The following is a 56,069-nucleotide window of genomic DNA, read 5'->3' as shown; positions in this document are numbered from 1 at the left end:
CGCACCCGGGGTAGGAGTTGTCGCGCCAGGTACCGCCCACCTCGGTGGCCTTCTCCAGGATCACGTAGTCCCGGATGCCGGCCTTCTCGAGCTGGATCGCCTGGCCGAGCCCGGAAAACCCGGTGCCGACGATCACGACCTTGAACCGCTCGACCATCTGTGGGCCTCCGCTGCGTCGGGGATCCTGCGCAGATGACGTTACCTCAAGTAACAGTTACTTGGAAGTACCGGCTACTGATCAGTACGTCCCGCCGAGCTTGCCGTGGTTCCAGCTGACGACCTTGGTCGGCCGGAAGACCAGCCCGACGCGTTTGGCGGCCTGACCTGTGATGAAGGCGTTCATTTCGGTCGACGCGGGGTCCTCGGGCTTGGCCCCCGAGTACCGCGGTCGCGACGCCGTCTTCGTGCGGGAAGTACCAGAGCGGCGCGAGGTGCGGGCGGCCGTTCGGGCCGATGCCGGCGACGTTGATGACCTTCTGCCCGGCGAGGTACTCGCTGTGACAACCGGGGCTTCGCCCCGGGCCGGGGGCTTCGCCACCCCGGCCCCCGAAAAGCACGGGGTCCCGTCCTCGGTCATCCTGATCTGGTCGCGACGGGACATCTTCACCCCTTGGTGGCGGCCCGCCCGCCGTGGCCGGTGACCGCCGACTCGAACGCGCCGCGGGCCTCGATGTCGGCCAGCGCGGCTTTGTCCGCCGAAGGTACCCGGCTGCGGGAGCCGATTTCGATGATCGGCGGCAGGAACGCGCGCAGCAGCTTGAGCCCGCCGACCCAGCGCGGCACGTGGATGGTCCGGGCGCGCTTGAGGATGCCGGCTTCGAGGTCGTCCAAGGCGACGTCCAGCGGGTAGGTCTTGCCGATCAGGCCGGGCATCGACGCGCGGAGCTTGCCGAACACCGGGTGCGCGTCGGCGCTCTCGACGAGGTCGGTGCGGATCCACGTCGGGTGCGCGACGCCGACCTTGACGCCCAGGTGGGCGACCTCGGCGCGCAGGCTGTTCGAGAAGGCTTCGACGCCGGCCTTGGCGGCGGCGTAGTTCGCCATGCCCGGCGCGTGCGTGATCGCGGCGAGCGACGAAATCGCCAGCAGGTAGCCCTTGCGCTCGATGACGTGCGGGAGCGTGACGCGGAACGTCCGCCAGACGCCGAGCAGGTCGACCTCGATGACCTTCTCGAACGCGGCCCGGTCGACCGAGCGGACGAAGCCCGCGGTCGCGATGCCGGCGTTCGCGATGACGACGTCGATCCCGCCGAAGTGCGCCACGACGCCGGCCGTCGCGCGCTCGAGCGCGGCCCAGCTGGTGACGTCGGCTTCCCAGGATTTCGCATTTGGGCCGATCCGGTCGGCGACCTTCCGCTGCTCCTCGGCTTCGAGGCCGACGAGGGCGACCTTGGCGCCGCGGGCGGCCAGCCGTTCGGCGAGGCCGGCGCCGATGCCGCGGGCCGCGCCGGTGATCAGCACGACCTTGCCGTCGACCTTCTTGGTGCCGCTCAGCAGCGAAAACGGGTTGGCCACGGTGCCCTCCTGGACGTCGAACGTCGCTCTCGGAGGGCACCGTACCTCACCTTACTGGCGGTAAGCTACCCGAAAGTAGGTTCTAGGCCTCGTTCAAGGCGGTGACTTCGGCGTCGGTCAGCTCCAGCGAGACCGACGCGATCAGGTCGGTGAGCTGCTCGGGTGTCCGCGCGCTCGCGATGGGGGCGGCGACCGTCGGCTGCTGCCGCAGCCACGCGAGCGACACCGTGGCCACCGAAACGCCGTGCGCCTGGGCGACTTCGTCCAGTGCGGCGAGGACGCGGTCGCCGCCCTTGTCCAAATAGGACAAAGCGCGCGCGGCGCGCGGGCTGTCGCCGGTCTCGTCCTTCGTGCGGTACTTGCCGGTGAGGAAGCCCATGGCGAGGGCGAAGTACGGCAGGGTCGCGAGGCCTTCGCGCTCGACGAGCGGTGCGAGGTCGCGTTCGTAGTCCCGCTCGACGAGGTTGTAGTGCGGCTGCAGCACGGCGAACCGCGCGAAGCCGTTCTTGTCCGAAATGGACAGTGCATCGGCGAGCCGTCCGGCGGTGTAGTTCGACGCGCCGACGTACCGGACCTTGCCCGCGCGGACCAGCGCGTCGAACGCCTCCAGGGTTTCTTCGAGCGGGGTGTCCGGGTCGTCGCGGTGGGCGTAGTAGAGGTCGATGTGGTCGGTCTGCAGGCGCCGCAGCGAGTCCTCGGCCGCGGCCTGGATGTTCTTCGCCGACAGGCCCGGCCGGCCGTCCCACATCCCGACCTTGGTCGCCACGACGACGTCGTCACGCCGGCCGCGGGCGGCCAGCCAGTTGCCGATGATCGTCTCGGAGCCCCCACCGCCGCCGTAGAGGTCCGCGCTGTCCAGGAAGTTGCCGCCCGCCGCGGTGTAGGCGTCCAGCACGGCGAAGGACTGCGGCTCGTCGGCCGTCCAGCCGAAGACGTTGCACCCGAGGTTGAGCCCGTACACGTCGAGGTCGGTGTTACCCAGCTTGGTCATGCCCCCGACGTTAATACTTCCCGCGATCCGGGAAACCCGGGAGGAAAATCGCCGTCTCGTGCGTTGAGGTGTTCCATGGCAATCGAACTCGGCAAGCTCGGTATCTGGCGGCACTACTCGGGCGTCGACGCGCAGTTCGCGGCGGAGGCGGAGAAGCTCGGCTACGGCACGATCTGGCTGGGGGCGTCCCCGGGTGGGGACCTCGCCTACGTGGACGATCTCCTCGCGGCGACGGACCACCTGGTCATCGCGACCGGCATCGTGAACATCTGGCAGGACGAGCCCGCGGACATCGCCCGCGCGTACGAACGGATTGTCGCCAAGTACCCGGACCGCTTCCTGCTCGGCGTCGGCGCGGGCCACCCCGAGGCGTCCAAGGAGTACAAGAAGCCGTACACGGCCCTGGTCGACTACCTCGACGGCCTGGACGCGGCGGGGGTCCCGGTGGCCGGCCGCGCCTTGGCGGCGCTCGGCCCGAAGGTCATCGAGCTGGCCCGCGACCGGACGGCGGGGGCGCACCCGTACCTGACGACGCCGGAGCACACGCGGGGAGCTCGCGAGATCCTGGGCGCGGGCAAGCTGCTGGCCCCGGAGCAGAAGGTGGTCCTCGGCACCGACGCCGCCGAGGCCCGCGCGATCGGCCGCAACACCGTGAAGTTCTACCTCGGGCTGTCGAACTACGTCGCCAACCTGCGCAAACTCGGCTTCACGGACGAGGACGTCGAAGGCGAGGGCAGCGACCGCCTGGTCGACGCACTGGCCCTGCACGGCGACGCGGACACGATCGCGACGGGCCTCCGCGCCCACCTCGAAGCGGGTGCCGACCACGTGAACATCCAGGTGCTCAACGAGGATCCCTGGCCGGCTTACAGCGAGGTGGCGGCCGCGCTGCGCTGAGTGTGATCTCCGTCCGGTCGCCGCTCACCGCGGTGACCGGACGGACCGCTTTCTGAACCGATCCGACGTGCGGGAAAGTTTCTGCACGGTGACCGGTGTGCGTCGGCGGTACACCTCGTACGATGCGGTCGGGACCACCCTGTGCCAAGGAGGAGTAACGATGCCCATCGCCACCCCCGAGGTCTACGCGGAGATGCTCGACCGGGCCAAGGCGAACGAGTTCGCCTACCCGGCCATCAACGTGACCTCGTCCGAAACCGTGAACGCCGCCATCCGCGGCTTCGCCGAGGCGGAGAGCGACGGCATCATCCAGTTCTCCACGGGCGGTGCGGAGTTCGCGTCGGGCCAGAAGGTCAAGGACATGGTGACCGGCGCGACCGCGCTCGCGGAGTTCGCCCAGGTCGTCGCGGCGAAGTACGACGTGAACGTGGCGCTGCACACCGACCACTGCCCGAAGGACAAGCTGGACGGCTTCGTCCGTCCGCTGATCGAGATCTCGGCCGAGCGCGTCAAGAACGGCCAGAACCCGCTGTTCCAGTCCCACATGTGGGACGGCTCGGCGATCGACCTCGACGAGAACCTCGAGATCGCCGCGGAGCTGCTGGCCAAGACGGCGGCCGCGCACATCATCCTCGAGGTCGAGATCGGCGTCGTCGGCGGCGAGGAGGACGGCGTCGAGGCGGAGATCAACGAGAAGCTGTACACCGCCGAAGGCGACTTCCTGAAGACGATCGACGCGCTCGGCGCCGGCGAGAAGGGCCGCTACCTGCTGGCGGCCACGTTCGGCAACGTCCACGGCGTGTACAAGCCGGGCAACGTGAAGCTGCGCCCGGACGTGCTGAAGGGCGGCCAGGAGGCGGCGTCGAAGAAGCTCGGCCTGGACGCGGGTTCGAAGCCGTTCGAGCTGGTCTTCCACGGCGGCTCGGGCTCGCTCCCGGAGGAGATCCGCGAGGCGGTGTCCTACGGCGTGGTGAAGATGAACGTCGACACGGACACGCAGTACGCGTTCACCCGCCCGATCGTCGACCACTTCTTCAAGAACTACGACGGCGTCCTGAAGATCGACGGCGAGGTCGGCAACAAGAAGGTCTACGACCCGCGGTCGTACCTGAAGGCCGCGGAGGCCGGCATGGCCCAGCGCGTCGTCGAGGCCTGCCAGGCCCTCGGCTCGGCGGGCACGAAGCTCAAGTAAGTCTTTTCGCGCGAAGGGCCGCCACGGTCGTGGCGGCCCTTCGCCGTGTTCAGACCGTTTCGGCGACCGAACGCCGAGCCGTCCAGCGGCGGCTCACCGGGCCCGCTGCCGCCCAGAGGGCGAACACCCCGCCCAGCACCACCAGGGCCGTCCAGTAGGCCGCCGGTGGGGCCGACTCCGTGTGCGCGTCACCGAGCACCCAGGGCCGGAACTGCGACTGCAGCCAGAACGCGCCGTACCCGAACGCCGTCACCAGCAGCGCCCCCGCGGCCGCGCGGACGACGCCGTGGCTCATCGCGAACGCCAGGTCCACCGCAAGCCCCACCGCCAGCAGGTAGAACGGCACCGTCGACACCGGGAAGCCCAGCCCGAGCAGCAGCGGCCACATCACCGAGCGATAAGCGACGTACGCCAGCGCCACCAGCGAAGCCGACCAGCGGAAACCCAAAGTCTTCCTGGCCAGAGCCAGTATCAGCGCCATCACGCCGATGCCCCACAGCGGGTACACCCACTCCGGGATCGGCATCGTGAAGTGCAGCACCGCCGTCCGGTCGACCGGGTGCCCGATCTGGTTGGCCGCGAAGTCCAGCAGGGACTTCTCCGCCTCCGGCTCCCCGCGCTCCCAGGCGCGCAGGCCGAGGATGCCGTACTCCTGCTGGCCGTTCGGGAAGAACGTGTTCTCCAGGAGGAACGCCCACAGCGCGAGCAGCACGCCCGTCCGGAACCGCCCGGGCGGGGACAGCCGGAGCCAGCCGAGCAGGACACCGGCCTGCATGATGCCCGTGCCGAGGTAGAGCATCATGTGCGACGGGCTCCACGCGGTCAGGTCGAGGCCGTTGACGCGGTGGTTGATGACGTCCAGCGGGGCCGCGACCAGGAACGTCAGCAGGCCGATCTGCATCAGCCGCAGCGACGTCTTGTCGGCGCCGAGACCCGTGTAGCTGTGGATCGCCACCAGCACCACGATGATCACCGTGCCGACGGTGTTGATCAGGTGCGGGGGCGCCAGGTCGTCGCGCAGCCACCTGAAGTGCCACGACATGTCCCACGACGAGCCGAGCAGCTTGAACGCGAACGCCGCCAGCCACATCCCGTAGCAGAACCGGAGCACCCAGTCCGGGGTCGGCTGCCCGGGGGCGCCGCGGTGCCAGTGCCGCGTGAAGAACAGCCGCGTCTTGCCGACGGGACTGCGCGGGATCACGTCCACCGGGACGTCGACTGCCTTGGCCATGCCGGACATCATGGCCGGTCATGGTCACGAGTGGGTCAGGACAGTGGCAAAGGACGCCAAAATCGGGGTTCCCCCGACCTTCTTCCCCGCCGCCACCCGCAACGGAGGCGCTTCGCGCCCGGGTTCACCCCTACGGGTGGATCACTTGCTCCCGGCCGCCTCGGCTTGGCATGGTGTCGCGCCATGATGCCGAAACGAGTTGTCGCGGCGGTGCTGGTCGCCGCCCTGGTGCTGGCCGGAGCCGGGGTGCTGGGGAGCCTGTTCCTCTAGAGGCAGAATGGGTGGCATGACGCACAACCTGCTCGGCCCCGAGCCGACGCTGCTGCCCGAGCACACCGCCGCCCAGGCCGCGCTCGACGCCGGGACCGACCCGGCCACCGTCGCCGCCGAACACCCCGACTACAGCGAGGCCTGGGCTTCGCTGGCCGAGAAGGCCTTCGACGCGGGCGAGACCGTCGCCGCCTACGCGTACGCCCGCACCGGCTACCACCGGGGTCTCGACCAGCTGCGCCGCGCGGGCTGGAAGGGCTTCGGCCCGGTGCCCTGGGCGCACCGCCCCAACCAGGGGTTCCTCCGCGCCCTCGCCGTCCTGGGCAAGGCCGCCGGGAAGATCGGCGAGACCGAGGAGTTCGAGCGCTGCCGGACGTTCCTCGCCGACTCCGACCCCGCGGCCGCGGAAGCCACCGGCCTGAAGTGACGCCGCGGGCCCGGGACCGCGCGGTCCCGGGCCCGCCGCCGGTCAGAACCAGCCGCAGTTCACCGGCGCCGGGAGGCCGGCGAAGCGGCCCTCGAGCCAGGCGAACGCCTCCGGGTAGGCGCGCACCGCGCCGAGCACGTGCGTCGGCACCAGTGACGTGCTGAACTGCACCTGCACGCCCTTGCCGCACCACGTCCGGCCCAGGTCGCGGTCCTGCGCGTAGGGCACGATGTCGTCGAGCGCGCTGTGGACGATCAACACCGGCGCCGACGGCGTCAGCGCCCCGATCTTCTGCTCGGCCACCCGCGACCGGTACGGCTCCTCGCCGAGGTACGCGACGAGCGACCGGCCGTCGGTGGTCAGCGTCGAGGACTGCGTGAACGCGTGCGCGGCGATCGCTTCCACCGTGCACTCGGTGCGGACCTGCTCGAACAGCTGCTTCCCGCGCGCGTTGAGCAGCGCCGGGATGTTCAGCTCGGGGTAGGCGTAGTTCATGCTCACCAGCGCGAAGCCGAGGAAGCCGACCGCGTAGTGGCCGTCGAGGTTCTTGGCCACCTCGGCCAGGTCCGCCGGCACCGCCCCCGCGTATGCGCCCTTCAGCTTCAGCTCGGGGGCGTAGCTCGGCTGCAGCTCCGCCGCCGCGGCCGACGCGCCGCCGCCTTGGGAATAGCCCGCGATCGCCACCGGGCCGTCGTCCGGGAGCCCCGCCTCCGGCAGCCGCTGGGCCGCGCGGATCGCGTCGAGCACGGCGTGGCCCTCCGACGCGCGGTTGACGTACGTGTGGTCTCCGGGCGTGCCGAGCCCTTCGTAGTCGGTGACGACGACGCCGTACCCCCGCGTCAGCAGCCCCGCGATGAACGGCCCTTCGTACTCGAAGCCCGCGGCAAGCGCTTTCGACGGCGCGCAGTCGTCGCCCTCGCCCTGGGTGCCGACGGCGTAGGAAACGAGCGGGCGCACCCCGGCGCCGTGCCACGCCGACCGCGGGGTCAGCACCGTGCCGGTGACGGCGATCGGCGAGCCGTGCGTGTCGGTGCTGCGGTACATGATCCGCTGCACGCTCGCGTCGGCCTTGATCAGCTGGATCGGATCGATGTAGAACGTCGACGCCTCGTGCCGGATGACGTCGCCGTTGCGGCCGGCGGGCAGGGGGGACGGCGGATCGTAGAAGGACGCGGCGGAGGCCTGCGGCGGGCCAAGCGTCGCCAAGGCCAGAACGGAAACGGTGGCGACGGCCGCGGAGAGGGCGCGACGGAGGAAGATACGCATGCTTGCTCCTCGTTGAGCAGGTCGAGTGCGCGGGGGACACCTTTTTAGACAGAGGTGTCGGAAAAAGAATCACGTGAGGTGGACCACCATGTCAAGCCCGGCGCCGCGCGGGCGGCCGCGCAAGCTCCCGGTTTCGGAGCAGCGCGCCCGCGTGCTGCGGGCGACCGCCCGGGTCGTCGCGCAGCACGGGATGCAAGGCGCGACGATCGAGCAGATCGCGCGTGAGGCCGGCGTCTCGCGCCAAGCCGTCTACGAGCAGTTCGGCGACCGGGCGACGCTGTTCGCCGAGGTCGTGGCGGACACCGAAGAGAGGGCTTTCACCGCCATCGCGGGGCCGTCGGTGGCCGACGAGCAGCCCGGCCTGCGGGCTTGGGCGCGGGCCAACTACGCCAACATGGTCACCTTCGTCGCCGACCACCCCGAGGGCTACGGCGTGCTCCGCGCGGCCGAGCGGGCGGGCGACCCCGCTCTCACCCGGTTGAGGGAGCGGCTGGCCGTCGTCTACGCCGAAGCCAGCCGCAAGCGGTGGGCCGCGCACGGCATCGACTCGGGCCGCGCGGACCGCGCGCTCGTCACGCTCTTCTTCGCGATGACCGAGTCACTGGTCCAGGCCACCTGGGACGGCGAGCCGCCGGACCAGGACGCGCTGATCGACCTGCTCACCGAATTCACCGTCGGCGGCGTCGCCCGCCTGCAGACCAAGGCGAGCGACGTCATCGACCGGTTGCGGTAGGGCGCGCTAAGCCGCGGCCAAGGCCGCCGCGGCCGACCCCACCACCCGGTTTCGCCCGCCGTGTTTGGCCGCGTACACGGCCGCGTCGGCGGACGCCATCACCTCCTCGATGGACGAACCGTCCAGCGGGTAGGCGGCGACGCCGATCGACGCCGTCTGCCGTTCGATGTCGACGGCGGCGCCGGCGTTGGTCGTGGTGCTGATGATCAGCTCGCTGACCCGTTGCCGGATCCGTTCCGCGGTGACGATCGCGTCCTCTTTGGACGTCGAAGGCAGCAGCGCGACGAACTCTTCGCCGCCGAACCGGCCGACCAGGTCGTGCGCCCTGGTCTCCTGCCTGACCACGGCGGCGACCGCCTTGAGCACGTCGTCCCCCGCGAGGTGCCCGTAGGTGTCGTTGATCCGCTTGAAGTGGTCGAGGTCGATCATCATGGCGCCGAAGCTGCCGTTCTCCCGCTGCGCCCGCGAGATCTCGCGCTGCGCGCCGTCCTGCCAGGTGGTGGCGTTGAGCAGCTGCGTCTTCTGGTCGGTCGTGGCCAGCTCTTCCAGCCGCTTGATCAGCACGGACCGCTGCAGCACGTAGAGCGGCAGGATGACCAGCACCGACAGCAGCGGCTCGTGGCCGAGCACCATCACCAGCAGGCCGCCGACGCACAGCGTGGACAGCTCGAGGAGGTTGTCGTCCATGCCGCCCAGGCAGCTCTCGACCGTCGCCTCGGCCGGGTTGGCGAGGTAGAGGCCGAGTCCGGTGAGGGCGGCGTTGACCACGAAGTACACCAGCACCGCGATCGAGACGGTGACGACGCTGAGTGCCGGTGAGTACAGCGTGACCAGCCCGGCCGAGCACGCCGACAGCGTCGCGCTGGTGGCGTTCGCGGCGACGCGGTGCGGCTGGCCCGGACGGGTGCCCGACCAGCTGCGCAGCGCCAGACCGACGTAGAGGGTCACCCCGAGCAAGGTGACCAGCTGCGTCGGCAGCAGCAGGGCGGCGGGCAGGAGCCACACCGACGTCATGTTCATGTGCGGGCCGTCGCTCAGGATGCGGCGCTGGCGCTCGATCCGGCGGCTGACCTCGGTTTGGGCCAGTGCGAGGGCCCCCAGCAGGCCCAGGATGCCCAGGTGCTTCAACGTGACCGGGGTGGTGACCGTGGCGACGGTCGTCCAGCCCACCAGTACTGCGATCGCCGCGAGCGTGACAGCGATCCAGCGGGGCGGCCGCCGCCACAGTGCCCAGCCCGCAACACCAGAAATCACGCCTTGTCCAGACCGTTCCCCCAATGTGACCATTTTTCCCCCAAACCCTTGCGCTCGGTGGTGGTGATGAACCACTCACGGACAGTTTCAGCCCGTTTGCCGTCTGTCCACAAGGGCCTTAGGTGTGTACATTTTCCGGGACGCCGGATCGAAGGGTGGCCAGCGATGCGTTCCAGAGATCAGTGAGCCGGAGCCGCGCCGCAAGGTCGCGATGACGAAGCCAGCGTGTCGAGCGTGTTCAGGCGTGTTCGGCGCGCTGGGTTTCGAAGTCATGCCCGTCTTCGCCGGCCCTTGAAGTCCGCGCGCGCCGCCACGCCAGCGCGAGCGGCGCCGTAAGTATCAATCCGGCAACGCCGAAGATTCCGACGGTCGTCTGCGCCCCGAAGTAGTCGGTCAGCACGCCGCCGATGAGCGGGCTCACGCCGAGCATCGTCGTCAGCCCGGTGTTGGACAGCCCCATCGTCTGCGCGCGGTTCTCGTCCGGGACCGCCAGCGTGAGCGACGCCGTCGCCTGCAGCAGCGCGACCGCGCCGAACGCCCCGGACAGGACGAACAGGACGATCGACACCCACGGGCCGGGCTGCGCGAAGCCCACCAGCATGGGCACCCCGCACAGCGCCGACAGCGGCGCGATCAGCTTCGGCCGCGTGTCGGCCGGCACCCACCGCGTGAAGACGAACGTGCCGATCACGCTGCCCACCGGGTCGGCCGCGAGCAGCAGCCCGACCAGTTCGGGGCCGCCACCCGCCGACGCCACGTACGGCGCGGCGATCCCCTCGTAGACCGGCAGCAGGCCCATCAGCCAGGTGAACAGCACCAGCGTTCGCAGCGCCGGGTTGGCGAACGCCACCCGGCCCCCCGCGCTGATCGTGGCGAAGAACGACTTCCGCGTCTCCGCCTTCGCGGCGGCCGGCCGGGGACGCACACCGAACCGGACGAAGGCCGCGGACAGCAGGAAAGTGACCGCGTCGAGCACCAGGGCCACGTGCGGGTCGAGCGCCAGCAGCAGCGCGCCGCCACCGGCGAACCCGAGCAGCTGCGCGGACTGGACGGTCATGGTCCGCACGCCCATGCCGACGACGAACCGGTCGCCCTCCAGGACCTGCGGCAACAGCGCGAGCTGGGCGGCCTTGAACGGCGGGTTCAGCAGCGAGACGCCGCCGACGAGCACGCAGACCACCCAGAACGGCAGCTGGGGCACTGCGACGAGCAGGATCAGCCCGGCCCGGACCAGGTCGACGGCGACCATCACGGTGCGCCGGGAGAACCGGTCGGCGAGACCGGTCAGGAAGATGCCGCCGATCAGCGACGGGGCGAAGGTCAGCGCGTAGGTGAGACCGGTCAGCGCGGCGGAGCCGGTGGTGGTGAACACGAGGATCGAGAGCGCGACTCTCGCCAGCTGGTCACCGGCGATCGACAACAGTTCCGCGAACCAGAGCGCCCGGAACTCGGCGATCCCGAACACCTCGCGGAACGTGACCCGGTCCGGCGGTGCTGCCATGCGTTTCTCCGACTCCGTGTGCAGACCGTGCCCTGCTTCGGACCAGTCGTCGATTTGACCGGCTGGTCACCAGGACGTCACGGTAAGTGAGTTCCCCCAGCCAGTGTCCCGTGACGGTGGGTAAATCTCTAGGTTCTTTCGCTGGTATCCAAGGTGTCACGGAGCTTTCCCGAACGGGTCAGACGATAGCCCGCAGTGTCTGACCGGTCGCCCAGGAGTCACCGGAGGATCATTCCGTACCCCTTGGTCGGTCGCCAGGGGCAAAAGTAGCCACCTCGCGTTCACGAGGTGGCCACGGGGAAGAACCCGAGCGCTCAGCCGGTCCGGCGTGCGCGTTCGATCACTTCGATCGACGTGCGGACCTGCTCGAAGCTGGGCGGCGCTGCCCGGTTGAACACGACGGTCAGGGACCGACGCGGGATGATCACGAACTCGACGTCCACCCCGGCCGCCTCCGCGGCGGCCTCGACGACGTCCCGCCAGTGCTCGGGGTCGATCCCGTCCGGATCGGCCCATTCGTGGGCGAAGATCGCCCAGTTCCCCCGGAGGAGGGTGCCGACCACGTCCTGCGCGGTGTGGACGCGGTGCGGCGAACCGATCTCATCGGTCAAGTATCCGCAGGTGGGGGTGCTGTGACAGCCGCGGCTTCGCCGCGGGCCGGGGGCTTCGCCACCCGGACCCCCGAAGGGAAGCTGTGACAGCCGCGGCTTCGCCGCGGGCCGGGGGCTTCGCCACCCGGACCCCCGAAGGGAAGCTGTCGAGGCCCGGGCGCCTGAGGTGGACGAAGGACAAGTTCGCTCCTTTCACCGGTGTGCCCGTGGAATTCGGAGCCGCCACCCGGAGCGGATGGGTCCGGCCCGGGATTCCGCTCTTTGGGACGGGCTTCCCGCGCCGGAACCCGGGCGTAGCTTCGGGTCCGTGGCCGACCTCCCGCCGTTCACCCTGGCTGTCGTGGGCGCCGGACCCCGCGGGGTCGGGGTCCTCGAACGGCTCGGCGCGAACGCCGCCGAACTGCTCGGCGGCCGGCGGCTCGAGGTGCACCTGATCGACCCGTTCCCACCGGGGCCCGGCCGGGTCTGGCGCTACGACCAGTCGCCACTGCTGCGGATGAACTCCATGCCCGAGGACGTCACGATGTTCACCGACGAGTCGGTGAAGATGGCGGGCCCGGTGCGGCCGGGGCCGTCGCTGCTGGAGTGGGCGCGGAAGGTGCGTGACGGCGGGCTCGACGCCGACGTGCCGTCCGACGTCGGCGCCGAGCTGACGGCGCTCGACCCCTTCCACTTCCCGACCCGGCGCCTGCAGAGCGCCTACCTCACCTGGGTCTACCGGAAGGTCGTCGAGGACCTGCCCGAAGAGGTCGACGTCTTCGAGCACGCGGCCCGCGCGACCGGGGTCGACGGCCACACCGTCAGCCTGTCCGACGGATCGGCGATCGTGGCGGACGCCGTCGTCTTCACCGTCGGCCACCTCGACGCGGAACCGGACGAGCGGGAGTGCGAGCTGGCCTCGTTCGCCGCGCGGCACGGGCTGTCCTACTACCCGGCCGGCTACACCGCCGACGTCGACTACGCGGGCGTCGAACCGGGCGAAACCGTGCTCGTGCGCGGGTTCGGGCTGGCGTTCGTCGACCTGATGCTGCTGCTGACCGAGGGCCGCGGCGGCCGGTTCGAGGACCTCCCGTGCGGCGGCCTGCGCTACCACCCGAGCGGCGCCGAACCGGTGCTGCACGTCGGCTCGCGGCGCGGAGTGCCCTACCACGCGAAGATCGGCTACCGGCTGCGCGGGAAACCCGCGCGGCTGCCCCGGTTCTTCGACGCCTACGCCATGGACGGGCTGGCCGGGGCCGCTCTCGACTTCCGCGCGGACGTCTGGCCGCTGGTCGCGAAGGAACTGGCCTGGGGCTACTACAGCGAGCTGTTCACCGGGCACCCCGGCCGCGTCCGCATGGACTTCGCCGTGTTCGCCGACGCCTTCGCCGACCTGGCCTGGGATTCGCCCGCGATGCGGGAGCTCGTCGTGCGGGCGGTGCCCGCCGAGGCCGACCGCCTCGACCTCGACCGGCTGGACCGGCCGATGGCGGACCGGACCTTCGGCACGGCGGAGGAGTTCGGCAAGGAGCTGCGCAAGTACGTCGAGGCCGACCTGGCGCGCCGGGCGGACCCGGAGTTCAGCGCCGACCTGGGTGCGTTCACGGCGCTGCTTTCGGTGTACAGCCAGCTGCCCGTGTTGGTCCAAAAAGGACGGCTGGGGGCGGCGTCGCAGGTGTCCGATATGGACGGCTGGTTCCACGGGTTCTTCTCCTACTACGCCAGCGGTCCGCCACCGCGGCGCCTGGAGGAACTGCTCGCGCTGCACGAAGCGGGGATCGTTTCCTTCGCGGGCGCGGAAATGCGGGTGACGGCGGAGCGCGGGGTCTTCGTGGCCTCGTCGGCGAGCCACCCGCAGACGGTCGAAGCCCGCACGCTGATCGAGGCGCGGCTGCCGGGCCCGAGCGTCACCCGCGCGGCCGACGGCCTGCTCCGGCAGCTGCGCGACGCGGGCGAGCTGGCGGAAGAGACGGTGGCGGACCCGGTGACCGGCGCTTTGCTGCCGTCGGGCCGCATCCACACGCGCGTGTCGGACTCCCGGGTGCTCGACGGAAACGGACGTCCCCACCCGCACCGGTTCGCGGTGGGCCCGCACACGAGCGCCCGCTCGACGGCGGCCTTCACGCGGCCGCGGACGAACGCATTGCCCTTCCGCCAGAACGACGCGGTGGCGCGGGAGATCCTGGCGCTCGTCAGCCCGCCCAGCTGACGCCGCCGCCCCGGTGCAGTGAATGACTCATTCCTGGCGTCGGACGTCAGGAATGAGTCATTCACTGCGTTCCTGGCTCCAGCTGACCAGTTCGTCCAGAACCCGGGCGGGCGTGGGCATCCCGGCGATCTCGGCCGCGATTCCGCGCGCGGTGGTCCGCGCGGTGGGGTCCGCCAGGAGTTCCCGGGCGGCGGCTTCGATGGCGGGCATCGTGATCTCGTCGCCCGCCAAGGACTTCGCGGCACCCAGCGCGGAGAGGGTGTCCGCGTTGGCGAACTGGTCGGCGCCCTGGGGCAGGATCAGCTGCGGCAGGCCGGCGGCGAGCGACCCCAGCACCGTCCCCGTGCCGCCGTGGTGCACCACCAGGCCCGCGTGTTCGAGGACCTCGGCCTGCGGCACGAACCCGGCGACCCGCACGTTTTCCGGCACCGGGCCCAGCGTCGAGGGATCACCCGGCCCGAGCGCGACGAGCACGTCCACGCCCAGGCGGGCCAGCGCGTGGATCGCCCGGCGCAGCACCTGCGTCGCGCCGAAGACCACCGTGCCCAAGGTCAGGTACACGAAGCCGTCTTCGGGCAGTGGCGGCAGCGGGACGTCGGGGTCGTACGGCGTCGGGCGCATCCGGAACACCTTCGGCACGGCCGCCGTGCCCGGGTCGCGGATGCTGTCGGGCCAGATGTCGACGCAGGCGTCACCGAACAGGGCGTCCGCGGGCAGCGTGCCCCACAGCGGCCGCAGCCGTTCGGCGGCGACGGCCAGGACCTCCGGCGGCATCGACCGCGCGATCGCGACCGAGACGACGGGGATGCCCGCGCGGCGGGCCGCCACCCCGGCGCCGACGTCGCTCATCTCGTAGACCACCAGCCCGGGCCGCAGGTCCGGGAGCAGCGGTGTCAGGTCGTCGAGCAGCGAGCGCGGCAGCAGCTCGCCGAACGTCGTGAGGGCGAGGTCGAGGAACCCGGCGTCCTCGCCGTGCCGCTGCTTGGCTTCGGCTTCCGCCTCGGCGATGCCGAGGCCGGCGCGGTGGGCCTCGAAGCCGAGCTCACGCACCTTCGGCACGAACGCTTCGCCGGTGCCGAAGACGACTTCGTGCCCGGCGGCACGCGCCGCGTTCGCCAGCGGGAGCAGGGGAAAGAGGTGGCCGTACGCCGGGCGGCACGTGAAGAGGATCCGCACCGCCCGAGCGTACCGGCGTCAGCAGCGGTTGAGCATGTCCGTCAGTGCAGTCTTTTCGGCGGAGTTGATCGTCAGCTTGAACTTGTACTTCACCGCGACCCACATCTTCGCGTAGGTGCACCAGTAGCCGACGAGCGGCGGCTTCCACGCGTCGGGCGACTTGTCGCCCTTCTCCTGGTTGACGTTGTCCGTCACGGCGATCAGCTGCGGGTCGGTGAGGTCGTTCGCATACGCCTGGCGCTGCGCGGTCGTCCACGACGACGCGCCGGTGCGCCACGCGTCGGCCAGCGGCACGACGTGGTCGATGTCCACATCGGACGCCGCGGTCCAGGTTGCGCCGTCGTACGGGCTGAACCACTTGCCGGAGGTCGCGGCGCAACTGGAGTCGGTCACCACGTTCGTGCCGTCGCGCTTCAGCACCACTTCGCGGGTGTTGCAGCTGTTGCCCTGGTCGATCCAGTGCGGGAACTTGTCGCGGCTGTAGCCGGTCTGCGAGCCGTCGGCCTTGACGGTCAGCGCCGTGAGCTCGGACTTCGCCGTGGTGGCCGACGGGATGCCCGGCGGGGTCGCGTCCGCGACGCCGGCCAGCGTGCCGGACAGCACCGCGGTGACGGCCAGCACAGTGAACGAATGACGAACAGCACGCCTGGTTGGCATTTTGCTGCCTCCGTGTCAGAAGTGGGGACAGCTCACCCTGAAGCACGGGAGTGGCGGGTACAACACGTATAGGTGACATGTTGCTGCCCGTCAATGAACACCACGTGACCCGCGGCGCACCGTGCGGTGTCGCTCAGAGGGCGCCCCGGACCAGCCGCAGGTCCTCGGTGTGCCGGTACCAGGTCCACTTGTTCACCGCGCGCTCGTGGACGACGTCGTCGAGCACCGGCCGGGTCGGGATGCAGCCGATCTGGAACGCCCGCGAGTACAGCGTCGTCGGCCGCTTGAAGATGGTGCCCTTCACGACGCGGACGGCGAGGCCGGGGCCGCCCGGGTCCGGCAGCACCTCGATCGACGCGGCCGGTCCCCGCAGGGCCACCTGTTCGTCGGCGTAGGCCACACCGCGGACCATCCGCAGCTGCCCGCGCCCGACGAGCACGCCGCCGACGTCGTCGCGGATCAGCGGCACCGGGTCGACCTCGCCGCGCAACGCCAGCGCGAGCGCCTGCAGCGGCGTCTTCGGCAACCCCCAGAGCGCGCCGACGACCGAGTCCGGCGCCGACGGTACGAACCCGACCGACACGCCGGAGAGCGCGTCCTTCCGGAGCAGGCGCAGCACGACGGCGGCGAGGTCGGCGTCCGTGCCGGAAACGACCAGGTGATCGTGTTCGCCCAGCAAGGGGTCGATTTCCGCCTTGCCGGGACGGCTCCGCACGCGGATCGACTCGACGTCGTCGACCTCTTCGAAGCCGGCCGGATCGTCGCCACAAGCCACCACTATTCCGCGCACCCGCGGGTCCTCCGTTACGCTCATGCACCGGCATTGAGCAGCGCCACCGGTGTCCGTCCGGGACACTAAACCTCACGTCGTCGAACACCTGGAGTGTCACATGCCGGCCATCGTGCTCATCGGGGCCCAATGGGGAGACGAAGGCAAGGGCAAGGCCACCGACCTGATGGGTGACCGCGTCCAGTGGGTCGTCCGCTACCAGGGTGGCAACAACGCCGGTCACACGGTCGTCCTGCCGAACGGCGAGAACTTCGCCCTGCACCTCATCCCGTCCGGCATCCTGACCCCGGGCGTGACCAACGTCATCGGCAACGGCGTGGTGGTGGACCCCGGCGTGCTGCTGGAAGAGCTCTCCGGCCTCGAAGCGCGGGACGTGGACACGTCCAAGCTGCTGATTTCGGCCGACGCGCACCTGATCATGCCGTACCACGTGGCCATCGACAAAGTCACCGAGCGGTACCTCGGCAGCCGCAAGATCGGCACCACCGGCCGCGGCATCGGGCCGTGCTACCAGGACAAGATCGCCCGCGTCGGCGTCCGCGTGCAGGACCTGCTCGACGAGAAGATCTTCCGCCAGAAGGTCGAAGCCGCACTGGAGTTCAAGAACCAGGTGCTGGTGAAGGTCTACAACCGCAAGGCCCTCGACGCCGACCAGGTCGCCGACGAGGTGCTGGCGGCGGGCGAGAAGTTCGCGCACCGCATCGCCGACACGCGGCTGCAGCTCAACCAGGCCCTCGAGCGCGGCGAAACCGTGCTGCTGGAGGGTTCACAGGGCACCCTGCTCGACGTCGACCACGGCACCTACCCGTTCGTGACGTCGTCGAACCCGACGTCCGGCGGCGCGAGCGCGGGTTCGGGCATCGGGCCGGGCCGCATCACGACGGTGCTCGGCATCCTCAAGGCCTACACCACGCGCGTCGGCTCCGGCCCGTTCCCGACGGAGCTGCACGACGAGTCCGGCGAGTACCTGCGCAAGCAGGGCGGCGAGTTCGGCGTGACGACCGGCCGTTCCCGTCGCACCGGCTGGTTCGACGCGGTGATCGCGCGGTACGCGGTGCGCGTCAACGGCATCACCGACTACTTCCTCACGAAGCTGGACGTGCTGTCCGGCCTGGAGAAGGTGCCGGTGTGCGTCGGCTACGAAGTCGACGGGTTCCGCACGCAGGACATGCCGATGACGCAGACCGACGTGCACCACGCGATCCCGATCTACGAAGAGCACCCGGGCTGGTTCGAGGACATCTCGGCGTGCCGCACGTTCGAGGAGCTCCCGGCGAACGCCCGCGCGTACGTCGAGCGCCTGGAAGAGCTTTCAGGCGCGCGGATTTCCGCGATCGGGGTGGGTCCGGGCCGCGAACAGACGATCGTGCGGCACGAGTTCGTCTGAGGTTTCGCTCAGGTCAGTTTCGTGCTGACCGGCGTCTCGTTGCGGAACAGGTCGAGCACCGGGCAGTGCTCGTCGACCTCGCGCTTGAGGTCTTCGTAGCGCTCCCGGCTCGCCGGCCCTTCGAGTTCGACGGACACGCGGACGTCCCCGAAACCGGGCCGGGTGTTGAAGGAGAAGCCGAACAAGCCGTGCAGGTCGAGGTCGCCGTCGACGGTGACCTTGATGGAGTCGAGCGGGATCCCGCGCTTCGCCGCCCAGAACTGGTAGGTGATGACCTGGCAGGACCCGAGGGCGGCCAGCGCGTACTCGACGGGGTTGGCCGCCTGGTCGGTCCCGCCGAGCGCGGCCGGTTCGTCGACGGTGAAGGTGTGGTCCCGGACGTTGACTTCGACCTCGGTCTTGGTCCCGGGCTTGAGAACGTGGCCGACGCTGAAGGAGACGGCGGCGTTGTGCGGATCGGCGTCGACGGCCTTGCGGGTGCCTTCGATGACTTCGGTCAGCGACATGGACTCTCCTGGAGTGATCGGTATTTCGCCACAGGGTGGGCGATTTCCCGCTGGCCCGCTCGGGTTCTCAATTCCTGGGAAGCCGGAAAACCACTGGCGCCGGTGGCTAGCTTGGGATCATGACCATCGGAGTCGCGCTGCCGTCCGGGGACACGGACCGGGCGGCGAACCTCGTCGACGAGCTCATCGCCCAGACCCGGCAAGCCGCCGAGGCCGGGATGAAGTCCGTCTGGTTCTCGCAGCTGCCGCTCAGCCAGGACGCCATCGCGATCGCCGCGCTCGCCGGGCGGGATGTGCCCGGGATCGAGGTCGGCACCTCCGTGGTGCCCACCTATCCGCGCCACCCGCTGCTGGTCGCGAGCGCGGCGCAGACCGCCCAGGCGGCCACCGGTGGCCGGTTCACGCTCGGGATCGGACTCGGCTCAAAGGGCTTTCTCGGCCACGTTTACGGCGTCGAATACCCGCCGCCGATCCGGCACCTGCGCGAGTACCTGACCGTCCTGCGGCAGGTCTTCGCCGGGGAAACCGCCGGCTTCGACGGCGAGACCGTCCGGGCCCACCCGCCCGGTCCGTCCACTGTGGCCGGTGGCGGCGGCGTGCCGATCGTCGTCGCCGCCATGGGGCCGCAGGCCCTGGCCGTCACCGGTGAGCTGGCCGACGGCACCCTGCCGTACCTCGCCGGGCCGAGAGCGCTTTCCGAGCGGATCGTGCCGGCCCTTCCCGACGGGAAGCGGATCATCGCCGCCGTGCCCGCGGTCGTCACCGACGATCCCGACGCCGTCCGCGCGCTCGCCGCCGAACAGATGGCCTTCTACGGGCAGATTCCGTCCTACCGCCGGATCCTCGACGCGGAAGGCGTGGACCACGCGGCCGAACTCGCGCTCATCGGTGACGAAAAGACCGTCGCGCGGGGGATCCAGCGCTACTACGACGCCGGCGCCACCGACGTCGTCCTGACCCAGACCGGGATCCGCTCCACCGAGGAGCGCCTGCGGACCTGGGCGGCGCTCAGCGCAGGCGGTTCGTGAGGGTCGTCGATACCGACAGCTCCTCCAGATCCAGCTCGCGCAGCACCTTTCGCAGCACGTCGTCGTCGAGGCGGCCCGCGCGGTTCTCCTCGATCATCGCCTTGCGCTGGGTGATCAGCAGTTCGCGCCGGGCCTTCGCGAACTGCGCCTGAGGGCTGCCGGATTGCTCCTCGCCGGACAGCGTGATCGCCGCCTTGGCGAACCGGTAGCGCATGTCGATCAGCCGTTCCAGGCGCTCCTTCAGCGCGGCGACGCGCTCCGGGGGCAGGTTCAGGGACGCCAGCCGCTCGTGGCCGATCTCGCGCAGGCGTTCGTGCGCCGCCTTCTTCGCCACTTCGCGCGCGGCCAGCTCTTCGGCTTCGTCGCGGGTGGTTTCGGCCGGGTCCTCGACCTTCAGGGCCCGGATCAGCGGCGGCAGCGTCAGCCCCTGCAGCAGCACCGTGCCGATGGCCACGGTGAACGCGAACAGCTGGATCTCCGCGCGTCCCGGGGTTTGCGCCGGGACGCCGGCCGCCGCGGCGAGGGTCACCACGCCGCGCATGCCGGTCCACGAGACCACCGCCAGCACCCGCCACGACGGTGCCGTTCGGCCGCGCCCGAACAGCCGCATCGCCCGGGGCAGGTACGCGGAGACGAACACCGCGGGAATCCGGACCAGCACCGTCACCGCCAGCACGGCCGCCGCGACCAGCGCGAGCGTGCCGTCGTCGCGGGCCGCGTGGTGGGCGCCGTCCAGGACGACCGGCAGCTGCAGCCCCATCAGCGCGAACACCAGCGCTTCCAGCAGGACGTCGATCGAGGCCCACACGGAGCTGTCCTGCATGCGGGTCGCCGGTGACGCGTACAGCGAGCGGTGGCCCAGGTAGAGGCCGGCCGCGACGACGGCGAGCACGCCGGACCCGCTGAAGTCGTCGCCGAAGGGGTGCAGGTGCTCGGCGGTGACGTACGCGCCGAACGGCACGATGATCCCGAACGCCGACTCCAGCAGCGGGTCGTCGAGCAGCCGCCGGATCAGCACGACGATGCCGCCGATCGCCAGGCCCACCGCGATGCCCAGCACGGTCGCCACCCCGAACACCGCGAACCCGTGCCCGGCCGACCCCGCCACGCCCGCGACCGCGGCGAGCGCGACCTTGTACAGCGTCAGCGCGGCGGCGTCGTTCACCAGGCTTTCCCCGGTCAGCACGGCCATCACCCGCCGGGGCAGGCCGAGCTTGCGCCCGATCGCCACCGCCGTCACGGCGTCCGGGGGCGCCACGACCGCGCCGAGGACCAGTGCCGACGCGAACGGCACGTCCGGCAGCAGCAGGTGCACGACGAGGGCGACGACCACCGCGGTCACGGCCACCAGCACCACGCCGAGCGAGATGATCGGCCGCAGGTTGGTCTTGAAGTGCGTCAGCGAGCTCTCGAGCGACGTCGAGTAGAGCAGTGGCGGCAGCACGACGGTGAGGATCAGCTCCGGCTCGAGTTCCAGCCGCGGCACGCCGGGGATCAGCGCGACGCCGAGCGCGACGACCACCACCAGCAGCGGCGCGGACAGGTTCCAGCGCCGGGCGACCGCGGTCAGGGCCAGCGAACCGGCGAGCACGCCCATCAGCGTCAAAATCTCCACTCGCCCGATCTTTCCGCAGGTCCGGGGGCGCTGCTCGACTTCCGTTCAGCGGAAACCCGCTGGTTTGTGTCGGACCCCACGGGCATACTTGTTCGCAATACGCACACCTGTGCGGAAGACGTGCACCGACGCACCTCCGGAGGTTTCGATGTCCCCTGGCACCCGCGGCTGGGTCGTGCCACTGGCCTGGACCGCCGTCCTGCTCGACGGGTTCGACCTCGTCGTCCTCGGCACGGTGCTGCCCGTGCTGCTCCGCGGCCACATCTGGGGCCTGACCCCCGCAACGGCGTCGGTCGTGTCGACCGTGGGGCTCGCCGGGATGATGCTGGGCGGGCTGGCGATCGGCACGGTCACCGACGTCATCGGCCGCCGCAAAGCCCTGATCATCTCCGTGACGCTGTTCTCGCTGTGCACGCTGCTGTGCGCCTTCGCGCCGTCGACGTTCGTCTTCGGGCTGCTGCGGTTCGTCGCCGGGCTCGGCCTCGGCGGCTGCCTGCCGACGGCGATCACGCTGGTCACGGAGTACGCCCGCCAGGGCAAGGCCGGCAGCGCGACGACCACGGTGATGACCGGTTACCACGTCGGCGCGGTGCTGACGGCCTTGCTGGGCATCGTGCTGATCACGCCGCTGGGCTGGCGCGCGATGTTCGTCGCCGGCGCGCTGCCCGCGCTGGTCCTGGTTCCGCTGATGCTGAAGTTCCTGCCGGAGTCCGAGACGTTCCAGCAGGTCCGGGCGGTCGAGCGATCGGCAGGGCACGTCGTCGCCGGCCTGTTCCGCGGCGGCCTGTTGCGCGCGACGATCGCGTTCTGGGTCACCTCGTTCATGGGCCTGCTGCTGGTCTACGGGCTGAACACGTGGCTGCCGGAGATCATGCGCCAGGCCGGGTACCCGCTGGGCGCCGCGCTGAGCCTGCTGCTGACGCTGAACGTCGGCGGCATCGCGGGCCTGCTCGTCGCGGGCCGGGTCGCCGACCGCGTCGGCATCCGCCCGTCGGCCATCGCCTGGTTCTGCGCGGGTGCAGTGTTCCTCGCCCTGCTGAGCGTGAAGCTGCCCGCGGTCGGGCTCTACGCGGCGGTGTTCCTGACCGGCTGCTTCGTGTTCAGCGCCCAGGTGCTGGTGTACGCCTACATCGGCCGCATCTACCCGGACGCGATCCGCGCGACCGGTCTCGGCTGGTCGGCGGGCATCGGCCGGATCGGCGCGATCTCGGGCCCGCTGCTCGGCGGCGCGCTGCTGACGGCGGGCATCGCGTACCCATGGGGCTTCTACGCGTTCGCGGGCGTGGGCGCGCTGGGCGCGGCGGCCGTGGCGGTGGTCCGCCCCGGCCACCGCTCCCCGGCACCGGACGTCAGCCCGCCCACCACCGAATCCCGGGCCGCCACGACCTGAGAGCCGGGGATGCCGTCCGCCCCCGGCCAGCCGCACCGGACTGGCCGGGGGCGGAGCCGGCGTCCTGGTTCATCGCCGGCGGTCAGGCGGCCTGCTTCTCGTTCGGCCGGGCGCCACCGGTGCCGGTTTCCGCCACCGCGCCGACCGGATGTGCCGCGGCCTTGCGCAGCGCAGCCCGGCGAGGGCTGAGCCAGCGTGACCCGGCGAACCGGATGACCCGCCACCGCAGCCGGGCGGCGATGGACAGCATGTGCTCCTGGTTGTCGCGCTTGGCGACCAGGTAGGCGAGCGTGTGCTCGCCCGGCTCCGGGATGAGCAACGGCCGGGGCCGCACCTTGATGTCGCCGAGTTCGAGGCCTTCCAGCTTCCCGGGGTTGTTGGTGAGCAGCGTGACTTCCTTGAGCCCCAGCTGCTTCAGCAACGCCACCGCGTCCCCGTAAGACCGGGTGTCGGCCTTGCACTCCATCGCTGCGTACGCGGCGAACGTGTCCACGCCGGTTTCCTGGCAAAGCCGGTATCCCCGCGCCTTCGTCAGGAGGCCGGCACCACGGCCTTCCTGATCCAGGTAGATCAGGACGCCGGAGTGCTGTTTGATCTCCTCGAGCGACTTGCCGAGCTGGAAAAGGCAGTCACAGTTGGTGGACCCGAATATCTCGCCGTAGAGGCACCGGGACTGGATCCGCACGAGGCATCCGTCCCGCGGCTCGCCGAACACCGCCGCGCACGCCGGATTGGGCTGGTCGGTGCCGCCGAGGACGACGACCCGGAAATCGCCGTCCCGATCCTGCAGTTCGTGCTCCACGACCTCGGTCACGGGTTCTCCACGTCAGGTTTCCTCCACAGCCGTTCCACGTCTTCGGTGCCGGGCATGGAGTTGGTGATCTCCTCGAGCGTGAGGTTGACGGTCATGGCCTGGATCGCCCATTCGAGGGCGTCCCAGGTCAGGTCCCCGCCGTCCTGGAGGAGCTGGAAAGTCAGAGCCGCGGAAAAGGCTTCCCGGGCCCCGGGAGTGTCTTCGAGCGGGACGTTCGGGCCTTCGATGTCCCTGGACCGCGTCCGGGACCGGATTTTGGCGCCGAAGTTCTCGACCACGCAGACCGTCTCCACGCCGAGGGTGAGCAGTTCCTCAGCCAGCGCGTCGACCGTGGCGGGGCGGTCCGGATAGGACAGCAGCCCGCGCAGTTCGCCTTCACGGCCGACGAGGTAATCGACGCCGTGAAGATGCCGGTAAAGCTGTTGCGGCGTTTCCACGGGTGGCGAAGCCTGCAACAGGACCAACGGTTTCGGCGATTGCCTGGCGGCCGTGTCGAGCGCCCACTGCACCGTTTCCACCGGGGGTTCCAAGGTGATCAACACCGCATCGGCGTCGGCTATTGCTCGTTTCGTGCGCGGTAGTTCGAATTCCGTGGTGGACAGCGAGACCTTGCCTTTGTTCATCCAGCCCAGGTATCGCGTCTCACCCCGCTGTGTCACGAGCATCAAAGCCCGCGGATTCGCCTCGCCCGACGTCTCCCGGATCAGCTCGGTCGACAAACCTTCTTGCTGCATGTAGCGGGTGAGTTCCCGGGCGGCCTCGTCACCCCCGATGGCGGCGCACAGCCGCGCGCGGAGGCCGAACCGCTTGGCTGCGACCGCGAGGTTGAGTCCCTTGCCCCCGGGGTGCTCCTCGAACGAGGTCGCCTGCACCGCGGCCCCGATCCCGGGCAGCTTGTCGGAGACCACGACCACGTCCGTCACCGCACCCCCGACCACGACGATCGAGTTGCTGGGCTCACGGGAATCGGCGGCCGGCTCCAGCAGCGGCGCTTCCGGCCCGCGCACGCAGCGCTCCGCCAGCCGGACGAGCGCGCGTGCCTCGACCGAGCCGCGCAGGGTGCGCACGGTCGGCGCCGGCGGAATCTCGGTCACGCCGAGCAGGCGGTGGTACGCCTCCCAGTGCTGGGCCAGCGCATTGCGTCGATCGCCGAGGTCCTCCGCGTACAGCCCGCGCAGCGTCGGCTGGCCGGCGAGCAGGTCGTCGAGCACGCCGAGGGCGAGCACCGCGTCGGTGATCAGCCGGTCGGTCGGTTCGAGATCGGCGGTGACCCGGGTGACGACGTCGACGATGGCCTGCTCGGTGGACACGTTGTGCTCACGCGCGTACCGGCGCACGACAGGCAGGTCGGCGAGCAGCACGACGTCGACCTCGGTCGCGCTGAGCCGCTCGACGTTGAGGCCGCTGCGGGTGCGTAGCTTGAGAAAGACGTTTCGGACGCCCTCGACGGCGGCGTCGGGCTTCGCCATCAGCCCAGCCTACCCTTCCCCTGCCATTTGACGTCTCCAAGATGACACTTGTTGGACAAACTCCGGGCGGTTCCATGGCAGGTGCACGGGTGTGCGTCACGGTCGGTTCACCTGCCGCGGCGAGGGTACCTCCTCCGCTACTCCGTTCAGGGCACGACGCCCCGGCTTTGCCCGGCGCTCGGCTCCGGAGCGAAGGAACGCCGGGTGTCAGCCGGGAAAGGGTCGCACCTCTCCATCGTCGCGGCAATTGACATCGTTACTCGGCAAATGTCACCCTGTGGTTGCCTCATCGGCCCCAGGGAGGTCGTCATGAAGCCCTGCAACTTCGGTTCAGGCCCCAAAACCCGTCTCACTCGCACGGCGTCCGCGCTGCGGATTCCGCAAGATTCCGCGCTGATCGACCCGAGAACCCACCGCCGTCCGGCAATTGCCGCACTGGGGTTGGTCGCTGTGTCAGTTGCCGGGTGTGCCCTCCCCGCGAAGGCAGTCGACCCCACCGGCGGAGATCGCGTCCTCATCGTCGTCAGCGGCACCGCGAACGAGCGCCGGCCCATCCTCACCGACCCGGCCCGCAAGATCCTCCTCGCCGCCGCGAACAGCGGAAATGTCTCGTCGCAGGGCTCCGGCCAGAGCAGTGTCGCGCTCGTCGCGGCCGCCGACGGTGCCGACTCGCGCCAGGTCGTCCTGACGCCGAGACGAGCCGACGGATCGCTGGAGCACGGGTTGCAACGACCGGCCCTGATCGAGCGCAACGTCCAGCTCGTCGCCGACACGGTCGCCGCCATGACCGCCGCCCGGCCCGGGCTCGATCTGCTCGGCGGCATCGATGCCGCCGTCCGCGGGGTCCCTCCCGGCCGGCTGATCGTGGTGAGCAGCGGGCTGAGCACGGCGGGGGCCTTCGACCTGCGGCAGGTCGGCTGGGACGCCGAGCCGGAGGCGGTTGCCAGCCAGCTGGCCGGCAAGAACGCCCTGCCGCACCTGGAAAACTGGCACGTGCTGTTCACCGGGCTCGGCAGTGTCGCCGGCGGGCAGCCACCCCTGCCCGGCCCCGCCCACGACAAACTCCTGCAGTACTGGCAGGCGATCTGCGCGCGGGCGCAGGCCGGCCGCTGCGACTTCGACGACAAGCGCGTCGCTGCCGAGCCGCCACGCACCACGGTCGCCACGCCGGTCGTGCCCGTGCCCGGGGTGACGTCGGTGGTCGGGCCCGCGGGCCGGATCAGCACCACCGTCTCCGACAGCGCGCTCGGGTTCACGGGCGACTCCGCGGTGCTGTCACCCGGCGCCCTGGACCTGCTGCGGACTCTCGCCGGGAGCATCACCGCCGCGCTGGCGGGCCGGCCCGGTGCGGTGGTGACCGTCCGGGGCTACGCCGCCGATCCGCCGGGGTCGACCGCGGCCGGCCGCCAGGCCCTCGCCGACCTGCGCGCCCAAGTCGTGTCCGACGCGCTTCGCCAGGCCGGGGTGCGTCAGCGGGTCGACGCGGCCGGGGTCGGCACTCAGCCCGACCGGACGGCGATGGCCGGCGGCCGGTTCGACGAAGCCGCGGCAGCCGCGATGCGGCGGGTGGAGATCGCTTACTAGCAGACGAGGAGGTACCGCCATGACCAGCAGCGAAGAGACGCGCAACCTGCCACTCCCGCAGCCGCGGCGCCCGCAGGAGCGGGAACACACCGGAGGCTCCTCGGCGGCCGGGGATCGGTTGCTCGCCCGGATCCGGGAACTGCGCTACCTGGCCGACCGGGTGATGGACGATCACGTCGTCGGCCCGCACGGGCAGAACCTGACGGTCGCCGAGGCCCACGCCCGGGCCGGCCTCCTCGACGGGCTGATCGAGCTGGAACAGGTGCGCGGCAGCCTGCGTCACCGCCGCGTCAACCGGCTCACCCGGGTGCTGACCATGCTCACCGTCACCGTGGTCGACCTGCCGATCATGTTGTGGCTGGCCAGTTCGGTGTTCAACGTCGACTGGACGGCACCGCTGGGCCTGCCGCTGCTCATCAGTGTCGTGATCTCGGTGCTGGCCACCGTCGGCGCCGCGACCTCCTTGCACCACCTGGGCCACAACCAGCGCCAGCACAAGAACCACCGCCGCCAGCTGGAGTGGCACAAGCTGTCCACCGGCGCCAAGCTGAGCCTGCTCACCGTCGGGCTGCTGGTGGGCCTGATGGGCGTGGTGATGTTCGTCCGGGTCTCCACCGAGGGGCTGCTGTCCGGGATGAACGGCCTCGCGCTGCTGATGGCGGTGCTCGTCGCGCTCGTCATGGTCGTGTCGGCGACGCTGGTGTTCTGGACGGCGTTCCGCGACGGCTCATTGGAACAGGACGACCTGCGCCACTACAGCGAGTGCGTCCGGCCGCACCTGGCCGCCAAGCGCGAGTACGAGGACCAGGCCTACGAGCTCGGCTGCCAGTACGACCTGCTGCGCCGCCGCGCCGAACGGGAGGACGCCCTCGGCGCGCCCGCCGATTGAACGCGCAAAGTGGTGAGGGAGTCTTCCGGCTCCCTCACCACTGCGCCCGACGTCAGCCCAGCTCCTTCAGTTCCTGTTCCACTGCGGCCAGTTCCGCCTCGGAACCCTGGACCTTCGGCCCGGTGAACCACTTTCGGGCCGAAACCACCCACCACAGGCCGGCCCCGCCCAGCACCACGAGGAAGGCGATCGGCGTGTAGTTGAACGAGTCCACGGTCACCGGCGACGCCGGGGGAAGCATGAACAGCACGAAGATGAACGCGACCCAGATCGACGCGACGATGCCGATCGGCTTCCCCCACTTGCCGAGGTGCCACGGGCCCGGTTCGAACGAGTCGCCTCGCCGGACCCGCAGGAACACGGGAATCACGTAGGCCACGTAGAGACCCACGACCGCGATGGAGGTGACCGCGTAGTACGCCGTCGCGCTCCACAAGTACGGCAGGGCGAGGATCAAGGCGCCGATGGCGGCGAGCCAGACGGCGTTGGTCGGCGTCTGGGTGCGCTTGTTGATCCGGTGCCAGAAGCTCGAGCCCGGGATCGCGCCGTCACGGGCGAAGGCGTAGATCATCCGCGAGTTCGCCGTCACGGACGACATCCCGCAGAACAGCTGTGCGCCGATGCAGATGAGCAGGAGGAACTTGCCGGTGGTGACCCCGGTGGCGTCGATGAAGATCTGAGCGGGCGGCACCCCGGTCCCGGAGTCGACCGCGCCGTCGTAGTCCTGGATCGCGAAGGTCAGGCCGATCAGCAGGATCCAGCCGGCGACCAGGGAGACGAGGATCGAGGTGACGATGCCGCGCGGCCCGGCCTTGGCGGCGTTCTTCGTCTCCTCGGTCATGTGCGCCGAAGCGTCGTACCCGGTCAGCGTGTACTGCGCGAGCAGGAGGCCCAGCGCGAACACGTAGATCGGCGAGCTCCAGCCGGTCTTGTTGACGAACTCCCCGAAGACGAAGGAGGCGTCCTGGTGCTTGGCGGGCACGAAGGTCAGCACGCCCACGATGACCAGCACCCCGATGAGGTGCCACCACACGCTGACGTTGTTGAGGATCGCGACCAGCCGGACGCCGAAGGTGTTCAGCAGGCCGTGCACCACGAGGATGATCGCCAGGAGCAGGATCGTGTGCCCGGGCGTGGCCGCGAAGCCCCATTGCAGATCGAGGAACGCGTTGAGGAACAGCGCGGCGCCGAAGTCGATGCCCGCCGTGACGGCGATCTGGCCGACCAGGTTGAACCAGCCGGTGAACCACGACCAGGCCGCGCCGTTGCGCGGGGCCAGTTTCGCCGCCCAGTAGTACAACCCACCCGCGGTCGGGTAGCTGGAGCACACCTCCGCCATGCCGAGGCCGACGAGGATCACGAAGAAGCCGACCAGGACCCAGCCCCAGATCATCGCGGCCGGCCCACCGGTCTTCATGCCGGTGCCGTAGAGCGTGAGGCAGCCGGAGAGGATCGAGATGATCGTGAAGGAGACGGCGAAGTTCGAGAACGCCGACATCGTCCGTTTGAGTTCTTGGGCGTATCCCAGCTGGTGCAGCCGGGCGGCGTCGTCGTCGGGGGTGGTCTGCTGGTCGGAAACATCCATCGGGCACCTCTTGAAAGGTATGCGGCCAGACCATTGAATTCGCCGAAGGTAGCCCCGGTACCGGAGGGTGTCAAGCCTTCGTCAAGAACTCGTCCAGCCACCTCAGGAGGGGCCCGCCACCTCGGTGGTTGTTCGAGATCAGCGTCGCGGTGAGCCCGGACGCCGGCTCGTGCGTGCTCCAGAACGTGACGCCGTGGTCGCCGCCGTCCAGGTGCACCACCCCCGGCCGCGGCAGCCAGAAGCCGAGCCCGTAGCCCGCCGCGTGCGGGCGGAGCATCCGGGCCACCCACTCGCGCGGCACGATCCGGCCGTCGAGCAGCGCGGGCCAGAACTTCCGGAAGTCCGGGGCGGAGCTGTAGATCCCGCCGTCGGCGAAGCCCACTACGGGGAGGCTGAACACGTTGGTGCGGCCGTCTTCCAGGTAGCCGGTGGCCGTCCGGGCGGGCAGCGCGTCCGAGCGGAGGAACGCCGTGTCCGTCATGCCCGCCGGCTCGGTCACCCGGAGCCGGACGAGGTCGGCGAAAGGTATGCGCGCGATCCGTTCGGCGATCAGGCCGAGCACGGCGAAGGCGCCGTTGTGGTAGCGGAACTCCGTGCCGGGCGGAGAAACCTGCGGGTACCCGTCGAGGGCGGCGAGGTAGTCGGCCGACGTGGCGAGGAGCGGAGTCGGTGGTGGCGGTGGATCCGCCTCTTCGTCGCAGTAGTCGCCGATGCCGGAGGTGTGCGTCAGCAGGTGCTCGACGGTGACGCGGTCGTCGATCAGCGGCAGGTCGTCGCCGAGGACCTCGCGCGCGGTCGTCGAAAGCGCCAGCCTCCCCTCGGCGATCAGGCCGATGACGACCAGAGCGGTGAACCCCTTGGTGCCACTGGCGATGGCGAACCGCGTGTCGATCGTGTTCTCGACGCCGTGGGCGAGGTGCGCGTACCCGTACGCCTCCGAGACCAGCGTCTCGTCACCCCGGTTCACCAGGACGACGCCGGAGAAACCGTGGTTCGCGGCCAAGTCGCCGAAGGGCGCGCTCATGGACACAGCGTCCACGAGCGCGCCCTTCGCGGCAAAGCGATTACCGGCCGAGGAACGTGTGCAGCGACTCCAGCGCGGTGTCCGGCTGGTCGGCGAAGAAGCCGTCGACGCCGGCCTTGAAGAACGCCTCCTCCTCGGTGAAGACGTCACCGTAGGCGTCCGGCTCGGCCGACGAGCGCAGGTTCGCGGGCAGGAACGGGTTCTCGTTCCGGAACGTGTACGGCTGCACCTTCAGGCCGGCCTGGTGCGCGTCCGCGACGAGCGCGGTCGGCGTGCCCAGGTTGTCGTTCTTGTCCCGCGGGATGATCTGCGCCTTGTCCGGCCCGAAGTACTTCGCGTACTTCGCGACTTCGCGCAGCCCCTGCGGGGTGACGAGGTCCGCGTACGTCCGCTTGTCGCCGTTCGCGACGAAGTCCGCCGGGGCGCCGGTGGCCGAGGTCAGCTGCAGCAGCGGCGTCCGGACCTGCTTGTGCAGCGCGATCAGGTTCGACACCTCGAACGACTGGATGATCGCGGGCGCGTCCGGCCGGTCGAGGCCGTTGCGCTTCAGGATCGCGACCAGCTTCGGCTCGGTCGGGTTGCCGATGGACTGGAAGAACGTCGAGTGCTTGACCTCGGGGTAGGTGCCCAGCGTCCGGTGCAGCTCGCGGCCGAGGCGCTGGGTCAGGTCGAGGACCTCCTGGTAGGAGGCGATCTGGTAGCGGCCGTTGTACAGCGTGTTGTGCGGCCGGTTCTGCGGGATCCGCTCGACCGCGCGCAGCGTTTTCAGCTCGGCCAGCGTGAAGTCCTGGGTGAACCACCCGGTCGTGGTGACCCCGTCGAGCACGACGGTCTTCTTCCGGTTCGCGAACTCCGGGTGCTTCGCGACGTCGGTGGTGCCGCCGATCTCGGGTTCGTGCCGGGCGACCAGCTGGCCGTCCTTGGTGGGCACGAGGTCGACGTCGACCCAGTTGACGCCCATCCGGTAGGCGAGCTCGTAGGAGGCGAGGGTGTGCTCCGGCCGGTACCCGGGCGCGCCGCGGTGTCCGATGATCACGGGGTCATGGTGGCCCCGTCCGCGCGCGGCCGCATCGGCGGACCCGCTCTCGGCGGCACTCGCCGACCCCGCCGCGACGCCGGTGACGCTCAGCAACGCCAGCCCGGCCAGTGCCAGGAGACCGACACGTTTGCGCTTCATCTGGTGACCTCTTTTCACACAGGGTTGACCCTGACTACTCGCGCAACCCTCACCGCCGCAAGCGTCCGAAGTGCGTATCCAGGCGAACACCTCGGTAAACGGCGCGTGGACTCCTCTTCTCCCCGGGCTTCCGACGGCTCGTCCCGACGCGGTGAATGACTCATTCCTGGCGTCCGACGCAGTGAATGAGTCATTCACTGCGTACGGAGGCGGCCCGGCCGGGCCCCGGGGGACGGCGAAATGTCCGGCGCGAACCTCGCCGGATACGCTGTGCGGTGTGCGCGTACTGGTAATCGGCTCCGGCGCCCGAGAGCATGCACTCGTCCTCGCGGCCTCCGGTGACCCCACCGTCACGGCCCTGGCCTGCGCGCCCGGCAACGCCGGGACCGCCGCGGTCGCCGAACAGCTCGGCGTCGAAGCCGCCGATCCGGAAGCGGTCGCCGGGCTCGCGAAGAGCTGGCAGGCCGACCTCGTCGTGGTCGGGCCGGAGGTGCCGCTCGTCGCCGGCGTCGCCGACGCCGTGCGCAAGGCCGGCATCGCCTGCTTCGGCCCCTCGGCCGCCGCCGCCCGGATCGAAGGGTCGAAGGCCTTCGCCAAGGACGTCATGTCCGCCGCGAACGTGCCGACCGCGCGCTGCGAGGTCGTCGACAACCCGGCCCGCCTCGACGCCGCGCTCTCCCGCTTCGGCCCCACCTGGGTCGTCAAGGACGACGGGCTGGCCGCCGGCAAGGGCGTGGTCGTCACCACCGACTACGACGTCGCGCGCAAGCACGCCATCATGCTGCTCGACGGCGGGCACCCGGTCCTGCTCGAGTCCTTTTTGGACGGCCCGGAGGCGTCGCTGTTCTGCTTCGTCGACGGCAACACCGTCGTCCCGCTGCTGCCCGCGCAGGACTTCAAGCGCGTCGGCGACGACGACGCCGGGCCCAACACCGGCGGTATGGGGGCCTACGCACCGCTGCCCTGGGCGCCCGAGAACCTGGTCGACGAGCTGGTCGAGACCGTCGTCCAGCCGGTTGCCGACGAGCTGGTGAACCGCGGTGCGCCGTTCTCCGGCCTGCTCTACGCCGGTCTCGCGCTGACCTCCGACGGCCCGCAGGTCATCGAGTTCAACTGCCGCTTCGGCGACCCGGAGACGCAGGTCGTGCTGGCCCTGCTGCGCACCCCGATCGCCGGGCTGATGCACGCCACCGCCACCGGCAAGCTCGCCGAGCACCCGCCGCTGGAGTGGGCGGCCGGCGCCGCGGTCACCGTCGTGATCGCCGCCGACGGCTACCCGGGCAAGCCGCACACCGGCGACGTCATCACCGGGGCCGAGCTGGAAGGCGTCCTGCACGCCGGCACCCGCCGCCGGGACGACGGCGCCGTCGTCTCCTCCGGCGGCCGCGTGCTGTCGGTGGTCGGCACCGGCAAGACGCTCAAGTCGGCGCGCAAGCACGCGTACGAGACGGTCGAGAAGGTGCACCTCGCGGGCTCCCACCACCGCACGGACATCGCGCTGAAGGCGGCGAACGGCGAGGTCGGCGCCCCGGCGGCGAAACAGCGCGCCTGATTCCACGGATCGGGGAACCGGCCGGGCGCACTCTGCGTCCAAACTCAGGCTCCTGTCACCTCCGCGTTGGTAGCCTCGACGGGAGCCGGCCGGTCACTGTCCGTATGACGTCAGGGGAGCGCATGTCAGGACCCTCGTACGACAGCGTTGTTCCGGGGCTTCGCCCCGGGCCGGGGGCTCCGCCACCCGGACCCCCGCAAGACCTCAGCTCGGCCGTCCCGGTGGTACCGGCCGCCGCGGACGTCCTGGTCCACCCGGACAAGCTCCTCGACGTCGCCCGGATTGTCGAAGAGCAGGCGAACGCCCTCGAAGACCAGCTGCTGACCCGGCTCGGCCAGCTGCGGATCGACGCGCCGTCCGCCGACGTGATCAGCACCCAGTCGGTCCAGGCCTGGAACTCCCTCATCGCCGACGGCGACCGCTCCTACGCCGGGCAGGTCCGTGAGTACGTCGCCGGCCTGAAGCGCCTGGTCTCCCAGCTGCGCGAAGCCGCGAAGGACTACAAGGTCAGCGAAGAGGAGAAGGCGGCGGTGTTCGGTGACCGCGGCAAGCACGGTGCGTAACCGGATCGCTGGAGGCGTGCTCGCGACGGCGGCGCTCGCCGGCTGTTCCGCGGGCACCGAAGGCACGCCGTACCCGGTCGAGACGGCCGCCACGGCCGCGTCGCAGAGCGCCAAGGCCGCCCAGCTGCCGCAGCGGCCGGCCGACCTGTCGTTGCAGGGCGTCGATCTGTGCTCGATCTTCCCCCAGGTGCAGCTCGACGCGCTGAAGATCACCAGCCTCCCGCGCGCGGCTCCGGAGCAGGACGGCCCGACCTGCGTGTTCGACGCCGACGGCGCCGAGCCGGTGCACTCCTACCACGTGCGTGCGGTGCCGGCGGACCTCGACCAGTGGATCACCGGGGCGCGCAAGAAGAACAGCATGACCACCGAGCCGAAAACCATCGGTGGGTATCCGGCGCTGACGAACTACCGCGCGGCCGGCGACCCGGCCGATTGCGAGACGCTCGTCGGCGTCGCGAAGGGGCATACGCTGGCCGTCCAGACCTTCGCCATCACCCGCGGCAAGCTCACGCAGCCGCAGCTGTGCGACATGTCGGCGCACGCCGCCGACGTGGCGCTGCAGACCCTGAAAGCACGCAACTAGGGAGGGCGCGTGGAATTCTCCGAGCTCGCGGCCGGGATCCAGAACCACCGGTTCGACGGCTGGACCAACACCGCGATCGCCGACCAGATCACGCGGATGATCAACGGCGACGGCACCGGCAGCATCGGTACCGCCGTCGACGCGCTGAAGGCCGTCGCGACCGCGCTGGCCCACACCGACCAGACGTTGCGCGCGCAGCTGCTGAAGCTCGGCGTCGAGTGGCAGAGCCAGGCCGGGGGCGCGGCGAGCCAGGTGTTCACCGAGCAGGCCGGCTTCTCCCAGGACGCCACGACGAAGGTCGCGCACGCCGCGGAAATGGTGTTCGAGCAGGGTGAGGCGTTCAACCGCACCAAGTACAAGCTGCCGGACGCCGAGACGGTCCGGAAGGGCGCGGGCGGCTTCACCATCGGCGACGGCCTGCTGAGTCTCATCGGCTTCGAGACCGACCACGCCCGGCAGGTCGAGGCCGCGAACGACGCCAAGGCCCAGGCGCAGCAGGCGCTGAACGAGTACGCGCAGCAGAGCGGCACGAACCTGCTCTCGACGCAGTCGCTGTCCGACCCCGAGTCGCTGAAGCTGGCCGCCCCGGGCATCACGCCGGGCGTGCTGGACGTCGCCGGCGCCGCGGTCGCGGTGACGCCGGACGGCGGCGTGAAGCCGGCCTCGGACAAGGTCCGGTCGGTGCGTGTCGAGCCCCCGGTGGTGCAGCCGGTGTCCCACACCGTGCACGCCGATCCGCCGACCCCGGTCTACGGTGTCGCCGCGCAGCAGCCGTCCCGGTCCGCGCAGCAGGTATCGCAGCCGCCGCGCCAGACCGGCTCGACCGGCTCCACCGGTTCGGCCGGCGCGATCGGTTCGGCCGGCGCCCCGGCCGCCCAGCACACCACGCCGAGTTCGACGACGTCGTCGGGCGCGAAGCCGCCGACGTCTTCGCCCGGGCCGGGCTGGGTCCACAGCCCGGGTCGCGGCCCGTCCGGCGATCCGGCCGGTCGCTTCACCCCGGGCCCGGCGAGCGGGGAGCAGTGCGACCCGTTCGTCCCGCCGGGCGCCCCCGGCGCGCAGCCGCCCGGCTCGGCCCCGGCGACGACGCCGTTCAAGTCGCTCGGCGGCAGCGGCGGCGGTGTCGGTGGCGGGGGTGGCGGGACGCCTGGTGGTTCGACCGGCATCGACAGCTCCACCGGCCGCGGCCCGGACGGGTTGCTGGCCAAGGGCCGCACGGTCGGCGCGATGCCGCAGCCTCCGCTGCAGCCCGCCCAGTACACGGGCGAACGCGGTTTCGCGGGGAAGCCCAGCGCCACCCCCGGCGACATCGGTGCCGGCGCGGCGGCGATCGGCGCGGGTGCGGCCGGCGGCGCGTTGAGCGGCGACAAGGAGCGGCTGCGGCGCGACAAGAGCCAGCCGAAGGGCCCGGTGCGGCCGCTCCCGGTCGGCGAGCTGCCCGAAGAAGAAGCCGTCGCGCTGCGCAAGTCGGAGCAGATCAGCCCGAAGCAGCAGCCCGGCGAGGCGAAGTTCCTGTCCGAAGCGGCTCCGCAGGAGGAGGACGCCGAACACGTCCGCCGCTACGGCGTCGACGACCAGGACCTGTTCGCCGACCAGCGGATGGTCTCCCCCGACGTGCTCGGTGACCACGGCGGGGATGTGCGCTGACCGTGTCGCTCGTCCTGTCGGCCCTCGAGTTCGACGTGCTCTGGGAGTCCTTCGGGCTGCCCCGGCGGCACGTCGCGCTGGACGTGCCGAGCGAAGGAGCCACCCGCACCGAACGGCTCGAGCTGGCGGAGTCGGCGTGGGCGTCGCTGAGCGAGCGGCGCCTGGCCCGCAACCGGCGGGCGTCGGGCGAGCTGGCCGACCTGCTGCACCTGCTGGCGCGCCCGCAGTTCGGGATCGACGTCTGGGTGTGGGCGGAACGCGAGATCCGCGGCCGCGCGGTCAGCCTGCGCGGCCAGGCGGTGCTGGCCGTGGTGGACGACGGCGAGGTCTGGCTGATCCCCGCCACCGAGGACGGCCTGGCGGAAGCGGCGGTCTCGGTGGCGGGTGACCTGGGCCCGGGCATCGGCCAGACGGTCAGCCTGCCCTACGACGTCGTGAAGTCCGCCGACGCGGCCGCGAAGGGTGACGCGAAGGGGCTGGTCACCGCGCTGGAGGACCGCGGAACACCGCTGTTCCAGGCCCAGGAGCTCTCGGGCATGCTGCTGGGCCAGGAGGCCCGCGGCCAGTTCGGCGCGGAACGCACCTCGCGCGACGGCGTGGTGCACCGGGCGGACCGGGTGGTGGCGTTCTTCGACACGGACGCCGGCCGCTACCTGTTCCAGGTGGGCCGCGACGGCGACGGCCGCGAGTGGGCCACCGTCACCCCGGCGGACAACGCCCTGCTGGCCACGCGAATCCGCGAACTGGTGGCGGAGGCCTGATCCCCGCTGGGGTGGAAGTTGGCGGAGATCCGTACCCGCGCCCGGGGCGAAGTCATAAGGTAAGCGCGGAACCGTCCTGGTCATGACGACGTCAGATCGGGCGGAGACAAGTTTGGCGAAGGGGATGACGAACCGTGCCTGTCTACGACCCGGACTCGATGGCCATCGCGGCCCGCCAGGTGGAGAAGCTCAAGGACGAGTTCGAAAAGTCCAAGCGGAAGGTCACCGGCCTGGACCACGAGAAGGAAAGCCCCTTCGGCGGGATGGACGAAACGGGCGACGCGCACGGCGCGGTCGGCAAGTTCAAGGACGGCGTGCACAGCCAGTTCGACGCCGCGGGCAAGCACATGGAGGCGCTGGGGTTCGCCATGCGCAAGGCCGCCGGCCTGATCGCCGAGACCGACCAGGTCGGGGCGAGTGACCTGAAACTGCACGTCGACAAATGACCGGGGGTCCGGGGGGCGAAGCCCCCGGCCCGGGGCGAAAGCCCCGTACGACACAGCGGGGGCACGAGAGTGGGTTTGAACCCGGGCGGCGCCGGAACGCCGGACAATTGGGACGCCTTCATGAAGAAGGTCGACCAGGTCGAAAAGGTGGACCTGGAAAAGATCTCGGCGGCGGCAACGCAGTTCCGCGAGGCGGGCAAGAACGCCGGCGACCACAACGCGTCCCTGAAGAATTCGACCGACGCGCTCAACGGCAGCGTGTGGGGCGGCCCCGCGGCCGACCAGTTCTTCCAGTACGTCCGCCAGGTCCGCGACGCCGGGACCAAGGTGCAGACCCACCTCGAGGACGTCGCCAAGGACCTCGACGACCTCGCGAAGTCCCTCGACCAGATCAAGAAGAACGTCGGGGACAAGCAGCTCGCCGCGGAAAAGGCGGTCAACGAGCGCAACGCCACGGCCGAAACCCAGATCAACAACGCCTTGGCCGCGGCGAAGAAGGCGCACGACGAAGGCAAGCCGGGCCCCAGCCCCAGCGCCGAGGAGATCCTGGCCACCGCCAAGACGGACATCCACAACATCACCGCCGGCTTCGACGGCGACGTGACCGGCCTGCAAACCCAGGCCGACACGGCGATCAAGGCGTCGCAGCAGCTGATGTCCCAGCAGATCGAGGGCGGCTACGACCAGGTCCCCCTGCCGAGCAGCTCCGCCGCGGCCCCCAAGAGCACGGGCGGCATCCACAGCAACGGCGCCTCCCACGGCGGCGGCGGTGGTGGTGGTGGCGGTGGGGGTGGCGGCGGCGGTGGTGGCCTCGGCCCGAGCGGCGGCCCGCCTTCTTCGCCGCCGCCGGGGAACGTCCAGCAGTGGATCCAGGAAGCCATGAAGGCGCTGCAGGCCGCGGGCATCCCGGTGACGGACGCGGACATCCCCAAGATCTGGGCGATCATCCAGCACGAGTCGGGCGGAAACCCGAACGCCATCAACAACTGGGATTCGAACGCCGCCGCGGGGCACCCGTCCAAGGGGCTCATGCAGTGCATCGACTCGACGTTCAACGCCCACAAGCTGCCCGGGCACGACAACATCTACGACCCGGTCGACAACATCATCGCCGGCGTCCGGTACTCCTTCGACCGGTACGGCGGCCTCGACAACGTGCCCGGCATCAAGGCCATGGCCCACGGTGGTGCCTACCGCGGCTACTAGCCTGGCCCCATGGCCGACCTCGGAGTTTTCGCCGGGCCCGCGCTGCGGGCCGGTGTGCCGCCCTTCCACGTCATGGACGTCCTCTCCGCGGCCGGGGCCCGGCAGCGCAGTCACGGCGATCTCGTGTCGCTCGCCGCCGGGCAGCCGTCCGCGCCCGCGCCGAAGCCGGTGCTCGAGGCCGCCCAGGAGGCGCTTCAGAAGAGCACCCTCGGCTACACCGAGCAGCTCGGCATCCCCGAGCTGCGCGAGGCGGTCGCCGGGCACTACCGGCAGCGGTACGACGTCGACGTCCAAGCCCACGACGTCGTCCTGACCACCGGCTCCTCGGGTGGCTTCCTGCTCGCCTTCCTCAGCGCCTTCGACCCCGGCGCCAAGGTCGCCATGGCGCGCCCCGGCTACCCCGCCTACCGCAACCTGCTGTCCGTCCTGGGCTGCGAGGTCGTCGAGTTCGCCACCACCGCCGAGACGAACTTCCAGCCGACGGTCGCCCTCCTCGACGAGCTCGGCCCGATCGACGGCCTCATCGTCGCCAGCCCGAGCAACCCCACCGGCACCGTGCTGCCGCCTGGGGAACTCGCCGCCATCACCGGCTGGTGCTCTTCGCACGGGGTGCAGCTGATCAGCGACGAGATCTACCACGGCATCTCCTACGGCGCCGAGCTCGACTGCGCGTGGCAGTACGGCCGCGAGCCGATCGTGCTCGGCAGCTTCTCGAAGTACTTCGCGATGACCGGCTGGCGGCTCGGCTGGATGCTCGCCCCGCAACGCCTGCACCGCGCGATCGACGTCCTGACCGGCAACTTCACCATCTGCCCGCCCGCGGTTTCGCAGTACGCGGCGCTGGCCGCCTTCACGCCCGAGGCGTACGCGGAAGCCGACGCGCACGTCGAGCACTACCGCGCCAACCGCGATCGCCTCTTCGCCGGCCTGCAGCGCATCGGCCTCGACAAGCTCGCCCCCGCCGACGGCGCCTTCTACGCCTACGCCGACGTCAGTGCCTACACCGAAGACAGCCTGAGCTGGTGCCAGCGGCTGCTCGCCGACACCGGGCTCGCCATCACCCCCGGCGTCGACTTCGACCCGGTCGACGGCGGCAAGTACGTCCGGTTCTCCTTCGCCGGCAGCGCCGCGGACATCGACGAAGGAGTCCGGCGCCTGGGGGCCTGGCTGGCCAGGGGGAACCCTGAATAAACCCCGAACGTTGGCTCTCCGAGGGGAGTTTCACCGCGGCGGGTGGCAGTGTGGAGTCATCGGGCCGGTGGGGCCACGGGGAAGCATCGGAGGAACCATGTTCTGGAAGATCGTCGGCGGCCTGCTCATCGCCTGGGTGGCGTTCATGGTGCTGGGCGCCGTGATCGGCTTCGTGTTCAAGGCCGTCCTGTGGATCGCGATCATCGGCGGCATCGCCTTCCTCGGCGCCGCCGGCTACAAGGCGATCACCGGCGGCAAGAAGGACCCCAGGCGCATCAACCGGTACTGAGCTACCCGGGGATCCGCGCCACGCCGCCCAGCGCCGTCCAGTTGACCGGCGTCAGCGGCGCCAGGCGCGGCCCGTCCGGCCACCACAGGTGCGGCGCGGTCAGCCCGGGCTCGAGCAGGTCGAGTCCGTCGAAGAACGACGTGATCTCGGCCCGCGAACGGTAGCGCGCGTCGAGCCCGGTGCGGCCGAAGCGGTCCTGCAGGGACGTCGCGACGGCGGCCGCGTCGGAGCCGTCGTCCGGGTTGTGCCGGTGCAAGAGGATCAGGTACGAACCCGGCGCCAGCGCGCCGACGTAGGACTTGACCACCTGCTGCGCCTGCTGGAGGTCGGCGATGTGGTCGACGACCCCGCACAGCACGAGCCCGGCGGGCCGGTCGAAGTCGATGAACCGCTCGACCCCGGCGAGCGTCTCGCCGGGGTCGAGCGGGTCGGTACCGCAGATGTGCGTGAAGTCGTTGTCGACGAGCAGAGCCCGGCCGTGCGCCTCCACCACCGGGTCGTCGCCGACGTAGACGACGTGCGCTTCCGGGTTGTACTTCTGCGCCATCTGGTGGGTGTTCTCCGCCGTCGGGAAGCCGGCCGCCAGGTCGAGGAACTGGTCGACGTCCAGCCGCTCGGTCAGGTAGCGGACGGCGCGCACCAGCCACTGCCGCACTTCCCGCGCCATGGCCGGGGCTTCCGGCGCGATGGCCACCAGCTGCCGGAGGACGGCGCGATCGGGCTCGTAGTGGTTCTGCCCGCCCAGCAGCGCGTCGGTGACCCGGGCGAGGCTCGGCCGGTCGAAGTCGACGTGGGCCGATGGTCGTTCGCTCGTCGCCATGCGCACCTACCGGGGAGTGTGGGGACGCTCAGCCTAGGACATGGAGATCACGGCGGGTAGGCGGCCGTGCGGTGCGCGTGAGTGCTCAGTCCAGCCAGGCGCGGGCCGCGTCGGCGCCGTTCCACACGTGAGCCTGGAGCCCCACCGCCCGTGCACCCTCCACATTGGACTCGCGGTCGTCGAAGAACAGGCAGTCGGCCGGTTCGGCGCCGAGCTCGTCGAGCAGGAGGCGGAAGATCTTCGCCTCCGGCTTGACGCACCGGACGTCGCCCGAGAACATCGTGACGCGGAAGTACCGGGCCCAGTCCTGCGCGCGGACCCACTCGCCGAACGCGATCGGCGCGTTCGAGAGCAGCGCCAGGTTCGCGCCGGCCTCGGAGAGCGCTTCGAGCAGCGCCGCCGACGACGGCTCCAGGTGTCCCCAGCCCTCGACGTCGACGCGGGTCAGCTCGGCCGACAGCGCCTCGTCGACCGGCGCGCCCACGGCGTTGCCGACGGCCTGCCAGTATTCGAGTGGCGTGCTGCCGGCGTCGTAGGGAATCCGGTACGCCCAGTACGCCTCCAGGAACTCCGGCAGCGGCGCTCCCATCGCCGCGGCCAGGCCGGGCAGGGCGGCGCTCGGCTTGCTGAGCACGTCGCCGTAGTCGAACACGATCCAGTTCATCGGTCCCCCAGAACTTCTCAGACGCCGGTCTTGATCCGGCGTACGGCTTCTTCGACGTCGGTCGCACTCAGGTCCCGGTGGGTCACGAACCGGACCTTGCCCGCCATCTGCACCGCCCGGATGCCGAGCGAGTCGAGCCAGGCGAGCGCGGTCGGGATGTCGGGCACTTCGGCGAGCACGATGTTGGTGTCGGGCGTGTTGGCCGGCCAGCCGTGCTCGCGGAGGCCGTCGGCGAGCCGCCGGGCGTTCTCGTGCGACTCGGCCAGGTCGGGGATGCGGTCCAGCGCGATCAGGCAGGCCGCGGCCAGGACACCGCCCTGCCGGACGCCGCCGCCCAGCATCTGCCGCATCCGGCGGGCCCGCTCGACGAACGCCGCGCTGCCCGCGACGACCGAGCCGACCGGCGCGCCGAGGCCCTTGCTGAAACAGGCGGACACGGTGTCGACGCCGACGGTCAGCGCGGCCGGCGGCACTTCGAGGGCGACCGCGGCCTGCCACAGCCGGGCGCCGTCGAGGTGCACGGTCAGGCCCGCTTCCTTGGCGACGGACAGCAGCTGGGCGTGCTCGTCGGGCGGGGTCACCGCGCCGCCGGCCGCGTTGTGGGTGTTCTCGAGGCACAGCAGCGATGTCCGCAATGTGAAGTACGGCCCGGGCTGTCCGATCGCGGCCGCGAGCGTGTCGGGCGACGGGCGGCCCGGGCCGCCGTCGTGCTCGAGGATGTCCGGCATGCCGCCGGCCAGCCACGCCGCCGAGCCCAGCTCGTTGACCAGCACGTGCGCGCCCCGGGTGGCGAGGAACCGGTCGCCGCGCTGCAGGTGCAGGCTCAGCGCGATCAGGTTGGCCATCGTCCCGCTCGGCACCCAGAGCGCGGCCTGCATGCCCAGGACGTGCGCCGCGCGCTCCTCCAGCTCCGCGACCGTGGGATCGCGCTCGAGGACGTTGTCCCCGACTTCGGCGGAGGCCATCGCCGCCCGCATCGTTTCGTCCGGCCGGGTCACGGTGTCGGAGCGGAAATCCAGGACGGGCGGGGTGAAGGTCACGGACCGATCACATCACACCCACGTCGTGGAGATCAATGAGCCCTCGGGTGGTCGAACCCGCTCGGTCCGTGCAACCGTGGATGCCCCTGATTCCGTCCTCCCGGGCGAACGACAACAGAGCGGAGCACGACTGCGCGTGGACCAGCGCGACGAGCAGGAGTTCGCGGAGTACTTCGCCGCCAGGCGGGACGCCGTGCGCCGGACCGCGTACATGCTCTGCGGCGACTGGCACCGGGCGGACGACCTCGCGCAGACGGCGTTCGTCGCACTGCACCGGAGGTGGAAGAAGATCAGGGATCGCGCGGCGACCGACGCGTACGTCCGCAAGACGCTCGTCCGGGCGTCGATCGACGAATCGCGGCGTCCGTGGCGGCGCGAGTGGCAGACCGAGACGCTGCCGGAGCCGTCCGACGACACGCCCGGCCTCGACGACCTCGTCGCGACCAGGGAGGACCTGCTCGCGGCGCTGAAGGAAGTGCCGCCCAAGCAGCGCGCGGTGCTGGTCTTGCGGTTCTTCGAAGGACTCGACGTGACCGGCGCGGCGACGGCGCTGGGCTGCAGCGAAGGCAACGTGAAGAGCCAGACCGCTCGCGGGCTGGCGAACCTGAGGCAGGTCCTCGAACGGGAGGTGGAGACCAATGGATGAGCAGGAGCTGCGCTCGCTGTTCTCCGCCGCGCCCGGGGACGCCCCCGAACCGTCGTTCAGCCAGGACGACGTCGTCCGCGAATCCCGCCGCCAGACCGTGCGCCGGCGGAACCGGATCACCGCCGGGGTGAGTGCCGCCGCGCTGGTCGTCGCCGGGTTCGGCCTCTCCGGCCAGCTGTCCGGGGACAGCTCGAAGTCGATGACCGCGGCGGACCACGCCGTACCCGCGCAAGGGAGGCCGGGCGCCACGCAACCCGGAGACGGCCCGATGCGTCCTGAAATCGGGGGGGAGTCACCGAACTTCTCGTCCCGGTCACCTCAGCAGGGGGGTGCCGGGGACGGGAAGACCGGCCCATTGGCCGAAGGCGCCTCCGGGTGCGAACAGGTGGACGGGGAGCTCGCCATCGCCCTCGCTGGCGAGCTCCCCGGCCACTTCGCCGACCAGGCCGTCCCGGGCGGCGCCTGTTCGACGGTGTCGCGGTCCGCCGGGTTCCCGGTTCCGGGCGGCGAAGTCGCCGCGGCGCTGTACCCGAAGGGCGTCCCGGAGGTCTTCAAGTCCCAGCCGGCCGGCACGGTCACGGCCCGGATCGGGACGGCGTCCGGTGGGGTGCTGGTGCTGGTCAGCGTGCCTTCCGCAGGATCGGCGGCGCCGTACGCGGGCCAGGTGGACCGGTTCGCGCGCGATCTCGCGCCCCGCTTCTGAGCCCGGGTCGGCCCGGTTGGCAGAATGACCGGCCATGACCGCTGCGACCACCCCCAAGGGGGAGCGACGGCGCGCCGCGCTCGTCGAGGCCGCCGCGAAACTGCTCGTCGAGGGCGGGTTCGACGCCGTCCGGCACCGGGCGGTGGCCGAGCGGGCGGGCCTGCCGCTCGCGTCGACGACGTACTACTTCGACTCGCTGGAAGACCTGGTCACGGCGGCCGTCGAGCACCACTCGAACGCCGAGCTGGCGACCGGCCGCCGCCGGCTCGAGGAGCTCGCGACCCGCAACCGCGGGGTGCAGGCGACCGTCGACCTGGTGCTGGACCTGCTGCTCGGCCCGGGCAGCGGTGACCCGGCGGCCGACGCCGAAGCCGTTCTCCTGCGGTACGAGCGGCTGGTCGCGACCGGCCGCCGCCCGTACCTGCGGCCGCTGATGCGGACGCTGTCGGCCCAGCTCAACGAGCTGCTGACGGAGATCTTCGCCCGGTCGGGCACCCCGGTCACCGAAACCGAGCTGGAGCGGCTGGTCGCGCTGGTCGACGGCGCGGTGGTGAACGCCCTGATCGCGGTCGACCCGGAGCCCCGCGCGGCGGCGGCCCGGATGCTCCAGGCGGCGCTGGAGCCCGCCGCTCAAGACCGCGTGCGCTGAGCTTTCTCGAGGTCTTCGCGGGCCTTCGTGACCAGGGCGAGCATCGCCTGCTCCGCCGCGGCCGGATCGCCCGCGACGATCGCGTCGAACACCTTCCGGTGGTTCGGCACCGGGTCCTCCGCGGCCGAGGAGCCGTGCACGAGCTTGTCGCGCTCGGCCAGCCCGATCGCGATGACCCGTTCCATCCGCATCAGGAAGCTGTTGTGCGTGGCGGCCATCAGCCGGCGGTGGAAGGCGAGGTCGGCCTGGACGCTCGCCGCCGGATCATCCCCCGCGGCGGCCATGTCGGCGAGCGCCTCCCGCAGCGCCTCGAGGTCGTCCTCGGTCGCCCGCTCGGCGGCGAACCGGGCGGCGGCGGGCTCGACGACCGCGCGCACCTCGGTGAGCTCGTCGAGCAGCACCGGATCATCGGCGGCCGCGGTCTGCCAGCGCATGACGTCGGCGTCGAGCATGTTCCACTTTTCGCGCGGCTGCACGAAGGTGCCCCGCTTCTGCCGGGCATCGATCATGCCCTTGGCGGCCAGCACCTTCAGCGCTTCGCGCAGCGCGGTCAGGCTGATGTCGAGCTCTTCGCGCAGCGCGGGCAGGTCCAGGACGGTGCCCTCGCCCCACTCGTCGGAGAGGATCCGGCTGGCCAGTGCCTCCACGGTCTGGCCGTGCAGCCCGCGTGGCCGGTGTTCGGTCAATGGAGGGGCCCTCTCAGCCGGGGAGGTGATGACGGCATTATCGATCCGGGGTCAAGAAAGCGAAACCGGCAGCACGAACGTCGGCGACCCCGTCGGGTAGTACCGCAGCTCCGCCTCGCCGGACGCGGTCAGCGTGAACGCCGTGATCGCGTTCTCCGACTGCGCCGCCACGTAACAAGTGCCGTCCACCAAGGCGAAGTGCCGCGGGTTCGCGCCGCACGGCTGGTCCGCCACCGCGGCCGCCTCGTCCAGCGCGAACTCCGTGACGCAGTCCGGCCCGCGGTTCGACACGTACAGGCGCGAGTCGGTCAGCTCCAGGTGCGCCACCAGGTTGGGCGTCACGGAAGAAAGCGTCGACGGCGTCGAGGACACCACCTCGAACGCGCCCGGTGCCTTCTCGCGGACGGTCACCAGCGTCCCGGCCAGCTCGCCGACGACGTAGGCCAGGTCCGTGCCCGGCCGGCGCACCAGCTGGCGCGGCCCCGTGCCCGGCGGCAGCGAAGACACCGCCAACGGCTCGAGGGCACCCGATGGCGTCAGCGTGTAGCTGCGGATCTCGTCCGTGCCGAGGTCGACCGCGCTCACGACGGACCCGTCCGCCGACGGGACCGCCATGTGGACGTGCGCCGCCTCCTGGCGGTCGGACACCGGGCCGGTGCCGTGGTGCTGGACCAGGGCCGTCCGGGCGGACGGCGCACCGGACGGCGACAGCGAAAACACCGCGACACTGCCGCCGGTGTAGTTGGCGCACACCAGGAACCGGCCGTCCGGCGTCACCGCCAGGTGGCACGGGTGCGCACCGCCCGTCTCGGCCGTGCCCAGCACCGACAGCTCGCCCGACGGCGAGATGGCCAACGCCGTCACGCCACCGGTGGACAGCTCGTTGGCCGCGTACAGCACCGGCAACGACGGGTGGCGCGTCAGCCACGACGGCGACTCCAGCGGCAGCGAAGCCACTTCGCGCAACGAGCCGGACGGCGACCGCGAGAGCGTCGTGATCCCGGTGCCGTTCCCCGCATCGCCGGTGTAGCACCCGACGAAGACCAGCTCAGCCATGCGCGCTCCTCAACAGCGTTTCGACCAGCGAAGCCTAGGGCGCGTGATCTTCCGGCGATAGCTCCCGAATCAGCGGCCTCGGCTATAAACTTAATTTAGGTTTTATTATTGACGATGGCCGCTCCGTCTCGGCATGCTCGGCAGGAGTTCCACGACCATGCTCACGGCAGAGAACTCCGAGGACGGGAGAGGCGATGCGGACAGCGGTGGTGACCGGAGCGGCGTCCGGCATCGGGGCGGCGACGGCGCGGAAGCTCCTGGCGGACGGCTACCGCGTGCTGGGCGTGGACGTCGCCGAACTGCCCGCCGGCGTCACGCCGATCCGGGGTTCGGTGAGCGACGAAGCGACCTGGGCGGCCATCGGCGAGGTGGACGCGCTGGTCAGCAACGCCTACGTGCCCAGCACCGGGCCGCTGCACGAGATCGGCCGCGCCGAGTGGCAGCGCCAGCTCGACGTCAACCTGACCGGCGCCTACCTGGCCGTGAAGGCGTGCCTGCCGTCGCTGCGGGAACGTCGTGGCGCCATCGTGCTGGTCTCCTCGGTGCACGCGCACTTCGGCCTGCCGGGCCATCCCGCGTACGCCGCGAGCAAGGGCGCGCTCGTCGCGCTCGCCCGGCAGCTGGCCGTCGAGTACGGCCCCGAGGTGCGGGTCAACTCCGTGCTGCCGGGGCCGGTGCTCACCGAAGCCTGGAAGCACATCCCGCCGGCGGATCGCGAACGCAGCGCGCGGGCGACGCCGGCGGGTCGCCTCGGCCGGCCGGAGGAGGTCGCGGACGTGATCGCGTTCCTGCTCTCGGCCGCCGCGTCGTTCGTCACCGGGGCCGAACTGACGGTCGACGGCGGCTGGTCCGCCGCCAAGGATTCCGCGTAGAAACGGGGCACACGGGTGAAGATCACCGCCATCGAAACGTTCCTGGTCGCGCCGCGCTGGCTGTTCCTCAAGGTCAGTACCGACGAAGGGATCAGCGGCTGGGGCGAGCCCGTGGTCGAGGGCCGCGCGGAGACCGTGCGCGCGGCCGTGCACGAACTGTCCGAGCTGCTGATCGGCCAGGACCCGCTGCGCATCGAGGACCACTGGCAGGTGCTGCGCCGCGGCGGGTTCTACCGCGGCGGCCCGGTGCTCTCCAGCGCCCTGGCCGGGTTCGACCACGCGCTGTGGGACATCGCGGGCAAGGTCCGCAACGCGCCGGTGCACGAGCTGCTCGGCGGCCCGGTCCGCGACCGCGTCCGCGTCTACAGCTGGGTCGGCGGCGACCGCCCGGCCGGTATCCGCGAAGCCGTGGCCGCCCAGGTCGAGGCCGGGTTCACCGCGGTGAAGATGAACGTCGCCGGCCCGCTGGCGGCGATCGCCTCCCCGGCCGAGGCCGACGCTGCGGTGGCGCGCGCCTGGGAAGCTCGGGAGGCGCTCGGCCCGCACCGCGACCTCGCCATCGACTTCCACGGCCGCGTCTCGCCCGCGATGGCGCGCCGGCTGGTGCGGATGCTGGAGGACGTCCAGCCGATGTTCGTCGAGGAGCCGGTGCTGCCGGAGACCCAGGGCGACGCGCTGCGTGCGGTCGTCGAGGCGTCCACGGTGCCGATCGCGGTCGGCGAGCGGCTCTATTCGCGGTGGGAGTTCAAGCCGGTGCTCGACGCCGGTGTCGCGGTCGTCCAGCCGGATCCGTCGCACGCCGGCGGCATCTCGGAGCTGCGGCGGATCGGCGCGCTGGCCGAGATGTACGGCGCTTCGCTGGCGCCGCACTGCCCGCTCGGCCCGATTTCGCTGGCCGCGTCGCTGCAGGTGGCCTTCGCGACGCCGAACTTCCTGATCCAGGAACAAAGTGCGGGCATGCACTACCACGACGGCCGGGAGCACGGATACCTCGTCGATCCGTCGGTCTTCGCCTTCCAGGACGGTTACGCGGCCCGGCCGCTCAAGCCCGGCCTCGGCATCGAAGTCGACGAAGCGGCCGTGCGCCGCGCGGACGAGATCGGGCACGCCTGGCGCTCACCGGTGTGGCGGCACGACGACGGCAGCTTCGCCGAATGGTGAAAGCCCGGGCCGTCATCGCGCTGACCTGCGCAGGTATGTTGAGGGCGTGACGGACAAGCCCCGCATTCCGAACGTACTCGCCGCCCGCTACGCCTCGGCGGACCTGGTCTCGCTCTGGTCCCCGGAGCAGAAGGTGGTCCTCGAACGGCAGCTCTGGCTCGCCGTCCTCAAGGCCCAGCGGGACCTCGGCGTCGAGGTGCCGGATGGCGTCGTCGAGGCGTACGAGCGGGTCGTCGGCGACGTCGACCTCGAGTCGATCGCCGCCCGCGAGCGCGTCACCCGCCACGACGTCAAGGCGCGGATCGAGGAGTTCAGCGACCTCGCCGGCCACGAGCACATCCACAAGGGCATGACCTCGCGCGACCTCACCGAGAACGTCGAGCAGCTGCAGCTGCTCCGCTCCCTCGAGCTCGTGCGCACCCGCGTCGCCGCCGTGCTGGCGCGGCTGGCCACCCTCGCCGTCGAGCACGCCGACACCGTCATGGCCGGGCGCTCGCACAACGTCGCCGCGCAGGCCACCACCCTCGGCAAGCGGTTCGCCACGGCGGCCGACGAGCTGCTGGTCGCCTTCGAGCGGCTCGACAACCTCATCGAGCGCTACCCGCTGCGCGGCATCAAGGGCCCGGTCGGCACCGCGCAGGACATGCTCGACCTGCTCGGCGACGAGTCCACTTTGGACCAGCTCGAGGATCGCGTGATGCAGCACCTCGGGTTCAACCGGCGGTTCGTCAGCGTCGGCCAGGTGTACCCGCGCTCGCTCGACTTCGACGTGCTGTCCACTGTGGTCCAGCTCGCCGCGGCGCCGTCCAGCCTGGCCAAGACGATCCGGCTGATGGCCGGGCACGAGCTGGTCACCGAGGGCTTCAAGCCCGGCCAGGTCGGCTCGTCCGCCATGCCGCACAAGATGAACACCCGCTCGTGCGAGCGGGTGAACGGCCTGGCCGTCGTGCTGCGCGGCTACCTGTCGATGATCGGCGAGCTGGCCGGCGACCAGTGGAACGAGGGCGACGTCTCCGACTCGGTCGTCCGCCGGGTCGCGCTGCCGGACAGTTTCTTCGCCCTCGACGGCCTGCTGGAGACGTTCCTCACCGTGCTCGCCGAGTTCGGCGCCTTCCCGGCGGTGATCGAGCGTGAGCTTGATCGCTACCTGCCCTTCCTCACCACGACGAAGGTGCTCATGGCGTCGGTCCGCGGCGGCGTCGGGCGTGAGACGGCCCACGAAGCGATCAAGGAGCACGCGGTCGCCGTCGCGCTCGAGATGCGCGAAGGCCGCGCCGAGAACGACCTCCTCGACCGGTTCGCGGCCGACGACCGCATCCCGCTCGACCGCGGTGAGCTGGACAAACTCCTCGCCGACCGGATTTCGTTCACCGGCACGGCCGGGCGGCAGGTCGCGCAGGTGGCCGAGCGCGTCACCCACGTCCTCGAGCGGTTCCCCGAGGCCACGGGGTACGTCCCGCAGCCGATCCTGTGAGCTGACGCACGAGTCCACGGATTGGAACGAATCCACTCGAACGGGCGAAATCCCTAATCTCGATCGCACGAACCCGGAGCGTCAGGACGTCTACCCAGTGACCTGACGTGCTTTCCTCGCGCCCTTGGGGCGCCGACCTCTGGAAGAAGCGATGAGATCCACGCTGTCGAAAATCGCCGCGGCCGTCACCGCGGGCGCGCTGACGTTGACCCTCGCCGCCTGCGGTGGCTCCGACGCGGGGCCGGCCACCCTGCGCGTCGGGACGCTGAGCGACGCCCCGCCGTCGATCTACCTGGAGAACGGGCGGTTCACCGGCTACGACAACGAGTTGCTGCGCGACATCGCCAAGCGTGAAGGCTTCGAGGTCGAGTTCGTCGGCACCGAGTTCTCCAGCCTGCTCGCCGGCGTCGCGGGCGGCAAGTTCGACATCGGCAGCTCGACGATCTCCAGCACCGAGGCCCGCAAGAAAACGGTCGCCTTCTCCAACGGCTACAACACCGGCTTCACCACGGTCGTCACGGCGAAGGGCGCGAACCTGAAGGACACGGGTGCGCTGGGCGGCAAGCGCCTCGGCGTGGTCCAGGGTTCGGTGCAGGACGAGTTCGCGGGCAAGGTCGCCGGCGCCCAGGTCGTCCGCTTCCCGGACTACAACGCGGGCTTCGCGCAGCTGAAGAACGGCACCCTCGACGGCTGGGTCGTGCCGCAGGACATCGGGCAGAAGTACCTGGACCAGAACCCGAACGTCCCGCTCGAGCTCGGGTACACGGTCGAGGACAAGGACACGCCGTCGGCGTTCGCGGTGGCCAAGAAGAACACCGAACTGCTGAACAAGCTGAACGACGGCCTCGCGAAGGCCGTCGCGGATGGCACGGTCGCCCGCATCTACGGGCAGTTCTACAAGAACACGCCGCTGTCGAAGGAACTGCAGCAGGGCGGGCCCGGCCTGACCGTGAAGAACCTGGGGGCGTGACATGAAGAAGCTGATCGTCACCGTGCTGGCGGCCGCGCTCACGCTGACCGCGTGCGGCGGCTCGGACAGCGCTTCCGCGACGCTGCGCGTGGGCACGCTGAGCGATGCGCCGCCGAACATCTACCTCAAGGACGGCAACTACACCGGCTTCGACAACGAGTTGCTCAAGGCCATCGCGGCCAAGCAGAACCTCAAGCTGGAGTTCGCCGCGACCGACTTCTCGGCGCTGCTCGGGCAGGTCGCGTCGGGCCGCTACGACATCGCCAGCTCGGCGATCGCGCAGACCGACGAGCGCAAGAAGACGGTCGACTTCTCGGCGGCCTACGACTTCGAAACGATGAGCATCCAGGCCAAGCAGGGCACGCCGGTCACCGACGAAAAAGGCCTGGCCGGCCAGCGCGTCGCCGTCATCCAGGCGACCGTCGGCGACCACTGGCTGACCAGCACGGTCCCGTCGGCGCAGGCCGTGCGCTTCCCCGACTACGCCGCCGCGCTGACCGCGTTGAAGAGCGGCGCGGTCGACGCGTACATCCTGGACCAGTCCATCGCCGAGAAGAACGTCGCCGACAACCCGGACGCCAAGCTGGTGGTCGTGAAGAGCTTCGTCACGGACGTGCCGCACGGGTTCGCGGTCAAGAAGGGCAACGCCGAGCTGCTCGGCAAGATCGACAGCGGGCTCAAGCAGGTGATCTCCGACGGGACCTGGCTTAAGCTGCACCAGCAGTTCCTGCCGACCGCTCCGGTGCCGGCCGGGTTCCAGGGTTACCAATCCGGCCAAAAGTAGGCCGACCCCCACGGGGGCACGTAACCTTTGTCGCAAAGTTATTCGGCCGTGGCTGTGGTCGGATTGGTAACGATCGGCACAGTAGGAGAAGCATGAAGAAGACACTGGTCACGGCGCTCACCGCGACCTTGCTGGCCGCGCTCACGGCGTGCGGCGGCTCGGACAGCGGCGGCGACAAGACCCTGCGCGTCGGCACGCTGAGCGACTCGAAGCCGAACGCCTACCAGGAGAACGGCAACTACACCGGCTTCGACAACGAGCTGCTGAAGGCCATCGCGGCCAAGGAAGGCCTGAAGCTGGAGTTCGCCGCGACCGAGTTTTCGGCGCTGCTCGGCCAGGTCGCGAACGGCACGTTCGACATCGGCAGCTCGGCGATCTCCCAGACCGACGCCCGCAAGAAGACCGTCGACTTCTCGGCGCCGTACAACTACCAGGCGCTCGGCATCGAGGCCAAGGAGACCGCCGGCATCACCGACGAGAACTCCTTGGCGGGCAAGCGGATCGGCGTCGTCCAGGGCACGGTCTCGGACACGTGGCTCGGCACGAACGCACCGACCGCGCAGGCTGTCCGGTTCCCCAATGACGCCGCGGCCCTCAACGCCCTCAAGACCGGCGCGATCGACGGCGCGGTGTTCGACCAGGCCACCGCCGAGGACTACGCGAAGAACAACGCCGACGCGAAGCTCAAGGTGACCAAGGCCATCACCACGACCATCCCGCACGGGTTCGCCTTCAAGAAGGGCAACACCGACCTGATCAACAAGATCAACGACGGCCTGAAGAAGGTCATCGCGGACGGCACGTGGGTCAAGGTGCACGACCAGTTCGAACCCACCGCGCCGGTGCCCGCCGAGTTCAAGGCGGGGCAGTAGTCCACAATGGACGATTTCGTCAACACGTTCCTGGACTGGGACTACATTTCCCAAGTCCTGCCGGACCTGCTGAAGACCGGACTGCTCAACACGCTGATCCTGTCGGTGTCCTCGGCGCTGATCGGCACCGTCGTCGGCATGGTGCTGGCGGTGATGGGGCTGTCCACCAAGTGGTGGCTGCGCTGGCCCGCGCGGATCTACACCGACATCTTCCGCGGGCTGCCGGCCATCCTCACGATCCTGCTGATCGGCCAGGGGCTCGGCACGCTCGCCCGGGACGTCGTCGGCACGAACCCGTACCCGATGGGCATTTTGGCGCTGTCGCTGATCGCCGCGGCCTACATCGGCGAGATCTTCCGGTCCGGCATCCAGAGCGTGGACAAGGGCCAGATGGAGGCCAGCCGGGCGCTCGGGATGAGCTACACCAAGTCGATGCTGCTGGTGATCATCCCGCAGGGCGTCCGGCGGGTGCTGCCGGCGCTGGTGAACCAGTTCATCGCGCTGGTCAAGGACTCCAGCCTCGTCTACGTGCTCGGGCTGCTGTCCGGGCAGCGCGAGCTGTTCCGGATCGGCCAGGACCTCGCGGCGAACACCGGCAACCTGTCGCCGCTGGTCGCCGCCGGCGTGTTCTTCCTGGTGATCACCGTGCCGCTGACGCACCTGGTCAACTACATCGACAAGAAGCTCCGGACCGGCCGCAAGGTGCGCGTTGACGAGCCGGGCGACGGAGACGAGCTGGACCTGGTCGCCAGCGGGAAGGTTCCCTCGTGACGACGACGGCGGTGCGCTCGTCCAGTGTGGAGCTGCGGGACATCCACGTCAGCTTCGGCACGCTCGAAGTCCTGCGCGGAGTCGACCTCCGGGTCGAGAGCGGGAAGACGACGTGCGTCATCGGCCCGTCCGGCTCCGGCAAGTCGACGCTCCTGCGCTGCGTGAACCGCTTGCAGGAGCCCGATTCCGGCGATCTGCTGCTCGACGGCGAATCGGTGATCAAGGCCGACCCGGACGCCCTGCGCCAGCGCGTCGGCATGGTGTTCCAGCACTTCAACCTCTTCGGCCACCGGAGCGTGCTGGACAACATCGTGCTGCCGCTGCGCAGCGTGAAGAAGCTGAGCAAGGAGGAGGCGTCGGCGATCGCCCGGGCTCGCTTGGCGGACGTCGGCCTGGCGGACAAGGCGCCGTACCGGCCCAGCGCGTTGTCCGGCGGCCAGCAGCAGCGCGTCGCGATCGCGCGGGCGCTGGCGATGGACCCCGAGGTGATGCTCTTCGACGAGGCGACGAGCGCGCTGGACCCGGAGCTGGTCAAGGGCGTGCTGAACCTGATGGCGGGCCTGGCTTCGCGGGGGCTGACGTTGATCGTGGTGACGCACGAGATGGGGTTCGCCCGCAGCGTGGCCGACGAGGTGGCGTTCATGGACGCGGGCCGCATCGTCGAGCAGGGCCCACCGGCGGAGCTCTTCGACGAGCCGCAGAGCCCGCGCTTGCAGCGGTTCCTCTCACAGGTGCTCTGAAAGGAGAGGATTCGGCGGCCGTGGCCCGGGTAGCCTGCGGAGATGGCGAGAATCGCTCGGCTGACGTATTACCCGGTCAAGGCCTGCGCCGGCGTCGACGTGCCGTCCGCCGAGGTGACCTCCGCCGGGCTCGCGCACGACCGGGTCTTCCAGGTCATCACCCCGGACAGCGACATCCTCACGCAGCGGCCGCACCCGGTCATGGCGACCGTCCGGCCGCGGGTGCTCGGCGACCGGCTCGCGCTGTCCGCCCCCGGTCGTGAAGACGTCGTCTTCGCCATCCGGCGCGACGGCCCGCGGCGCCCGGTGTCGATGTCCGCCTGGGACGGCGAAGGCGTCCGGCAAGATCCCCAGGCTGACGAGTGGTTCTCGGACCTGCTCGGCCGGCCGGCCGAACTGATCGGCGTCGCGCCCGAGCACCACCGAGTCACCGTCGGCGAGTTTCCGGGCGCGGCGGCCTTCGCGGACGGGCACGCGGTGCTCATCGCCTCCGAGTCCTCTTTGGACAGCCTGAACGAGCGGATCGCCGCCGGTCAGGGCGAACCCGTCCCGATGGACCGCTTCCGCCCCAACCTCGTCATCGCCGGCTGGGCCGAACCCCACCGCGAGGACGAAGCCCGCGAGCTGACCGCCGGCACCGCGAAGTTCGGTTACGCCGAGAAGTGCGTCCGCTGCACGGTCCCGATGGTCGACCAGGAGACCGGCGAGAAGGCCGGCCCCGAACCGATCCGCACCCTCGCCACCTACCGGCGTGACCCGCGCGGCGGCGTCGTCTTCGGGATGAAGGCCGCGGTGCTGCGGCCGGGTCAGGTCGCGGTCGGCGACGAGGTGATCGTGCACTCCTGGGCCGGCCCGAGCCCGAGCACGGCCGCCGCGGAGCCGCCGTTCACGGCGACGGCGAGCCGGCCCGCCGAGTCGGTGTAGAGCACCGACGCGCCGGCGGGGACGTCGGCGAAGGTCCGCCCGAGCACGGTGGTCACCGCCACCCGCTCGCTGTGCACGGAAACCGCGCCCGACAGGCCCGAGAGCTCGAGGTCCGCCGGGGTCGCCGCCAGCTGGACGTTGCCGAAGTGGTCGACCGTCAGGACCTCCGACACGAGCTTCCCGGGGAACGCGGCGACGAACGGCTCGGGCATCGCGACCAGGTCGGCCACCGGGTCGCCGAAGTCCGCGGGGGCGACACCCAGCGCGAGGTGCGCGGCCGCGGGCGCGAAGACGTCCCGCCCGTGGAACGTCGCCGACGTCGCCGGCAGCCGCAGCGACGGCTCGGCGAGTTCGTACGCCGCCTGGACCCCGCCCAGCGCCTGCGCGGCGGGCAGCAGCAGGCCGTTGTCCGGCCCGACCAGCAGCCCGTCCTCCGCGACGACGACCACGCCGAGCCGCGCGGTCCCGACACCGGGGTCGACGACCGCGACGTGCACCGATTCCGGCAGGTAGGGGACCGTCTGGGCCAGCGCCATCGCCCCGTGCCGGATGTCCTGGGGCGGCACTTCGTGGGTCACGTCGAGCACCCGCACCGCGGGCGCCAGCCGCGCGATCACGCCGTGGCAGGCCGCCACGAAGCCGTCGCGCAGGCCGTAGTCGGTGGTCACCGAGATCCAGTCGTACGCCATGCCAGCATCATCCATGGTGGCGGAGGGTGCCCGTTAGGGTTCAGCGCGTGACACCCCTCCCCACCCTCGAACGGCTGGCCACCGGCAAGGTCCGTGACCTGTACGCGGTGGGCGACGAGCACCTGCTGGTCGTCGCCTCCGACCGCATCTCCGCCTTCGAACGCGTCTTCCCCACCTCGGTCCCCGGCAAGGGCCGCGTGCTCACCGCGATGAGCGTGTTCTGGTTCCGCCAACTCGCCGACGTCCTCCCGAACCACCTCGTGACCTGCGAGGGACCGCTCATCCCGGAGGCCGTGCGCGGCCGCGCGCTGCTGGTCGAGCGGCTCGACATGCTGCCGGTGGAGGCGGTCGTCCGGGGCTACCTCACCGGCCGCGGGTATGCGGACTACCGCCGGTCCGGGCAGGTGTGCGGGCTGGCGCTGCCGCCCGGCCTGGCCGAGTCGGCCCGGCTGCCCGAGCCGATCTTCACCCCGTCCACCAAGGCGCCCCGCGGCTGCAAGGACGAGAACATCGACTTCGGTAGGTGCGTCTCGGTGCTGGGCCGCGCGCTCGCCGGGGAGGTCCGGGAGGCCTCTCTGGAGCTGTACCGCCGGGGCGCCGCGCGCGCGGCGGAGCAGGGCCTGCTGTTGGCGGACACGAAGTTCGAATTCGGCATCGGCGCCGGCGGGGGGCTCGTGCTCGCGGACGAGCTGCTGACACCCGATTCGGCGCGCTACTGGCTCGCCGACGGCCACCAGCCCGGCGTCCCGCAGCCGTCGTTCGACAAGCAGCACGTGCGCGACTGGCTGGTCGACCCGGTGTCCGGCTGGGACTGCGTCTCCCCGCTGCCGCCACTGCCGCCCGAAGTGGTGACGGCCACGCGCGACCGGTACATCGAGGCGTACCAGCGCATCACCGGGCTTTCGCTGGCAGACTGGCCTCGTGATCCTGCTGATCTGCGGCAGCCTGCGAGCCGGCTCGGGCAATGCGGCGGTGCTGGGGACCGTCGCGACCCTCACCGCGAGCAAGACGTACACCGGCCTTGCCGATCTGCCGCACTTCAACCCCGATGACGACCGCGACCCGCTGCACCCCGAGGTGGTCTCGCTGCGTGCCGCGCTGCAGGAAGCCGACGCGGTCCTGATCTGCACGCCGGAGTACGCG

General features: G+C 70.7%; 57 protein-coding genes (2 of these 57 cut by a window edge). 33 read left to right on the top strand and 24 right to left on the bottom strand.

Features of this window, described 5'->3' with window-relative positions; all coding sequences use genetic code 11:
- From ISP_RS46680 to ISP_RS46670, 3 genes are all read right to left on the bottom strand, one after another.
- Positions 1-157: the 5' portion of a flavin-containing monooxygenase gene (locus ISP_RS46680; RefSeq protein WP_013230822.1), read on the bottom strand. The gene continues 1,316 nt to the left of window position 1, outside the view; 157 of the gene's 1,473 nt are visible here — the first part of the coding sequence; its start codon is at positions 155-157; its stop codon lies beyond the left edge, outside the window.
- Positions 158-603: 446 nt separating this feature from the next.
- Entirely contained in the window at positions 604-1,515 is a 912-nt protein-coding gene (locus tag ISP_RS46675) for an SDR family oxidoreductase (protein ID WP_013230821.1), read from the bottom strand.
- Between the two features lie 82 nt (positions 1,516-1,597).
- A complete protein-coding gene (locus tag ISP_RS46670) occupies positions 1,598-2,506 on the bottom strand; it encodes an aldo/keto reductase (RefSeq protein WP_013230820.1) in 909 nt (302 codons plus the stop codon).
- Positions 2,507-2,581: 75 nt separating this feature from the next.
- Here ISP_RS46670 and ISP_RS46665 point away from each other — a divergent pair, with 75 nt between their 5' ends.
- Together ISP_RS46665 and fbaA are read left to right on the top strand one after the other, a co-directional pair.
- Positions 2,582-3,403 (top strand): LLM class F420-dependent oxidoreductase, encoded by an 822-nt coding sequence (locus ISP_RS46665; RefSeq protein WP_013230819.1) that lies wholly within the window; start codon positions 2,582-2,584, stop codon positions 3,401-3,403.
- Between the two features lie 160 nt (positions 3,404-3,563).
- Positions 3,564-4,595, top strand: coding sequence for a class II fructose-bisphosphate aldolase (gene fbaA / locus ISP_RS46660; RefSeq protein ID WP_013230818.1), 1,032 nt, complete (start codon positions 3,564-3,566; stop codon positions 4,593-4,595).
- 49 nt (positions 4,596-4,644) lie between these two features.
- On the opposite strand, the gene ISP_RS46655 is transcribed toward fbaA, so the two are convergent.
- On the bottom strand, positions 4,645-5,826 hold the full coding sequence (locus ISP_RS46655) for a hypothetical protein (RefSeq protein WP_014467860.1): 1,182 nt from the start codon (positions 5,824-5,826) through the stop codon (positions 4,645-4,647).
- Positions 5,827-6,112: 286 nt separating this feature from the next.
- Here ISP_RS46655 and ISP_RS46650 point away from each other — a divergent pair, with 286 nt between their 5' ends.
- A complete protein-coding gene (locus ISP_RS46650; protein WP_013230816.1) occupies positions 6,113-6,523 on the top strand; it encodes a DUF3151 domain-containing protein in 411 nt (136 codons plus the stop codon).
- A 42-nt stretch (positions 6,524-6,565) separates the two neighbouring features.
- Here ISP_RS46650 and ISP_RS46645 read toward each other — a convergent pair whose 3' ends face one another.
- Positions 6,566-7,789 (bottom strand): lipase family protein, encoded by a 1,224-nt coding sequence (locus tag ISP_RS46645; protein ID WP_013230815.1) that lies wholly within the window; start codon positions 7,787-7,789, stop codon positions 6,566-6,568.
- 88 nt (positions 7,790-7,877) lie between these two features.
- Between ISP_RS46645 and ISP_RS46640 the strand changes: the two genes are divergently transcribed.
- Entirely contained in the window at positions 7,878-8,522 is a 645-nt protein-coding gene (locus ISP_RS46640) for a TetR/AcrR family transcriptional regulator (RefSeq protein ID WP_013230814.1), read from the top strand.
- A 6-nt stretch (positions 8,523-8,528) separates the two neighbouring features.
- Here ISP_RS46640 and ISP_RS46635 read toward each other — a convergent pair whose 3' ends face one another.
- The 3 genes from ISP_RS46635 to ISP_RS46625 form a co-directional block, all read right to left on the bottom strand.
- Entirely contained in the window at positions 8,529-9,692 is a 1,164-nt protein-coding gene (locus tag ISP_RS46635; protein WP_013230813.1) for a GGDEF domain-containing protein, read from the bottom strand.
- A gap of 322 nt (positions 9,693-10,014) precedes the next feature.
- Complete coding sequence (locus ISP_RS46630) at positions 10,015-11,277, bottom strand: MFS transporter (protein ID WP_013230812.1); 1,263 nt, start codon at positions 11,275-11,277, stop codon at positions 10,015-10,017.
- A gap of 314 nt (positions 11,278-11,591) precedes the next feature.
- Positions 11,592-11,888, bottom strand: a complete 297-nt coding sequence (locus tag ISP_RS46625; RefSeq protein ID WP_013230811.1) for a hypothetical protein — start codon at positions 11,886-11,888, stop codon at positions 11,592-11,594.
- Positions 11,889-12,195: 307 nt separating this feature from the next.
- Between ISP_RS46625 and ISP_RS46620 the strand changes: the two genes are divergently transcribed.
- Positions 12,196-14,076, top strand: a complete 1,881-nt coding sequence (locus tag ISP_RS46620; protein WP_013230810.1) for an FAD/NAD(P)-binding protein — start codon at positions 12,196-12,198, stop codon at positions 14,074-14,076.
- 57 nt (positions 14,077-14,133) lie between these two features.
- On the opposite strand, the gene ISP_RS46615 is transcribed toward ISP_RS46620, so the two are convergent.
- From ISP_RS46615 to ISP_RS46605, 3 genes are all read right to left on the bottom strand, one after another.
- Positions 14,134-15,252 (bottom strand): glycosyltransferase, encoded by a 1,119-nt coding sequence (locus tag ISP_RS46615; RefSeq protein WP_013230809.1) that lies wholly within the window; start codon positions 15,250-15,252, stop codon positions 14,134-14,136.
- An 18-nt stretch (positions 15,253-15,270) separates the two neighbouring features.
- The gene (locus tag ISP_RS46610; protein ID WP_049878199.1) at positions 15,271-15,909 is read right to left on the bottom strand and encodes an HNH endonuclease family protein; all 639 of its coding nucleotides are present in this window, start codon (positions 15,907-15,909) and stop codon (positions 15,271-15,273) included.
- 133 nt (positions 15,910-16,042) lie between these two features.
- Positions 16,043-16,723, bottom strand: coding sequence for a hypothetical protein (locus tag ISP_RS46605; protein ID WP_378250972.1), 681 nt, complete (start codon positions 16,721-16,723; stop codon positions 16,043-16,045).
- Between the two features lie 76 nt (positions 16,724-16,799).
- Here ISP_RS46605 and ISP_RS46600 point away from each other — a divergent pair, with 76 nt between their 5' ends.
- Complete coding sequence (locus ISP_RS46600) at positions 16,800-18,086, top strand: adenylosuccinate synthase (protein WP_013230806.1); 1,287 nt, start codon at positions 16,800-16,802, stop codon at positions 18,084-18,086.
- Between the two features lie 8 nt (positions 18,087-18,094).
- On the opposite strand, the gene ISP_RS46595 is transcribed toward ISP_RS46600, so the two are convergent.
- Entirely contained in the window at positions 18,095-18,592 is a 498-nt protein-coding gene (locus tag ISP_RS46595) for an OsmC family protein (RefSeq protein ID WP_013230805.1), read from the bottom strand.
- Between the two features lie 119 nt (positions 18,593-18,711).
- Here ISP_RS46595 and ISP_RS46590 point away from each other — a divergent pair, with 119 nt between their 5' ends.
- A complete protein-coding gene (locus ISP_RS46590) occupies positions 18,712-19,620 on the top strand; it encodes a TIGR03564 family F420-dependent LLM class oxidoreductase (protein WP_013230804.1) in 909 nt (302 codons plus the stop codon).
- Here the strand turns inward: ISP_RS46590 and ISP_RS46585 are convergent.
- Positions 19,601-21,235 (bottom strand): cation:proton antiporter, encoded by a 1,635-nt coding sequence (locus ISP_RS46585; protein ID WP_013230803.1) that lies wholly within the window; start codon positions 21,233-21,235, stop codon positions 19,601-19,603. The genes ISP_RS46590 and ISP_RS46585 overlap by 20 nt on opposite strands.
- Before the next feature lie 148 nt (positions 21,236-21,383).
- On the opposite strand from ISP_RS46585, the gene ISP_RS46580 reads away from it, so the two are divergent.
- A complete protein-coding gene (locus ISP_RS46580; protein WP_013230802.1) occupies positions 21,384-22,625 on the top strand; it encodes an MFS transporter in 1,242 nt (413 codons plus the stop codon).
- An 82-nt stretch (positions 22,626-22,707) separates the two neighbouring features.
- Here the strand turns inward: ISP_RS46580 and ribA are convergent, their stop codons facing one another.
- Positions 22,708-23,439, bottom strand: a complete 732-nt coding sequence (gene ribA, locus ISP_RS46575; RefSeq protein WP_013230801.1) for a GTP cyclohydrolase II RibA — start codon at positions 23,437-23,439, stop codon at positions 22,708-22,710.
- Positions 23,436-24,800 (bottom strand): carbohydrate kinase family protein, encoded by a 1,365-nt coding sequence (locus ISP_RS46570; protein ID WP_230468655.1) that lies wholly within the window; start codon positions 24,798-24,800, stop codon positions 23,436-23,438. Before ISP_RS46570 ends, ribA begins: the two co-directional genes overlap by 4 nt.
- Positions 24,801-25,358: 558 nt before the next feature.
- On the opposite strand from ISP_RS46570, the gene ISP_RS46565 reads away from it, so the two are divergent.
- Positions 25,359-26,492, top strand: coding sequence for an OmpA family protein (locus tag ISP_RS46565; protein WP_013230799.1), 1,134 nt, complete (start codon positions 25,359-25,361; stop codon positions 26,490-26,492).
- Positions 26,493-26,511: 19 nt separating this feature from the next.
- Positions 26,512-27,381 (top strand): hypothetical protein, encoded by an 870-nt coding sequence (locus tag ISP_RS46560; protein ID WP_013230798.1) that lies wholly within the window; start codon positions 26,512-26,514, stop codon positions 27,379-27,381.
- Positions 27,382-27,433: 52 nt separating this feature from the next.
- Here ISP_RS46560 and ISP_RS46555 read toward each other — a convergent pair whose 3' ends face one another.
- The 3 genes from ISP_RS46555 to ISP_RS46545 all read right to left on the bottom strand — a co-directional run bounded on the left by ISP_RS46555 (position 27,434) and on the right by ISP_RS46545 (position 31,167).
- Positions 27,434-28,966, bottom strand: coding sequence for an amino acid permease (locus tag ISP_RS46555; protein WP_013230797.1), 1,533 nt, complete (start codon positions 28,964-28,966; stop codon positions 27,434-27,436).
- A 70-nt stretch (positions 28,967-29,036) separates the two neighbouring features.
- On the bottom strand, positions 29,037-29,990 hold the full coding sequence (locus ISP_RS46550) for a serine hydrolase domain-containing protein (protein ID WP_013230796.1): 954 nt from the start codon (positions 29,988-29,990) through the stop codon (positions 29,037-29,039).
- Between the two features lie 40 nt (positions 29,991-30,030).
- Positions 30,031-31,167 carry a glycerophosphodiester phosphodiesterase gene (locus ISP_RS46545; protein WP_013230795.1) on the bottom strand — a complete coding sequence of 379 codons (1,137 nt, stop codon included), beginning with the start codon at positions 31,165-31,167 and terminating at the stop codon, positions 30,031-30,033.
- 277 nt (positions 31,168-31,444) lie between these two features.
- Between ISP_RS46545 and purD the strand changes: the two genes are divergently transcribed.
- The 9 genes from purD to ISP_RS46500 all read left to right on the top strand — a co-directional run bounded on the left by purD (position 31,445) and on the right by ISP_RS46500 (position 39,405).
- A complete protein-coding gene (purD, locus tag ISP_RS46540) occupies positions 31,445-32,719 on the top strand; it encodes a phosphoribosylamine--glycine ligase (protein WP_013230794.1) in 1,275 nt (424 codons plus the stop codon).
- A gap of 221 nt (positions 32,720-32,940) precedes the next feature.
- A complete protein-coding gene (locus ISP_RS46535; protein WP_013230793.1) occupies positions 32,941-33,282 on the top strand; it encodes a hypothetical protein in 342 nt (113 codons plus the stop codon).
- Positions 33,283-33,298: 16 nt separating this feature from the next.
- The gene (locus ISP_RS46530; protein WP_013230792.1) at positions 33,299-33,865 is read left to right on the top strand and encodes a DUF3558 domain-containing protein; all 567 of its coding nucleotides are present in this window, start codon (positions 33,299-33,301) and stop codon (positions 33,863-33,865) included.
- A 9-nt stretch (positions 33,866-33,874) separates the two neighbouring features.
- On the top strand, positions 33,875-35,512 hold the full coding sequence (locus ISP_RS46525) for a hypothetical protein (RefSeq protein ID WP_013230791.1): 1,638 nt from the start codon (positions 33,875-33,877) through the stop codon (positions 35,510-35,512).
- A 2-nt stretch (positions 35,513-35,514) separates the two neighbouring features.
- Positions 35,515-36,273 (top strand): ESX secretion-associated protein EspG, encoded by a 759-nt coding sequence (locus ISP_RS46520; RefSeq protein WP_013230790.1) that lies wholly within the window; start codon positions 35,515-35,517, stop codon positions 36,271-36,273.
- Positions 36,274-36,407: 134 nt separating this feature from the next.
- On the top strand, positions 36,408-36,719 hold the full coding sequence (locus ISP_RS46515; RefSeq protein ID WP_013230789.1) for a hypothetical protein: 312 nt from the start codon (positions 36,408-36,410) through the stop codon (positions 36,717-36,719).
- Positions 36,720-36,788: 69 nt separating this feature from the next.
- Positions 36,789-37,925, top strand: coding sequence for a transglycosylase SLT domain-containing protein (locus ISP_RS46510; RefSeq protein ID WP_013230788.1), 1,137 nt, complete (start codon positions 36,789-36,791; stop codon positions 37,923-37,925).
- Between the two features lie 9 nt (positions 37,926-37,934).
- Positions 37,935-39,116 (top strand): pyridoxal phosphate-dependent aminotransferase, encoded by a 1,182-nt coding sequence (locus ISP_RS46505; RefSeq protein WP_013230787.1) that lies wholly within the window; start codon positions 37,935-37,937, stop codon positions 39,114-39,116.
- A 97-nt stretch (positions 39,117-39,213) separates the two neighbouring features.
- A complete protein-coding gene (locus tag ISP_RS46500) occupies positions 39,214-39,405 on the top strand; it encodes a hypothetical protein (protein WP_013230786.1) in 192 nt (63 codons plus the stop codon).
- Between the two features lies 1 nt (position 39,406).
- On the opposite strand, the gene ISP_RS46495 is transcribed toward ISP_RS46500, so the two are convergent.
- The 3 genes from ISP_RS46495 to ISP_RS46485 all read right to left on the bottom strand — a co-directional run bounded on the left by ISP_RS46495 (position 39,407) and on the right by ISP_RS46485 (position 41,929).
- Positions 39,407-40,225 carry an SAM-dependent methyltransferase gene (locus ISP_RS46495; RefSeq protein WP_013230785.1) on the bottom strand — a complete coding sequence of 273 codons (819 nt, stop codon included), beginning with the start codon at positions 40,223-40,225 and terminating at the stop codon, positions 39,407-39,409.
- A gap of 85 nt (positions 40,226-40,310) precedes the next feature.
- The gene (locus ISP_RS46490) at positions 40,311-40,889 is read right to left on the bottom strand and encodes an HAD family hydrolase (RefSeq protein WP_013230784.1); all 579 of its coding nucleotides are present in this window, start codon (positions 40,887-40,889) and stop codon (positions 40,311-40,313) included.
- A gap of 17 nt (positions 40,890-40,906) precedes the next feature.
- On the bottom strand, positions 40,907-41,929 hold the full coding sequence (locus tag ISP_RS46485) for a threonine aldolase family protein (RefSeq protein WP_013230783.1): 1,023 nt from the start codon (positions 41,927-41,929) through the stop codon (positions 40,907-40,909).
- 136 nt (positions 41,930-42,065) lie between these two features.
- Here ISP_RS46485 and ISP_RS46480 point away from each other — a divergent pair, with 136 nt between their 5' ends.
- Genes ISP_RS46480 through ISP_RS46470 form a run of 3 tightly spaced genes read left to right on the top strand, consistent with a single transcriptional unit; the run spans position 42,066 to position 43,927 of the window.
- Positions 42,066-42,575: a SigE family RNA polymerase sigma factor gene (locus ISP_RS46480; RefSeq protein WP_013230782.1), complete on the top strand. Its 510-nt coding sequence runs from the start codon at positions 42,066-42,068 to the stop codon at positions 42,573-42,575.
- Positions 42,568-43,278 carry a hypothetical protein gene (locus ISP_RS46475; protein WP_013230781.1) on the top strand — a complete coding sequence of 237 codons (711 nt, stop codon included), beginning with the start codon at positions 42,568-42,570 and terminating at the stop codon, positions 43,276-43,278. The genes ISP_RS46480 and ISP_RS46475 overlap by 8 nt, the downstream gene beginning before the upstream one ends.
- Before the next feature lie 34 nt (positions 43,279-43,312).
- The gene (locus ISP_RS46470; protein WP_013230780.1) at positions 43,313-43,927 is read left to right on the top strand and encodes a TetR/AcrR family transcriptional regulator; all 615 of its coding nucleotides are present in this window, start codon (positions 43,313-43,315) and stop codon (positions 43,925-43,927) included.
- Here ISP_RS46470 and ISP_RS46465 read toward each other — a convergent pair.
- Together ISP_RS46465 and ISP_RS46460 are read right to left on the bottom strand one after the other, a co-directional pair.
- On the bottom strand, positions 43,909-44,613 hold the full coding sequence (locus ISP_RS46465; protein ID WP_013230779.1) for a FadR/GntR family transcriptional regulator: 705 nt from the start codon (positions 44,611-44,613) through the stop codon (positions 43,909-43,911). The genes ISP_RS46470 and ISP_RS46465 overlap by 19 nt on opposite strands.
- Positions 44,614-44,664: 51 nt before the next feature.
- The gene (locus ISP_RS46460) at positions 44,665-45,669 is read right to left on the bottom strand and encodes a lactonase family protein (RefSeq protein ID WP_013230778.1); all 1,005 of its coding nucleotides are present in this window, start codon (positions 45,667-45,669) and stop codon (positions 44,665-44,667) included.
- A 194-nt stretch (positions 45,670-45,863) separates the two neighbouring features.
- On the opposite strand from ISP_RS46460, the gene ISP_RS46455 reads away from it, so the two are divergent.
- From ISP_RS46455 to ISP_RS46415, 9 genes are all read left to right on the top strand, one after another.
- Entirely contained in the window at positions 45,864-46,541 is a 678-nt protein-coding gene (locus ISP_RS46455; RefSeq protein ID WP_013230777.1) for an SDR family NAD(P)-dependent oxidoreductase, read from the top strand.
- A gap of 15 nt (positions 46,542-46,556) precedes the next feature.
- Positions 46,557-47,702 (top strand): galactonate dehydratase, encoded by a 1,146-nt coding sequence (gene dgoD / locus ISP_RS46450; RefSeq protein WP_013230776.1) that lies wholly within the window; start codon positions 46,557-46,559, stop codon positions 47,700-47,702.
- A gap of 46 nt (positions 47,703-47,748) precedes the next feature.
- Positions 47,749-49,176, top strand: a complete 1,428-nt coding sequence (gene purB, locus ISP_RS46445) for an adenylosuccinate lyase (RefSeq protein WP_013230775.1) — start codon at positions 47,749-47,751, stop codon at positions 49,174-49,176.
- A gap of 151 nt (positions 49,177-49,327) precedes the next feature.
- A complete protein-coding gene (locus ISP_RS46440) occupies positions 49,328-50,146 on the top strand; it encodes an ABC transporter substrate-binding protein (RefSeq protein WP_013230774.1) in 819 nt (272 codons plus the stop codon).
- 1 nt (position 50,147) lies between these two features.
- Positions 50,148-50,930, top strand: coding sequence for an ABC transporter substrate-binding protein (locus tag ISP_RS46435; RefSeq protein ID WP_013230773.1), 783 nt, complete (start codon positions 50,148-50,150; stop codon positions 50,928-50,930).
- A 92-nt stretch (positions 50,931-51,022) separates the two neighbouring features.
- Positions 51,023-51,802: an ABC transporter substrate-binding protein gene (locus ISP_RS46430; RefSeq protein ID WP_013230772.1), complete on the top strand. Its 780-nt coding sequence runs from the start codon at positions 51,023-51,025 to the stop codon at positions 51,800-51,802.
- A 6-nt stretch (positions 51,803-51,808) separates the two neighbouring features.
- Entirely contained in the window at positions 51,809-52,573 is a 765-nt protein-coding gene (locus ISP_RS46425; protein WP_013230771.1) for an amino acid ABC transporter permease, read from the top strand.
- Positions 52,570-53,313 (top strand): amino acid ABC transporter ATP-binding protein, encoded by a 744-nt coding sequence (locus ISP_RS46420; RefSeq protein ID WP_013230770.1) that lies wholly within the window; start codon positions 52,570-52,572, stop codon positions 53,311-53,313. Before ISP_RS46425 ends, ISP_RS46420 begins: the two co-directional genes overlap by 4 nt.
- Positions 53,314-53,355: 42 nt before the next feature.
- On the top strand, positions 53,356-54,237 hold the full coding sequence (locus ISP_RS46415; protein ID WP_014467857.1) for an MOSC domain-containing protein: 882 nt from the start codon (positions 53,356-53,358) through the stop codon (positions 54,235-54,237).
- Here ISP_RS46415 and ISP_RS46410 read toward each other — a convergent pair.
- Positions 54,120-54,926 carry an SAM hydrolase/SAM-dependent halogenase family protein gene (locus ISP_RS46410; RefSeq protein WP_013230769.1) on the bottom strand — a complete coding sequence of 269 codons (807 nt, stop codon included), beginning with the start codon at positions 54,924-54,926 and terminating at the stop codon, positions 54,120-54,122. The genes ISP_RS46415 and ISP_RS46410 overlap by 118 nt on opposite strands.
- 47 nt (positions 54,927-54,973) lie before the next feature.
- Here ISP_RS46410 and ISP_RS46405 point away from each other — a divergent pair, with 47 nt between their 5' ends.
- Positions 54,974-55,978: a phosphoribosylaminoimidazolesuccinocarboxamide synthase gene (locus ISP_RS46405; RefSeq protein WP_013230768.1), complete on the top strand. Its 1,005-nt coding sequence runs from the start codon at positions 54,974-54,976 to the stop codon at positions 55,976-55,978.
- Positions 55,899-56,069, top strand: partial view of an NADPH-dependent FMN reductase gene (locus ISP_RS46400; protein ID WP_013230767.1) — the 5' portion only. Its footprint extends 294 nt past the window's final position; the window shows 171 of its 465 coding nt (coding positions 1-171); it begins with the start codon at positions 55,899-55,901; its stop codon lies off the right edge, out of view. The genes ISP_RS46405 and ISP_RS46400 overlap by 80 nt, the downstream gene beginning before the upstream one ends.

This window comes from Amycolatopsis mediterranei, from assembly GCF_026017845.1.
Classification (GTDB): Bacteria; Actinomycetota; Actinomycetes; order Mycobacteriales; family Pseudonocardiaceae; genus Amycolatopsis; species Amycolatopsis mediterranei.
This window is presented reverse-complemented; position numbering and strand designations above follow the sequence as displayed.

What these genes read in the sequence shown, in the direction of transcription:
- ISP_RS46670 (WP_013230820.1), bottom strand. Translation starts at nt 2,506, where the DNA reads ATGACCAAGCTGGGTAACACCGACCTCGACGTGTACGGGCTCAACCTC.
- ISP_RS46665 (WP_013230819.1), top strand. Translation starts at nt 2,582, where the DNA reads ATGGCAATCGAACTCGGCAAGCTCGGTATCTGGCGGCACTACTCGGGC.
- fbaA (WP_013230818.1), top strand. Translation starts at nt 3,564, where the DNA reads ATGCCCATCGCCACCCCCGAGGTCTACGCGGAGATGCTCGACCGGGCC.
- ISP_RS46655 (WP_014467860.1), bottom strand. Translation starts at nt 5,826, where the DNA reads ATGGCCAAGGCAGTCGACGTCCCGGTGGACGTGATCCCGCGCAGTCCC.
- ISP_RS46650 (WP_013230816.1), top strand. Translation starts at nt 6,113, where the DNA reads ATGACGCACAACCTGCTCGGCCCCGAGCCGACGCTGCTGCCCGAGCAC.
- ISP_RS46645 (WP_013230815.1), bottom strand. Translation starts at nt 7,789, where the DNA reads ATGCGTATCTTCCTCCGTCGCGCCCTCTCCGCGGCCGTCGCCACCGTT.
- ISP_RS46640 (WP_013230814.1), top strand. Translation starts at nt 7,878, where the DNA reads ATGTCAAGCCCGGCGCCGCGCGGGCGGCCGCGCAAGCTCCCGGTTTCG.
- ISP_RS46630 (WP_013230812.1), bottom strand. Translation starts at nt 11,277, where the DNA reads ATGGCAGCACCGCCGGACCGGGTCACGTTCCGCGAGGTGTTCGGGATC.
- ISP_RS46610 (WP_049878199.1), bottom strand. Translation starts at nt 15,909, where the DNA reads ATGCCAACCAGGCGTGCTGTTCGTCATTCGTTCACTGTGCTGGCCGTC.
- ISP_RS46605 (WP_378250972.1), bottom strand. Translation starts at nt 16,723, where the DNA reads ATGAGCGTAACGGAGGACCCGCGGGTGCGCGGAATAGTGGTGGCTTGT.
- ISP_RS46600 (WP_013230806.1), top strand. Translation starts at nt 16,800, where the DNA reads ATGCCGGCCATCGTGCTCATCGGGGCCCAATGGGGAGACGAAGGCAAG.
- ISP_RS46595 (WP_013230805.1), bottom strand. Translation starts at nt 18,592, where the DNA reads ATGTCGCTGACCGAAGTCATCGAAGGCACCCGCAAGGCCGTCGACGCC.
- ISP_RS46590 (WP_013230804.1), top strand. Translation starts at nt 18,712, where the DNA reads ATGACCATCGGAGTCGCGCTGCCGTCCGGGGACACGGACCGGGCGGCG.
- ISP_RS46580 (WP_013230802.1), top strand. Translation starts at nt 21,384, where the DNA reads ATGTCCCCTGGCACCCGCGGCTGGGTCGTGCCACTGGCCTGGACCGCC.
- ISP_RS46560 (WP_013230798.1), top strand. Translation starts at nt 26,512, where the DNA reads ATGACCAGCAGCGAAGAGACGCGCAACCTGCCACTCCCGCAGCCGCGG.
- ISP_RS46555 (WP_013230797.1), bottom strand. Translation starts at nt 28,966, where the DNA reads ATGGATGTTTCCGACCAGCAGACCACCCCCGACGACGACGCCGCCCGG.
- ISP_RS46550 (WP_013230796.1), bottom strand. Translation starts at nt 29,990, where the DNA reads ATGAGCGCGCCCTTCGGCGACTTGGCCGCGAACCACGGTTTCTCCGGC.
- ISP_RS46545 (WP_013230795.1), bottom strand. Translation starts at nt 31,167, where the DNA reads ATGAAGCGCAAACGTGTCGGTCTCCTGGCACTGGCCGGGCTGGCGTTG.
- ISP_RS46505 (WP_013230787.1), top strand. Translation starts at nt 37,935, where the DNA reads ATGGCCGACCTCGGAGTTTTCGCCGGGCCCGCGCTGCGGGCCGGTGTG.
- ISP_RS46500 (WP_013230786.1), top strand. Translation starts at nt 39,214, where the DNA reads ATGTTCTGGAAGATCGTCGGCGGCCTGCTCATCGCCTGGGTGGCGTTC.
- ISP_RS46495 (WP_013230785.1), bottom strand. Translation starts at nt 40,225, where the DNA reads ATGGCGACGAGCGAACGACCATCGGCCCACGTCGACTTCGACCGGCCG.
- ISP_RS46490 (WP_013230784.1), bottom strand. Translation starts at nt 40,889, where the DNA reads ATGAACTGGATCGTGTTCGACTACGGCGACGTGCTCAGCAAGCCGAGC.
- ISP_RS46475 (WP_013230781.1), top strand. Translation starts at nt 42,568, where the DNA reads ATGGATGAGCAGGAGCTGCGCTCGCTGTTCTCCGCCGCGCCCGGGGAC.
- ISP_RS46470 (WP_013230780.1), top strand. Translation starts at nt 43,313, where the DNA reads ATGACCGCTGCGACCACCCCCAAGGGGGAGCGACGGCGCGCCGCGCTC.
- ISP_RS46460 (WP_013230778.1), bottom strand. Translation starts at nt 45,669, where the DNA reads ATGGCTGAGCTGGTCTTCGTCGGGTGCTACACCGGCGATGCGGGGAAC.
- ISP_RS46455 (WP_013230777.1), top strand. Translation starts at nt 45,864, where the DNA reads ATGCGGACAGCGGTGGTGACCGGAGCGGCGTCCGGCATCGGGGCGGCG.
- ISP_RS46440 (WP_013230774.1), top strand. Translation starts at nt 49,328, where the DNA reads ATGAGATCCACGCTGTCGAAAATCGCCGCGGCCGTCACCGCGGGCGCG.
- ISP_RS46435 (WP_013230773.1), top strand. Translation starts at nt 50,148, where the DNA reads ATGAAGAAGCTGATCGTCACCGTGCTGGCGGCCGCGCTCACGCTGACC.
- ISP_RS46430 (WP_013230772.1), top strand. Translation starts at nt 51,023, where the DNA reads ATGAAGAAGACACTGGTCACGGCGCTCACCGCGACCTTGCTGGCCGCG.
- ISP_RS46425 (WP_013230771.1), top strand. Translation starts at nt 51,809, where the DNA reads ATGGACGATTTCGTCAACACGTTCCTGGACTGGGACTACATTTCCCAA.
- ISP_RS46415 (WP_014467857.1), top strand. Translation starts at nt 53,356, where the DNA reads ATGGCGAGAATCGCTCGGCTGACGTATTACCCGGTCAAGGCCTGCGCC.
- ISP_RS46410 (WP_013230769.1), bottom strand. Translation starts at nt 54,926, where the DNA reads ATGGCGTACGACTGGATCTCGGTGACCACCGACTACGGCCTGCGCGAC.